Here is a 54040-nt window from a genome sequence, read left to right as displayed (position 1 = left end):
GGCTGTACTTTTTCATCACCCTGGCGGTTTATCTGGTGCAGCCGGGCATGGTCAACAGCGGGCATGGCTCGTCCAACCTGATCATGTCGTTCCTGTTGTTGCCCAACGACAAGGTGCTGCTGGTGATGGTCGCCTGGTCGCTGCTGTTCGAGTTGTGGTTCTACGTGGTGTTCTCCGGCTTCCTGCTGTTTCGCGAGCGCAGTCTGCCGTTTCTGCTCGGCGGCTGGGGCGTGATCATCGTGGTGTTCAATACGCTGGCAGACTGGCAGGACTATTCCTCGGCAGTGAAGATCATCCTGCATCCCTATGCCCTCGAGTTCATGCTGGGCGCCGCGCTGGCCCTGTTCTTTTACGGTCGCCACAGTGCCCGCGTACCGACGGCTGCGGTCTGGTTACTGCTCGGTGTCGCGCTGTTGGCGGCGGTGCCCCTGATCGGCTATTACCGGTTGTATGAAAGTCAGGGCCTGCTGCGCATGCTCATGGTCGGGGGCTCGTTCGGCGTGCTGGTCCTGACGCTGGCCTTGCTCGAACGACGCCGACACCTGCTGGTGCCCGGGTTTCTGGTTGCCGTGGGCGATATGTCCTACACGATCTATCTGTCTCATCTGCTGGTGCTGGGGGTGATCGGCAGGGTCTGGAGCCTGGTGGGGGCCTGGCCCGAAAGCTATCTGGACAACCTGTTTTTCGCGTTGCTGATGCTGGCTGCGGCGGTGTGCTATGGCTGGGTCGGTTATCGTTGTTTCGAGAAACCGGTACTGGACCGTGCCAACGCGTTCAGCAAGGCGCATTTCCGGGTGTCGACGTGATCCCGGTGCGCACCTAGAATAATTTCCGCTCACCGAGGATTCGCCGAGGATTGACTCATGCCCCCCGAATGCCAGCTGTTCAGCACCCTGGGATGTCCGCTGTGCGAGGTTGCCGAAGCGGTTTTACTGCCGTTTGCCATTGAGCACGGCCTGCTGGTTGAGCTGGTCGACATCTGCGAGGATGAGCAACTGCTTGAACGCTACGAGTTGCGCGTTCCTGTGTTGCGTCGAGTCGACACCGGTGATGAGCTGGAATGGCCATTTGACGCGCCTCAAGTGGCGTCGTTTCTGAGTCGCTGAGCTGCTTTGTCGTTGAGCTGCATTCCCTTTCATTTACCGGACACGACGCGCAGTGAATATCGATACACGCATCAAATTTCGCCATCTGGTCTGCTTTCTCGAAGTGGCCCGGCAGGGCAGTCTGGCGCGTGCCTCCGACGTTCTGGCGATCAGTCAGCCTGCGTTGTCGAAAAGTCTCAAAGAGCTGGAAACCCTGCTCGACACCACGTTGTTCGTGCGCAGCAAGAGCGGTGCGGCACTTACCGAAGCGGGTGTGGCGTTCATGCGCTTTGCCGGGCCGAGCGTTCAGGCCCTGCGCGAGGGTGTCAGCAGCCTGAGATCCGGTGAACATGATACCGTTACTGCACGGCTGGGCGTGCTGTCGACGGCCGAAAGCCTGCTGGTGCCTGAGGTCGTTCATCGCCTGCACCAGCGGCACCCGGCGCTGATCGTCAGCGTGATGACCGGGCCCAGTGCCTATCTGCTGTCGCAATTGAGGGTAGGGGAGCTGGATCTGGTGGTCGGGCGCATGACTGACAGCCCGCAGATTCAGGGCCTGACGTTCGAGCACCTGTACAACGAGTCGATGACACTGGTGGTGCGCAGCGATCACCCGCTGCTGGCTGCGCCGCTCAAGCCCGAAAGCCTGGAGCAATTCCCGCTGGTGTTGCCGCTGGCAGGCACGACCATCCGCAAGTTTGCCGACAGCCTGTTCGTGCAGTGCGGTATTCGCATGCCGCGGCAACGCCTGGAAACCCTCTCGCTTACCCTCAGTCGGCGCTATGTGCAATGCAGCGATGCGGTGTGGATCGCGCCACTGGATGCCGTGTCGCTGGAGTTGAAAGGTGGCACGCTGGTCGAACTGGACATGGGTATTCGTGAGCCGGGCGGCTCGGTCGGTTTGTGCAGCAACCCGGCCTTGCCACTCACGCGCGCAGCGCAGTGGTGTGTGGACGAGCTGCGCAGTCTTGGAGAGGCCTGTCGCAACGGCTAGCATCCATAACCAAATGGTTATGGATCATGGGGTTTATTTCAGTTCTCCATAAGCATGGATCGCGCGACACTTCGCCGCAGCCTGTAGCGCATGTGATCGACGCCTGCGCGCCCCATAAGAAAGAAAAAAAAGAGGAGAACGCCATGTCTGCCGCGGACAACAGCCGCTTCGTCATTCGTGACCGAAACTGGCATCCAAAAGCGCTCACACCTGATTACAAGACCTCGATCCTGCGCTCGCCGCGCCAGGCGCTGGTCAGTATCCCGCAGTCCATTTCCGAAACCACCGGCCCGGATTTCTCGCATTTGAAATTCGGCCAGCACGATAACGACCTGCTGCTCAATTTCAACAACGGTGGGCTGCCCATCGGTGAGCGTATTCTGCTGGCCGGGCGAGTCTGCGATCAGTATGGAAAGCCGATCCCGCATACCCTGGTGGAGATCTGGCAGGCCAACGCCGGCGGGCGTTATCGCCACAAGCGCGATGCCTATCTGGCGCCCATCGATCCCAATTTCGGCGGCGTCGGACGTGCGTTGACCGACAGCGAAGGCAATTACAGCTTCCGTACCGTCAAGCCAGGGCCTTACCCATGGCGCAACGGTCCCAACGACTGGCGCCCGGCACACATTCATGTGTCGATCAGCGGGCCGTCGATTGCCACACGGCTGATCACCCAGTTGTATTTCGAAGGCGATCCGCTGATTCCGATCTGCCCGATCGTCAAGGCCATCGCCAACCCGGACGCCGTGCAGAGCCTGATTGCCAGGCTCGACCTGGGCATGGGCAATCCAATGGATTGCCTGGCGTATCGCTTTGATATCGTGTTGCGCGGCCAGCGCAAGACTCACTTCGAAAACTGCTGAGGAGGCCCGACATGCCCGTTCAATTGCTGCAGGAAACCCCTTCGCAAACCGCCGGCCCCTACGTCCACATCGGTCTCGCACCGCAGGTGGCCGGCAACCCGACCCGCGAGCTGGAAATCTGGAACGAGATGGCCAGGCCCGAGGCGCCCGGCGAGCACATCGTGTTGCTGGGCAACGTCTTCGACGGCAACGGCCATCTGATCCGCGATGCCTACCTGGAATTCTGGCAGGCGGATCATCAGGGCGCGTATCACAGCGAATTCCACCCGGACAGACCGTTCAACGGCTTTGGTCGCACGGCAACCGCGGACGATGGCCAGTGGATCCTGAAGACCATCAAGCCAGGCTCTGCGCGCAATGCGGCGGGTGTGCCGATGGCGGCGCACATCAATGTTTCGCTGTTTGCGCGTGGCATCAATATTCATCTGCAGACGCGGTTGTATTTCGACGACGAAGCCCAGGCGAATGCGCAGGACCCGGTGCTCAATCTGATCGAGCAGCCCCCGCGTCGCGAAACCCTGGTGGCGCGCCGCTGCACGTACGAGGGGCAGACGGCCTATCGTTTTGATATCCGTGTGCAGGGTGAAGGCGAGACAGTGTTCTTCGATTTCTGAATCGCTTGTCGATTCCGAAATCAATGTGCGTGCGATTCAAGGCGCCTGCATCGGCAGGCGACCCTATAAAAATAAAAGGACACCTCCATGACGCTTTCCGCCGGCAGCCCCGCGCCGAGTACGCTCGACGTTCAGGCCTTCATCAATGCGCAACCGCTATCCGGGTACCAGTGGCGAGTGGTTGCGCTGTGTTTTCTGATCGTGTTTCTCGACGGCCTCGATACTGCTGCAATGGGCTTCATTGCCCCCGCGCTCAGCCAGGATTGGGGGATTGATCGGGCCAGTCTGGGGCCGGTGATGAGCGCTGCGCTGATCGGCATGGTGTTCGGCGCGCTGGGTTCCGGCCCGCTGGCGGACCGCTTCGGACGCAAGGTGGTGCTGGTGGTCGCGGTGCTGCTGTTCGGTCTATTCAGCCTGGCATCAGCCTATAGCAGCAACATCGATCAATTGCTGGTCCTGCGCCTGTTGACCGGGCTCGGGCTTGGCGCAGCGATGCCCAACGCCACCACGTTGCTGTCGGAATACACCCCCGAACGGCTCAAGTCGTTGCTGGTGACGAGCATGTTCTGCGGTTTCAATCTGGGCATGGCCTGCGGCGGTTTTGTGTCGGCCAAGCTGATCCCCAGCATGGGCTGGCACAGCCTGCTGATGCTGGGCGGTATCCTGCCCCTCCTGCTGGGGTTGGTGCTGATGGTCTGGCTGCCGGAGTCGGCGCGGTTTCTGGTGGTACGCAATCGCGGTGCGGAGCGGATCCGCAAGGTACTGGCACCGATCGCGCCGAAGGCACTGGCCGGCATCACTGACTTCAGCGTTCCCGAACAGAAAACGGTCAGCAGCCGCAACGTGCTGAAAGTGATTTTTTCCGGCACCTACAGCGCCGGCACGCTGTTGCTGTGGCTGACGTATTTCATGGGCCTGGTCATCGTCTACCTGCTGACCAGCTGGCTGCCGACGCTGATGCGCGACAGCGGCGCGAGCATGGAACAGTCGGCTTTCATCGGCGCGCTGTTTCAGTTCGGCGGCGTGTTGAGCGCTGTGGGCGTGGGCTGGGCGATGGATCGTTACAACCCGCACAAGGTCATTGGTTGTGCCTATGCGCTGGCGGGTGTGTTCGCCTGGCTGGTCGGGCAGAGTCTGGGTAACGTCGCGCTGTTGGCGACACTGGTGCTGCTGGCCGGTATGTGCATCAACGGCGCGCAGTCGGCGATGCCGTCACTGGCAGCGCGTTTTTACCCCACCCAGGGGCGTGCCACGGGGGTGTCGTGGATGCTCGGGATCGGCCGTTTCGGCGCCATTCTCGGCGCCTGGGCCGGTGCCACGCTGCTGGGCCTGGGCTGGACGTTCGAGCAGGTGCTGACCGCGCTGGTGATTCCGGCGGCGCTGGCCGCGATTGCGGTGCTGATCAAGGGCTGGGTCAGTCATTCGGACGCTACCTGAAACCTTTCAATCTGGAGTGGTGATGTGAACAGAGCGAGCAATCAACTTTTCGATGCCTACTTCATGCAACCCGAAATGCGCGAGATTTTTTCCGACGAAGGTCGGGTGCAGGGCATGCTCGATTTCGAGGCTGCGCTGGCTCGGGCGCTGGCACGGGTCGGCCTGATCCCGCCTGAAGTGGTCGCCGACATCGAGCTGAGCTGCGACGCAGGGCTGTTCGATTTCGACGCGCTGGCAATCGCCATCGGCAGTGCCGGCAATTCGGCGATTCCGCTGGTCAAGGCGCTGGGCAAACAGATTGCCGCACGCAGTGCTGAAGCCGAGCGCTACGTGCACATGGGCGCGACCAGTCAGGATGTGATGGACAGCGGGCTGATCCTGCAACTGCGTCGAGCCATCGTGCTGCTTGAGCATGACCTTACCCGACTGGCCGATGCGATGGCTGAGCAGGCGCAGCATCATGCTGGCACGCCGCTGGCCGGACGCACCTGGCTGCAGCAGGCCACGCCGGTCACCCTGGGGATGAAAATCGCCGGCTGGCTGGGCGCGGTCACTCGCCATCGACAGCGTTTGAACGAGATCAAACCGCGCCTGCTGTGCCAGCAGTTCGGCGGCGCTTCCGGCAGCCTCGCGGCGCTGGGCGATCAGGCCTTTTCGGTGGCCGAAGCGCTGGCCGGTGAACTGCAGCTGGCGTTGCCCGAGCAGCCCTGGCACACCCAGCGCGACCGACTGGTGGAATTTGCCAGCCTGCTAGGCCTGATCGCCGGCAGTCTCGGCAAACTCGGGCGCGACGTGAGCCTGCTGATGCAGACCGAAGTGGGCGAGGTCTTCGAGCCTTCGGCACCGGGCAAGGGCGGGTCTTCGACCATGCCGCACAAACGCAACCCGGTCGGCGCTGCGGTCATGATCAGCACCGCCACCCGCGCACCGGGGCTGGTGGCCACGATGCTGGCGGCCATGCCGCAGGAACATGAACGCAGTCTGGGCCTGTGGCATGCCGAGTGGGAGACCTTGCCGGAGCTGTGCTGTCTGGTCTCCGGTTCGCTGCAGCAGGCATTGCAGGTGATACCCGGTCTGCAGGTCGATGCCGAGCGCATGGCGGTCAATCTGCAATCCACCAAAGGCCTGGTTCTTGCCGAGGCAGTGAGCATTGCGCTGGCTCAGCGCATCGGGCGCGATGCAGCCCACCATCTGGTTGAACAGTGCTGCCGGCGTGCGGTGGAGCAGGGCGCGCATTTGCGTCAGGTGCTCGGCGAAACCCCGCAGGTCAGCGAGCAGTTTTCTTCTGACGAGCTGGATCGTCTGCTCGATCCGGCCCATTACCTTGGCCAGGCTCGCCATTGGGTCGAGCGCGCCGTGGCCGAACACACAAGGATTTCCCGATGACCGAAGACGAACGTTACGAGGCCGGCATGCAAGCGCGCCGCGCGGTGCTGGGCGACGCGCATGTCGATAACAGCCTGAGCAAACTGACGCCGTTCAATGAAGAGTTCCAGGAGATGATCACCCGTCACGCCTGGGGTGATATCTGGACGCGTCCGGGGTTGCCGCGCCATACGCGCAGCCTGATCACCATCGCGATGCTGATCGGCATGAATCGCGAAGGCGAGTTGCGCCTGCACCTCAAGGCCGCGAAAAACAACGGCGTGACCCGTGAGGAAATCAAGGAAGTGCTGATGCAGAGCGCGATCTACTGCGGCATTCCGGCGGCCAATGCGACGTTCCACCTGGCGGAAGCAGTGTGGGATGAAATGGGCGTGGAGTCATTGCAGGACAATTGAGAGCGCTGATCGAGAACGCCGCCGCAGCGCCCTCGGCCACGGCGGCGTCCTGTCTGGGTCAGAGCAGCGACAACGGGTAGCTGACGATCAGGCGGTTTTCGTCGAACTGGTTGGTGCTGTAGTCGCGACGCATGGTGGAGTTGCGCCATTTGACCGACAGGCTTTTGAACGCGCCGTTCTGGAACACATAAGCCAGCTCGGTTTCCCGTGCCCACTCTTCGCCGTCGGTGATGGCCCCGGTATGCACGTTGTCGCCGCTGATGTAGCGGTTCATCAGGGTCAGGCCGGGAACGCCCAGGGCTGCGAAGTCATAGTCGTGGCGCAGCTGCCAGGATTTTTCCCTGGCGTTGTCGAAGCTGGAGTTGTAACTGTCGTTGGCCAGGGTTCCGCCGCTGGTGCCGTTGACGCGCATCCAGGCGCTGTCGCCGCTGACTTTCTGCAGGCCCAGGTAAAAGGTGTTGCCACCGTGCCGTGCCGAAAGCAGCGCTGACCAGGTCTTGTTGTCCAGATCGCCGGCCAGCGACTGACCGTCGTCCTTGCCCTGGAAGTAGCCAAGGTTGGCCCCCAGCGTCCAGCTGCCCAGCGGCTGGCTGTGCAGCAGGTTGAAATATTGCTGGTGGTAGATGTCTTCAAGCTCGGCGTACCACACGCCGACCTGGGTGCGATTTTGGTTGAACACGTATTCGCCGCCGCCAAAGTTGAAGCGGTCGGAAGTGAACGCGGTGCGGCCATTCAGGGACATGTCTTCCATGCTGGCGTCGTTGCGCGGGCTGTTGCCACGGAACTGGCCACCGTAGAGGGTCAGGCCGTCGATCTCCTTGGAGGTGATCTGCCCGCCCTGAAAGGTTTGCGGCAGCGAGCGGCCGTCATCCGAGCGCAGGATCGGCAGCACTGGCATCCACTCGCCGACCTTCAATTCGGTCTTCGAGAAGCGCGCCTTGCCGGCCACCGCCAGTCGGCCGAAGTCGTCGGCCGGGCGTCCATCGCCATGGATGGGCAGCAATTGCGTACCGCCGGTACCCTTGCCGCCGTCGAGCTTGAGCGAGTAGAGGCCAAGCGCGTCGACACCGAAGCCGACGGTGCCCTGGGTGAAGCCGGAGCGGGCGTCGAGAATGAAGTTTTGCGTCCACTCCTCGGCGTAGTTCTGCGCGTTGGCCGGGTCGACGAAGTTGCGGTTGATGTAGAAGTTGCGTAGGTTCAGATTGACCTTGGCGTCTTCGACAAATCCGGCGCTGTGGCCGCTGATGGGCGCCAGACTTGCAGCGACGGCCGCCGACAGACCGCAAAGGAGTTTGCAGGGAGAATTCACGCGCATGGAACAGACCTTTTTTGTAGTTATTGAGTCGTTTAGCTGGCTGCGATAGTGAAATGCCGGAACGCGGCGTGCAATTGTGAAACAGTTGTTTTGGGCGATTATCGAACGTTAATGAACCGGTTCGAACATTTTCTGCGAGAAGCCGCAAACGTGTGTGCGATGCTCACGGGTAACTATGGGTAGAGAGCGTGTTCGGCCACGGTGTCGGGCTGCTGAAACTTGAACAAGGAAGCGTAATGAGCACTGCCAGCACGCCGTCGTCCGGCGTCAATCAACCTCTCAAAGGTATAGGCTTCATTCTTCTGGCGACCTTCCTGTTTGCCAGTCACGACACCCTGTCCAAGTACCTGTCCGGCTTCTATCCGATCATTCTGGTGGTTTGGGCGCGCTATCTGGTGCACACGCTGTTGATGGCCTGCATTTTCATGCCTTCAGCGGGGTTGCGAGTGTTGCGCACCAAAAGGCCCGGCCTGCAGGTCTTGCGCGCACTGGCGCTGCTGGGCACCAGTCTGCTGTTTACCAGCAGCCTGATGTTCATCCCGCAGGCAGAGGCGACCGCGGTCAACTTTCTTGCGCCGTTGCTGGTCACCGCGTTATCGGTGCCGCTGCTGCACGAGCGTGTAACGCGCGGCCAGTGGATTGCGGTGGTGGTAGGGTTTGTCGGGGTGATGATCATCATTCATCCGGGCGGCGAGCTGTTTACCCCGGCAATTCTGCTGCCGCTGTCGTCAGCCTTGTGTTTTGCGCTGTATCAACTCCTGACGCGGCTGGTCAGCCCGTTCGACAGCCCGACCACCAGCAACTTTTTCGCCGGGCTGTTCAATACCCTGTTGATGAGTGCGCTGGTGCCGTTCTTCTGGGAAGTGCCAGCGCTCAAGCACCTGCCGTTTCTGCTGGCGCTCGGCGCGTGTGGCATGTCGGCGCATTTGCTGCTGACCCAGGCCTTCCGCTTCGCCGCCCCGGCCATGCTTGCGCCGTTCAGTTATTGCCAGATCGTGTTTGCCGGACTGCTGGGCTACCTGGTCTTCGACCACACCCCGTCCCCGACCGCGCAGGCCGGCATCGCCATCATCTGCCTCAGCGGTCTGGCAGCAGCGTGGCAACAGCGACGTAAGGGTGGGTAACTACCGGGGCTGAAGATCCGATTGACGCCTATGCCGATGTTCAGTTGGCATGTTTTTCCTGACGCCCTGCGTCGCAGCAGAATGTCATGCTGTGTCTGCAGGAGGCCGCCATACGTGCTTTTCGATCACGGTGGCACTGACGACGCAGAGTGCGACGTTAGTGACGGCTGAGTCCTGGCGCTGATCCGGGGGTAGCCTGGCAGGACGCCAGGCTAGCCGTACCGGGCCATGGATGGCCCGTTGCGGCGACCCCCGGATCAGTGACAGGGCGAAGGAACCCGACGAAGTCGGGCCGGAAACAGGAGCGGGGACTTTGCTCACTTTGGTCCCTCAAAGTGAGTCGCCGAGGGGCGAAAAGGTGACCTGAGCCGAACGCCAATCCACCTGACAAAGAAAACCCGCTGTGTGACGCTGGGTTTTCGGGCTGCGTCAGACGATTACTCGCTGAGCGTCGGAACCTTGCGAGGGGCCATGAAGTACATCCAGATCAGGGCAATGAAATACATCGCCGGGATCATCGTGAACAACACGTTGTAGTTGTTATTGGTGGCGGTCAGCACCGCACCCACGATCTGCGTCATGAACATACCGCCGATGGCCGCACACATGCCGCCGAAGCCGAACACGGTACTCATCATGTGCTTGGGGGTGTAGTCCATCACCAGGCTCCAGATATTCGCCGTCCAGGCCTGATGCGCACCCACGGCAAGCGAAATGGCCAGTACCGCTACCCACAGCCCGCTGGCATTGGCGGCGAACACCACGCTGCAGATCGTGATGGCAAAGATCAGCATCGACAACAGCCGCGCAGTCGTCGCACGCATGCCACGACCAATCAGCCAGGACGACAGGATACCGCCACCGACACTGCCGAAATCGGCCGTCAGCCAGATCAGAATCAGCGGAACACCCATCTGCGTCACGCTGATCCCCAGGTTGTATTGCTGATTGAGGAACGGCGGCAGCCAGTACAGGTAAAACCAGAACACCGGAGCAGTGATCGCATACGCCAGCGCGAACGCCCATGTGCCACGCATCTTCAGAATGCCGGTGAATGGCACCTTGACCGGAGCCGGTTCGACTTCCTGATTGATGTAATCCAGCTCGGTCTTGCTGACGGTCGGATGCTCTTCGGGGTTGTAGTACTTCAGGCGCCAGGTGATAGCCCAGAGCAGCCCCAGCGAACCCATCGCCACGAAGGCGGCCTGCCAGCCCCAGACCGTGAGGATCACCGGCAGCAGGGCCGGGGTCAGCATGGCACCAACGTTGGTGCCGGCGTTGAAGATACCGGTGGCCACAGCGCGCTCACCGGCAGGGAACCACAGCCGCGTGGTCTTCACACAGGCCGGGTAATTGGCGGCTTCGGTCAGGCCCAGAATGAAGCGGCAGACCATGAAGCCCACGGCGGAAGTGGCCAGGCCGTGAGCACCGGTCGCCAGGCTCCACAGCAGCACCGCGAGGAAGAATGCACGTTTCACGCCGACCTTGTCGATGAAGCGGCCCTGCAGCACAAAGCCGACCGCGTAACCCACCTGAAACCAGAAGTTGATGTTGGCGTAGTCCATCGCCGTCCAGCTCATTTCCTTGGCTAGGATGGGCTGCATGACGCCGAGCGCGGCACGGTCGATGTAGTTCAGCGTAGTGGCGAAGAACACCAGGGCGAGCATGCCCCAGCGAGTCTTGCCGACGGCGAGTGCGCCGCGGATCTTTTCGCCCATCCCGGCACGGGCGGCCTGGGCGACAGGGTTGGTCTGGGTGTTAAGCATGATGTTCTAACCATCCGTTCCAGGACTGTGCTGCTGGCAACAGTCGGACTGAGAAGTCCACTCGATGCAGGCGTTGTGCAGGTAAAGTGAAGTCTTAGAACCGCGATTCGACTGGCCTCTAGACTCAGGCTGTCCTCGAAACGATCCGTCGGGCCGACAATTTACAGGTTGAGCCGCGTAAGTGTGTTGGAATGTTTCAGGCGACGCGGACCCAGACCGGGCTTTTGGCCGGGTGGGTTCGTCGAACATGTCGTCTGATAAGACGGACGGGCGATCGGGCGAGCAAAGCGAGAAGGGTGCACATGAGCAATGTTCCTGTTTTTTGAATTGTTATGGGTTTGCTGCTGATGAAGCGAAGATCAAAATGTTTGGCTGCGGGTCTATCCTGCAATGTGATGCTGATGTTGAGCATTGCGAGATACAGCGTCAATTGAGTAAAACGGCTTTTGTTCGATAATCGAACGTAAAACTAACCGGTTCGTACACTTTATGTTGCTGTAGTATTTTCACAGGCAAATACTTTACTCGCACCTCTGAATAAGGCCGGGAAAGGCCAGGAATGCGGTGCTGTCCAGTCGCGATCCAAGCAGGTCGCGTTCATCCAGGAGCTGAAAAGCATGCAGCGTTCAATTGCTACCGTATCCTTGAGCGGTACTCTGCCCGAAAAGCTCGAAGCCATCGCCGCAGCCGGCTTTGACGGCGTCGAGATTTTCGAAAACGACTTGTTGTATTACGACGGCAGCCCACGCAACATCAGGCAAATGTGTGCCGACCTGGGCATCGCCATCACCCTGTTCCAGCCGTTCCGCGATTTCGAAGGCTGCCGCCGTGATCGTCTGCAGCGCAATATCGACCGTGCCGAACGCAAATTCGATCTGATGCAGGAGCTGGGCACCGATCTGGTGCTGGTCTGCAGCAATGCGTCTGCCGATTCGGTGGGCGACGAAAACATTCTGCTCGATGACCTGGGCCTGCTCGCCGAGCGCGCGGGTGCCCGTCACCTGCGCGTCGGTTATGAAGCGCTGGCCTGGGGCAAGCACGTGAACACCTGGCAACAGGTCTGGAACCTGGTGCGCCAGGTCGACCACCCGGCACTAGGCGTGTTGCTCGACAGTTTTCATACCCTGTCGCTGAAGGGCGATCCGAGCGCCATCGCGCAGATCCCGGGCGACAAGATCTTCTTCGTGCAGATGGCCGACGCGCCGCTTCTGGCGATGGATGTGCTGGAGTGGAGCCGCCATTTCCGCTGCTTCCCGGGTCAGGGTGAATTCGATCTGGCCGGCTTCCTCGCGCCGATCCTGCGCAGTGGCTATACCGGGCCGTTGTCGCTGGAAGTGTTCAACGATGGCTTCCGTGCAGCGCCGACACGCGCCAATGCCGCGGACGGTCTGCGTTCGCTGCTTTATCTTGAAGAGAAAACCCGCCAGCTGATGGCGCGTGACGAGCCGGCCGCGGTTCCCGAAATCCTCTTCAATCCGCCTGCGGCCAGTACCTACAATGGCGTCGAGTTCCTCGAGTTTGCCGTTGACGAGAGCCACGGCGCTCGCCTGTCGGGCTGGCTGCAACGGCTGGGCTTTGCCAAGCTGGGTCAGCATCGCTCCAAGGCGGTCAGTCTGCTGGGGCAGGGCGATATCAGGATTGTGCTCAATGCCGAACCCTATTCCTTCGCCCACAGTTTTTTCGAGGCGCACGGCCCTTCGTTGTGCGCCACCGCCTTGCGCGTCGACGACGGTCATCAGTCGCTGGAACGCGCGCGTGCTTTCAAGGGCCAGCCCTATCGTGGCCTGGTCGGTCCCAATGAACGGGAGATTCCGTCGGTCCGCGCGCCCGACGGCAGCCTGATCTATCTGGTGGATAACGCCGCACCGGGAGAATCGATTTACGACAGCGATTTTGTCGTCGATCCGCAAGCCGTCGCCAAGGGCGGGTTGCAGCGTATCGACCACATGGCCATGGCGCTGCCGGCCGACAGTCTGGACAGCTGGGTTTTGTTCTACAAAAGCATTCTGGATTTCGAGGCTGACGACGAAGTGGTCTTGCCCGACCCCTACGGCCTGGTCAAGAGCCGGGCGCTGCGCAGCCGTTGCAGCACCGTGCGCTTGCCGTTGAATATTTCCGAAAATCGCAACACGGCCATTTCCCATGCGCTGTCGAGCTATCGCGGCTCGGGTGTGCACCACATCGCATTTTCCTGCGAAGACATCTTCGCCGAGGTAAGCCGCGCCAAGGAAGCGGGCGTACCGTTGCTGGACATCCCGCTCAACTACTACGATGACCTGGCGGCGCGCTTCGATTTCGACGAGGAGTTTCTCAGCGAACTGGCGTATTACAACGTGCTCTATGACCGCGATGCGCAGGGTGGCGAGTTGTTCCACGTCTACACCGATGCGTTCGACGGGCGCTTCTTCTTCGAAATCCTGCAGCGCAAGAACGGTTACGCAGGGTATGGCGCTGCCAACGTCCCGGTGCGTCTGGCTGCGATGGCCAAGGCGCGCAATGTGGCAGCACGTCAGGCGCGTCTGTAAGGCGAATCCGATTGCAGGGCCGCTGCGAGGGTTCGACGCCCTCGCGGCTTCCCTCGGTTGCCGGTCGGCTTCATACTCCGCGCATCACTCGTGGTCATGAGCCAACAATGAAAACAACTGACGACTCCGTTGCCGTTGCGTCGAAAGGGCGCAAGAACAATCCGGAAAAGACCCGCGAAGACATTCTGCAGGCCGCCGTTGCCGAGTTTGTCGCCCATGGCCTGTCGGGTGCGCGTGTCGATGCCATTGCCGAGCGCACCAAGACCTCGAAACGGATGATCTATTACTACTTCGGCAGCAAGGAGCAGCTGTACGTCGAAGTGCTGGAAAAACTCTACGGCGCGATTCGCAACACCGAGAGCCAGCTCAATCTGTCCGAACTCGAGCCTGTGGAAGCGATTCATCGCGTGGTCGAGTTCACCTTCGATCACCACGACAGCAATGTCGACTTCGTGCGCATCGTGTGCATCGAAAACATCCATAACGGCGAGAACGTCAAACAGTCCGAGTCGATTCAGGCCAAGAGCCAGAACATCATCAGGGCGCTCGACGGCATCCTGCGTCGTGGTGAAGCCAGCGGCCTGTTTCGTGACGGCGTTCATCCGGTTGACCTGCACCTGATGATCAGCTCGTTCTGCTTTTACCGGATCTCCAACCGCCATACCTTCAGCGAAATCTTTCAGATCGAGCTGTGGAGCGAGGAGGTCAAACAGCGTCACAAGGCAATGATCTGCGACGCTGTGTTGCGTTATCTCAAGCGCTGATGTTTACAACGTGTGGAAGTGCGCCATCATCCGCTCTGCATCGGCGGACTGGCCACTGAACAGTTCGAAGGCCTTGACCGCCTGAAACACCGCCATGGTGCTGCCATCCAGGGTGCGGCAGCCCAGTGCGCGGGCATGCCTGAGCAGTTCGGTTTCCAGTGGAAAGTAAATGATTTCCGCCACCCACAGTTCAGGCCGCAGCAACTCGACCGGCAACGGCGTACCCGGCAGTTTGGTCATGCCGACCGGCGTGGTATTGACCAGTCCGTCGGCTTCGGCCATCGCCGCAGGCAGGTCGGTACCCACCTGCGCGCGTCCGGCACCGAAGTGCTGGTTGAGGTTGTCCACCAGCCCCTGGGCGCGTTGCGGCTCGACCTCGAACACGCTGAGGCGCTCGACGCCTGCGCTCAGCAGCGCATGAGCCACGGCAGCGCCCGCGCCACCTGCACCCATCTGCACTACCTGTTGGCGTGGGGCCTTGTCCAGGCCGCGCTGAAAGCCTTCGGCAAAGCCCAGGCAGTCGGTGTTGTGACCGATGCGCTTGCCGTCCTTGAACACCACCGTATTCACCGCGCCGATACCGCGCGCTTCGTCGGACAGCTCGTCCAGTAACGGGATGACCGCCTGCTTGCAGGGGAAGGTGATATTCAGGCCGGTGAAGCCGCACTGCCTGGCACCTTCCAGCAGTTGGGGCAGGGCATGGATGTCCAGTTGCAGGGCGTCGATATCGATCAGCCGATACAGATAGCGCATGCCTTGTGCATCGCCTTCATGCTCGTGCATGGCAGGTGTCCGCGAGGCCTGGATGCCCGAGCCGATCAGGCCGGCGAGGATGGAGGGTTTTTCAGCATGAGTCATAAAATACGTCTCTTGTTTTTGTGTCACTGCCCGGTTGGCGGCAGGTGTTAAACGGAATGTACCAGATGGTTAATAGTGCCGCAGGCAGGAGTCGATTACCACGCAGCGATGTTGTGCGGTGATCGCACTAATCAGTGATAATCCACGGCCAGCCGCTCCAGGCTTACACGAGTTCGAGTCCCTGCATGTCCGAGTCCGTCTTCAGCGCCGCACAGCAGCAAGCCAGTACGTTGTACCTGCCACCCGGCTCGTGGGCCACGGTGCTCGATTGCCTGTGCGCGAAATTTCCGGCCATCAGCCGCGAACAGTGGCTGGATCGGTTTGCTCGCGACCGGGTGCTGGACGAAAACGGCAAGGCCATCGCGCCTGATCTGGCGTACCGGGAAGGGCTGCGGGTTCACTACTTTCGTGAGGTTGCCAACGAAACGCCGATCCCCGTAGTTGAAACGATCCTCTACGCCGACGAGCATCTGGTGGTGGCTGACAAGCCGCACTTCCTCCCGGTGACACCCGCAGGCGAGTACGTCGAACAAACCTTGCTGCGCCGCTTGATCCATCGCCTGGATAATCCGGATCTGGTGCCGCTGCACCGCATCGACCGGCACACCGCAGGGCTGGTGCTGTTTTCCGCCAACCGGCAGACGCGCTCGGCTTATCAGGCCTTGTTTCCCACCCGGCGCATCGACAAGTTTTACCAAGCCATTGCGCCAGCGCTGCCGGGGCTGGCGTTTCCGCGTCTGCACGAGAGCCGTCTGGTCGAGGGCGAACCGTTCTTTCGCATGCAGGAAGGTATCGGCGCGAGCAACACCCGCACGCAGATCGAGGTGCTCGAACGGCAGGATAAATTGTGGCGTTACGGGCTTTACCCGGTGACCGGCAAAAAGCATCAGCTGCGTGTACACATGGCTGCACTGGGTGCTGCCATCTGCAACGACCCGTTTTACCCGGACGTGGTGAAAGACCCGGTGGACGACTATCAAAATCCTTTGAAGCTGCTGGCCAGCAGCTTGCGCTTCGTCGATCCGCTCAGTGGCGAGCAGCGCCACTTCGAGAGCCTGTTGACGCTCGACTGGTAGTACAGGGACAGTGAAATGACAGGCAAAAAAACCCGCACTCGGCGGGTTTTTTCAAATCAGTAACGCGACGCCCGGATCACAGATCCTTGACGGTACGTACCTGATCCTTGTTGATGCGGGTCTGCTTGCCGTCAAGTTGCTTGAACTCGTAGAAGCCCGAGTCTTCATCGTACTTCGGCGTGTCGACAGCCTGGATTTCACGACCATCATTCAAGGTGATCACAGTGGGCGATGCGCAGCCGGCGAGGGAGGCAATGCTCAGTGCAAGCAGGAAGGCAGCGGGAAGGGTCCGTTGTTTCATTACTGTGTCTCCAGATGGATTCTTGATTTGCTGAACTCTCAGACGGATACACCGTCAGCAAGTTCCGTATACACCCGCAGCAACTTCAATGACCAGTCACTTGTTGCGGTTTTCACTGATCCCGGTCAACAGACAGGGAGTGTTCAGGTTGGCCAGGCGTGGATCGCCGGCTTCCAGTTGCAGGGCGACCGGTTGCAGCGGCTCCAGAGCCCGTCTCGGGCTGCGTTCGCCGGCCTGCCATGCGGCTTCCAGCGTTGCGGCGTGAGCGACAGGGATCATACCTAAAAGCGGCTGCCAGTGCTGACCTTCACGCACCATTATCGGTCGCTCCGGGTATTCAGAGGCTTTTTCACGCAATGCGTGCAGCAACGCTGCATCGACCAAAGGTACGTCGCAGGGCAGGATCAGCAACCATAGATGTCGCGCCAGAGGCAGCGCGGCACGTATTCCGGCCAGAGGCCCGTTGAAATCGGTATCGTCGTCCTGCACCAGTCGATCGGCGTAACGCGCATAGCGATCGATATTGCGATTGCAGGAAATGATCAGATCGTCGGTCAGTGGCCGGGTCAGCCGGTGCAGATGTTCGATCAGCGCGGCGCCTTGCCATTCGATCAGGCCCTTGTCACGCCCGCCCATGCGCTGCCCGCGGCCTCCGGCCAGCAGCAGAATAGAGCAGGGCGGCAGTGGGGCAGGAACATTCATCGAACACTCGTCGGGCAGTCAAAAGGAGGGCTGTGATATAACACCCGCCTGTTTTCTTAACAACTGGATGAGGCCATGAAAGCCAAGGCTGACACACCTTTCGTACCCCTTAATATCGCCGTACTGACCGTCAGCGATACCCGCACCCGAGAAACCGATACCTCGGGCCAGATGTTCGTCGACCGCCTGACCGACGCAGGCCACGGCCTGATCGAGCGCGTGCTGCTCAAGGATGACCTGTACAAGATCCGCGCTCAGGTAGCGACCTGGATTGCCGACGATCAGGTGCAGGTGGTGCTGATCACCGGTGGCACCGGCTTCACCGGCCGTGACAGCACGCCTGAAGCCGTGGCCTGCCTGCTGGACAAGCAGGTCGATGGTTTCGGTGAGCTGTTCCGGCAGATATCGGTGCCGGATATCGGCACCTCGACCATTCAGTCCCGCGCGCTGGCCGGCCTGTCCAACGGCACGCTGGTGTGCTGCCTGCCGGGCTCCACCAATGCGGTGCGCACGGCATGGGACGGCATCCTTGCCCAGCAACTGGATTCGCGCTTCCGGCCTTGCAACTTTGTGCCTCACCTCAAGCAGGCCGAGCCCTGTGCGACCCGTGGTTGAGTGCTCATGAGCCACGAGCCGAAAACCCTGCTGCCTGTTGAAGACGCCATTGCAAGGCTGCTGAAGATGGCCGAAGCCACGCCGATCACCGAGCGCCAACGCGTCTCGCTGGCCGATGCCGAAGGCCGGGTACTGGCAGTCGATCTGGTCTCCACACTGGATCTGCCGCCCTGGCCGAACAGCGCCATGGATGGTTATGCCTTGCGCGTGGCGGACTGGCGCGGCGAGCCGTTGAGCGTCAGTCAGCGCATCTTCGCCGGTCAGGCCCCCGAGCCGCTGGCCCCTGGCACCTGTGCGCGTATCTTCACCGGCGCGCCGATGCCTGAAGGCGCTGACTGCGTCGAGATGCAGGAAAACGCCGAGGTGCAGGCGGATCAGCGTGTGCGCTTCAACGAGCCGCTGGGCGCCGGGCAGAATACTCGTCCGCAAGGTCAGGAAACCCGGGTCGGCGATACCGTGCTGGCCGCCGGCACGCGGCTGGGTCCGATCGAACTGGGTCTGGCGGCCTCGCTGGGCCTCGCCGAGCTGGAGGTCATTCGTCGCGTGCGGGTCGCGGTGTTGTCCACGGGCGACGAGTTGATTGAGCCCGGTCAGCCATTGGGGCCGGGGCAGATCTACAACAGCAACCGGGTGTTGCTGTGCAGCTGGTTGAAGCGACTGGAATGCGAGGTCGTGGATGCAGGCATCCTGCCTGATGATCTGGACAAGACTCGCGCTGCACTGGCGAATCTGCAGGGCGTCGATCTGATTCTCTCCACGGGCGGAGTGTCCGTGGGCGAAGCGGATTTCCTCGGCCACGCATTGCGTGAAGAGGGCGAACTGACCCTCTGGAAGCTGGCGATCAAGCCTGGCAAGCCGCTGACCTTCGGGCATTTCCGGGGTGTGCCGGTGATCGGTCTGCCTGGCAATCCGGCCTCTACGCTGGTCACCTTCGCCTTGCTGGCCAGGGCTTACCTGCTGCGTCGCCAGGGCGTGATCGACGTCGCCCCCTTGCAGTTTCCGGTGCCTGCCGGGTTTGTCTGGACGCGTCCTGGCAATCGCCGCGAGTACCTGCGCGGCCGTCTGGAGCAGGGCCGGGCCGTGGCTTATCGCAATCAGAGTTCGGGCGTATTGCGCAGCGCTGCATGGGCCGATGGTCTGATTGAAGTCCGCGAAGGCTCGACCGTGGCCGAAGGCGACTGGGTCAACTTCATTCCGTTGAGTGAAGTGCTCGGCTGAGTGCATTCGAATGGTGGGGCGGGTACGCATGAGCTACTCTCAACAACGCTGACACAGTGGGCAACCGGACTTCGCCCTGGAGTATTGTTATGGCGCCATTGAGAGTGGCTTGTGTGATCCCGACCTACAACGGACGCAAGGATCTGGAACGTCTCCTGGATTCACTGGCTGCGCAGACTGCCAGCTTCGATACGCTGATCGTGGACTCCAGTTCCTCGGATGGCACGCTGGAGCTGGCGCAAGCGCGATGTGCCAATGTGCTGCGCATCGACAGCAAGGATTTCAACCACGGCGGCACCCGGCAGATGATGGTCGATCTGCATCCCGACTATGACGTGTATGTCTTCATGACCCAGGATGCGTACGTTGAAGACATCAATGCCATTGCCAACATTCTGTTGCCCTTCGCCGACCCGAAGGTCGGTGCTGTGTGCGGGCGACAGCTGCCGCACAAGGATGCCAACCTGCTGGCCCAGCATGCACGGTTGTTCAATTACCCGCCGACCTCGCAGATCAAAACGCTGGCCGATGCCGGGACGCTGGGCATCAAGACGCCATTCATGTCCAACTCGTTTGCGGCCTATCGGGGCGAAGCGTTGCGGGCCATTGGCGGTTTCCCGCGGCATGTGATTCTTTCAGAAGACATGTACGTCACCGCGAAAATGCTCATCGATGGCTGGAAAGCGGCTTACGAAGGCTCGGCGGTCTGCCGTCACTCCCACAATTACAGCCTGCGCGAAGAGTTTCGTCGTTACTTTGATATCGGTGTGTTCCAGGCCCGCGAAGCGTGGATCTACGAAACCTTTGGCGGCATTGGTGGCGAGGGCATGCGTTACGTCAAGTCCGAGCTGAAATTCCTCGGTCCCCGGCGAATCCTCTGGTGGCCTGTGTCGTTCGTGCGTAATGCGCTGAAGCTGCTGGCCTACAAGCTGAGCCGGCAGGAAAAACGCTTGCCCCGCGGCGTGAAGAAGAAGCTCGGCATGTACGCGCGTTACTGGGACAGCCCCTACGCCTGAGTTGCGCCGCAGACCAGCCTGCGGCGCATGAGCAGGTCAGCTTTTCGCGGCTTCTTCGTCCAGACGGTCTGCCTCGAACAGTTGCGCGAGGTCGGCCCTGGCTTCGCGGGCGGTCTGCAGGACCTTGGCGTCGTCGTCATACACCTCATGCTGAGCGGCCAGCACCTGTTCGTCGTGACGTTTGAAGCGACTGATGCGTGCGTCGGCCTGTGTTTCGCTGAGGCCCAGGCCCATGAGGGTCTGGCGACTCATTTCCAGGCTTGAATAGAACGTTTCGCGAACCGCGTGAGCGCCCAGGTCCATCAACCGATGAACATGCTGGCGGTTACGTGCGCGGGCAATGATCTTCATGTGCGGATACAGCTTGCGGATCAGCTCGGCAGTCTTGATGTTGGTGTCAGGATCATCGGTCGCGATGACGAAGTATTCGGCCTCATCGACTTTGGCGGCACGCAGTATTTCCGGGCGCAACGGGTCGCCATAGAAGACCGGTACATTGCCAAAGCTACGGGAGAACTCGATGGACTCGACGGCGGTATCCAGGGCGATGAAAGGAATCTTCTGCGCGCGCAGGATACGCGCGACAATCTGTCCCATACGGCCCATGCCGGCAATGACGACGCGTGGTTTGTCGGTCTGGATATCGCGGTATTCCTCCGGCACCTCGACAGGCTTGACCTTGGGTTTGATCCAGCGCGCCAGAGCAATGAACAGCAACGGCGTGACCGCCATCGACAAGGTGATGGTCAACACCAGCATGTCGTATAGCCCGGCCTCGAACAGCCCCTGAGCGCTGCCGATCTTGAACACCACAAAGGCAAACTCGCCGCCTGCGGCCAGTACCAGACCCAGCTGCAGCGCGCTGCGGTTGTTGAGTTCGCCAAGGGTGCGACCGATCAGGAACAGCATCGGCAGCTTGATTGCGATCAGCAACAGCGTCAGGCCCAGCACGATCAGCGGCGAGCTGAGCAACAGGCCAACGTTGGCGCCCATGCCGACACTGATGAAGAACAGCCCCAGCAATAACCCTTTGAACGGTTCGATCTGTGCTTCCAGTTCGTGACGGTATTCGGAGTCGGCCAGCAACAGGCCAGCAAGAAACGCGCCCAGCGCCATGGACACTCCCACCAGTTCCATCAGCCACGCTGTGCCTATCACCACCAGCAAGGCCGTGGCGGTCGAAACTTCCTGGATTTTGGTCTTGGCGACGATCCGGAACACCGGGCGCAGCAAATAGCGCCCGCCAATCACCACAATGGCAATGCTGCCCAGCACGCGCAGACCGTGGTTGATGCTTTCGCCGGTGTCCATCGCGTGGTCAGCCCCGGCCAGAAACGGCACCATGGCAATCAGCGGGATCGCCGCAATGTCCTGAAACAGCAGAATCGCGAACGCCATCCTGCCGTGCGGGCTGTTCAGCTGTTTGCGTTCCGCCAGGCTCTGCAGGCCGAAGGCCGTGGACGACAGGGCAAGGCCCAGGCCCAGAATGGCCGCGGTGTTCAGCGACTGGCCGAAGGCAGCGAAGGCGACCCCGCCGATGATCAGGCCGGTCAGCAGTACCTGCGCCATGCCTACGCCAAACACGGATTTGCGCATGACCCATAAACGTTTGGGCGAAAGCTCCAGGCCAATGATGAACAGCAGCAGTACCACGCCAAGTTCGGAAATATGGCTGACGCTCTCGGTATCACCGATCAGGCCCAATACCGAAGGGCCGATGACCACGCCGGCGAACAAATAGCCGATCACCGCGCCCAGCTTCAACCGCTTGGCCAGCGGCACAGTCAGCACGGCGGCGAGCAGGAATACCACTGCGACCTGCAGCAGGCTGCCTTCATGGGGCATGTAAAACTCCTTGGTAATAATTGAACACACTGTTGAAGCAGGGGCGGTATTAAAGCATGGGAGTTTTACACGGCAACGCGCATCGCAGCATGACGATAATCAACGTCGTTGATAGAACCTGCAGGAAAGGGCGCGCGTGAGGGGGGGACAAGGCGCGTGACGATGCCATCTGTCGCGCATCGGCGTAAGATATGCCCGCAAACAGGCAGCGTCAGTTGCCTGCTCATGAGCATTCAGGAAACCGTTATGACCAACAAGCAGCGTTTGATTTACTCGATTCTGATCGCCCTCGGCGTTCTGGCGATCATGCTGGGCTTGTCGCATCTGCAAAACAGCGGTGCCATCACCGAAAAGACCTTTCAGTACATTGCAATCAGCGTGGCGGTGCTGGTGGTGATCCTCAACGGCATCATGCGTCGCAAGGTCAAGCGCTAAGCGCTGGTGACCGGTGCGGCGATGAGGCGGGGTTTACCGGGCGCTGTTCTTGCCGATTTCTCCCAGCCATTCCCGGGCGCGGGGGTGCAGGCTGTAGGTCTTGTCGTCGTTGAGGTCGATCACGCCCTCGTCGCACAGACGCTTGAGCACCTCGCGCACGCTCAGAAACGATAGCGGCACATCGAGCCTGAGCAACTGGCTGTGTACGCCGCGCACTCCCAGAGGGTGGCCTTCTTCACTCGAGACCATTAGCGCGTCGAGCACCTTGAGCCTGACCAGGCTGGTGCGCAGGCCGAAGCTTTTCAGGAGCATCCGGATGTGCTCGTTTCCGGGCCGCTCGGTCTCCAGAGCGGGCGACTGTGCCTGCGCAGCCACTGCGGTTTGCCGCAGCAGGGTGCGAGTCGTGATTCCTTGGCGATTGAACATCCGCAAACTCCTTTTCAGGCTTTTTAAACACTCTCAATTAATAAGACGAACGAGCTCGGCAAAACCTCAGTTATAGGCGGAAAAAAATCTGCGGCCCAGCCTGTACAGGCTCGCTGCAGCGAGGTGCGCTTGAGGTTAGATGAAGAATCGACGGGCGCGAGAAGAGATCGTTCCGACGATGGGCGCAGCCGAAATTACCGCGCGTCAGCAAGACCGCGAGTGCGATCAGCCTTTCGGAGCGTCGGCGGTGCGGCGGTTGAGTACCGGGTTGCCGTTCTGATTCTGCGTCACATACACCGGCAACACCTTGGGCAGTGAGCCCAGCAGGCTCGACAGGTCGTGAGTGTTGTAACTGCCGCCCAGGCGCATGGCTCCGGTTGCACTGTCCGCCAGCAGAATGGGGGTTTGCAGGTAGCGATTGATCAACGGCAGTGCCTGGCTGAGCGGCAGGTCATTGAAGATCAGCTTGCCATTGCGCCACGCCAGGCTGGTATCGCGTGCTTCGGTCTGGCTGATCAGTGGAGCGTCGTCGCCTGCCTTGTAACTGGCCTGCATGCCGGGGGCCAGGGCGTGGCTCGAAGAAGGATGTGCACGATCACTGTTGATCTGAACCGAACCCTCGACCAGCGTCACGCGTACCTGATCCTGATACATCCATACGTTGAAGCGTGTGCCGGTGACCCTGATGCTGCCTGCGCCGGCATCGACCACAAAAGGGTGCGAGCTGTCGTGGCTGACCTCAAAGAACGCCTCGCCCTTTGTCAGCGTGACGCTGCGTCGATCCCGGTAATTGGCGTAGGTCAGCTCGGTACCCAGGTTCAGCTCGGCGCGGCTGCCGTCTTCCAGCATGACCAGGCGTGTAGCGGTGTCGGCGTTGTAGGTTTCGTAGGCGTCAGGCAGCCAGCCCTGATGCCAGCCGACATACCCGGCGATCGGCAGTGCCAGAGCAACGACCGCTGCGGCTGTGGCCAGTTTTGCCCAGCGGCGACCGCGACGAGGCCGAACGTGATCGGGCAGGGCAGCCTGGGTTTGGCGCGCAGGTGCCGGGTTGAGCGGTTCGATTTGCCCGGTGATGTCCCAGACTTCCAGCATGGCGTTGTATTCGATCGCATGCAGGGGGTGGGCCTTCAGCCATTGCTCGAATGCTTTTCGTTCTGCAGCGGTACAGTCTTCTGCATGCAGGCGCATGCACCAATGCGCAGCGGCATCGGTGATCGCGTCGTGTTCTGCCTTGCTGAAAAGAGGGTCGCTCATGGGCGCTCCAGCCTATACCTTCGGCGCATTCTACCCTTTGATTTCAGGGAGAGAGAACATTTGCAGGCCATTGCCCATGAAGGTGCTGCGTATTTTCTGGTGAATGCAAGCGGCTCTCATTGAAAACTCCCCGTCGCATCCTGAGTGCTATTGCCCGGGGAGTGTCCTTGCAGCGTCCGCAGCGCTACTCTCGGGGCTTGCATTCGCCTTGTCGTTCTCGCTAGCGTTCTCGATCTACCGCCATGAACAGGAGTTCCAAATGCGCGCCAATCCTGCCGATCAGTCGACCCGGGCCGTTTCCCTTGAGCAACTGACAGATTTGTTGCGCCGAATCTTCCTCGCCCATGGCACCAGTGCGGAAGTTGCCGGCGTGCTTGCCGAGAACTGCGCCAGCGCCCAGCGTGATGGCTCGCACAGCCATGGCATCTTTCGCATTCCCGGCTATCTCTCATCGCTGGCCAGCGGTTGGGTGGATGGCAAGGCTGTGCCGGTGGTCGAGGATGTCGGCGCTGCGTTTGTCCGGGTCGACGCCGGAGGCGGCTTTGCCCAGCCTGCACTGGCGGCGGCCAGAGCCTTGTTGATCGACAAGGCGCGCAGTGCCGGGATTGCGGTACTGGCCATTCGCAACTCTCATCACTTCGCTGCGTTATGGCCGGATGTCGAGCCTTTCGCCGAACAGGGGCTGGTCGCCCTGAGCATGGTCAACAGCATGACCTGCGTTGTGCCGCATGGCGCGCGTCAGCCCCTGTTCGGCACCAACCCGATTGCTTTCGCTGCACCCCGTGCAGGCGGCGAGCCTGTGGTTTTCGATCTGGCGACCAGCGCCGTTGCCCACGGTGATGTGCAGATCGCCGCACGCGAAGGTCGATTGCTGCCAGCAGGCATGGGCGTCGATCGCGACGGCCAGCCCACTGAAGAGCCCCGCGCCATTCTCGAGGGCGGCGCGTTGTTGCCCTTCGGCGGGCACAAGGGCTCAGCACTGTCGATGATGGTCGAGCTGCTGGCCGCAGGGCTGACTGGGGGCAATTTCTCATTCGAATTCGACTGGTCGAAGCATCCCGGGGCACAGACACCCTGGACCGGTCAGTTGCTGATCGTCATCGATCCTGACAAGGGCAGTGGTCAGTCGTTTGCGCAGCGCAGCGAGGAGCTGGTACGACAGCTCCATGGGGCAGGGCAGGAGCGTCTGCCGGGGGATCGGCGTTATAGCGAACGCGCGCGATCAATGGCACACGGTATCAGCATCGCCCAGACTGACCTGGAGCGCCTGCAAGCACTGGCGGGTCATTGAGGCATTTACAAATTCACTGACCATTCGTCGCGACCAGTCTTGTATCAGCGCGCTGTTCAAAATACTGTATGCATGAACAGTAAAAAACGAATGAGGTCTGTCATGTCCCTTAAGTCAGCGCAAAGTCCGATTGCTCAACAACATCGTACGCTCTCTGCAGTCAACGAAATGCAGCGCGAGGATTTTCTCCGGCTGGCGGCCGCACTGCGCCAGTTCAATGCCTACGAGCCGGAGGTGTCGATAGTCATCGCGGCCGCCCGCGCGGGCGGTGAATACCGCCAGGCCAGCGCGATGGAGTAAAGCGGCTGAATGCAGCCACGGCACGTCTCGGGTTGATTGTGAGTATACGTAACGTATATGCTTCATATATTCAACTTGAGGTGAATCATGGGTCTGGTAAAAATTTCCGAAAACATGCACGCCAATCTGCGCTCTGCCAGCGTTGCGCTCAGCCGTTCCATCAATGCGCAGGCCGAGCACTGGATGCGTGTCGGTATGCTCGCTGAACTGCACCCGGCGCTGGATTACAGCGAGATCTGCCAGATGCTGATCCGTCTCGAAAATGCCGGTGAGACCGTGTTGACCGCTTCGAACTTCAACGTCTCGGAGCTTGCAGCTTCCAGCCTGTCCAAGGCGGCCTCATGAGCAGCGCTATCGGTATCAAGACCGAACAGGACCTCGTGCAGTTGCGCATAGCCGGCAGGCTGGCTGCCGATGTGCTCGCGATGATCACGCCTTACGTGAAGGCTGGCGTCAGCACCGAAGCGCTCGACGACATCTGCAATGAATACATCGTCAAAGAGCTGAAAGTGATTCCCGCGAATGTGGGTTATCACGGTTTTACCAAGACCACCTGCATCTCTCCGAATGCCGTGGTGTGCCATGGCATACCTTCTGCCACCGATATCCTCAAGGAAGGCGATATCGTCAATATCGACGTTGCAGTGATCAAGGACGGCTGGTACGGCGATACCAGCCGTATGTACCTGGTGGGTGAGGTCAGCCCGCTGGCCAGGCGTCTGGTCGAGACGACCTATGAGGCAACTCGCGCCGGTATTCATGCCGTGCGTCCTGGGGCAACCCTGGGTGATATCGGCTACGCCATCCAGAGCGTCGCTCATCGCGAAGGCTTCAGCGTGGTGCGTGAGTATTGCGGGCACGGTATCGGGCGCAAGTACCATGAAGAACCGCAGGTTCTGCACTATGGTGCGCAGGGTAAAGGCCTCAGGCTCAAACCGGGCATGGTGTTCACCATCGAGCCGATGATCAATGCGGGCAGGGCGGGCACCCGGACGTTGCCGGATGGCTGGACGGTTCTGACCAGCGACCTCTCACTGTCTGCGCAGTGGGAGCATATGGTTGCCGTCACCTCTACCGGTTTCGAGCTGCTGACGCCGTGGCCTGACGGTACGGGTGATTACCCGGCCATCTGATCCAATAGGGTCTGGCAATGCATATGAACAATGGCCTTTTCGAAGGCCATTGCTTTGTTGGAAAGGGCGATGCCTCAGGCTTGTAGCGAAGACCTTCTCCAATGCACCTGCGTCACGCCAAAACGCTTGGCCTGCAAGGTTGCGACGCCTATCGGGCCTGCGGATATATTGCCGCTCACTGTCCCGACACCTGCATGCAGGGTCGCACAATGCAATGCATCGCTCTGGCACAGTTGCTTTGCATGATGCAGAAAGCAGTAAGGTTGGCCATTGAACTGATAGTGAATTTCAAATTCCGTTTGATGATTCATCTTCCCTGCCTGCGAACGTGATGATTAGCCTGGCTGTTTTGACGTATGCACGAGAAGGATCGTCCCCGACTACGCTCTTGTTTTCAAAGAGTAGAACGAAAATCATTCTGCTTATGGGCTAGTTAACAGTTGTCCGATGAGTGGTTTTGGAATCACTCAGATGCATTCATCAATGGCCGAGCAATCATCCGTATGAGGGCTCGGCCTTTGATCAACTTCGTTATTTACACGACTTCAGGTCTACCGGGCCTACAAAATCATTGCCACGCCCCATGACACAGGCGACCTGCTGGTTACGCTGGCGCTCCCATGCCTGGGGCGGATAGGTTTTGTCCCAGGCTTGATAAAGCTGTTGGTCCTGGCGCGAGAGACGCAAGTTGTATTGTTTGCTCATGTAGAAGTAGGTGCGCGCAATCATGCCGCGTATCGAGGGGCGAGGCATGACCTTCTTGGCCTTGAAATCCACCTGGGTCAGGCATGAGCCGTACTGGCCCTTTTGCTCGGGTATCCAGCCAAAACTGAAATTACTGCGGTCACCGTTGACCTCGCCGATGCTGGGCACCAGATTGTGCAGGTCCGCCTCGGCACGTTTGTAAACCGCGTCAGTTCTTGTGCAGTTCTTGCGCCCGCCGTTCTGCCAGCATTGGCGCAGGTGGCCGATCTGCCAGGCAGGCACAATGTGCTCCCATTCAATACGACTGGCGCGTTTGGCGCTCTTGCGCGGGACGTAGCCGCAGCCAGCGAGATCGACTCGATTGCCGGTGTATTTGCAGCCGCAGTAAAACTCGGTCGACTGCGGCGCATACAAGCCCCAGGCAACTTTCTTGGCTTCGCTGAAGGTGCGCGGGGCTTGTGCCTGGGCGGCGAACGATGCGGTGATGAGCAGGGCGGTGCAAAGCAGTTTAGAGAATCGAAACGTCATGCCGTCAATCTTCCTTCGGCAACGTCCAGAAGATTTGCACGCCACCGTCGTCGCGCCAGGCGAGGGTGACATTATCGTTCTCGGCTATTTCTTCAAGCAGTTGCGCCCAGTCGTCTTCTGCCTCGTCCGGCTGACGAAAGAGCAAGGCAGCCCTGGATTTCTGCGCGGTGGGCGAGTTGATGATCTTCTGTACCCGCATGCCCATGCGCTCGTAAGGGCCGGGAGTGGAGGGGGTCGCTGCGCTTTGTTTTGCCACGGAAAAAGGTCCCTGAATATTGCTGTACGGGCATACAGTATTTGAGTGTCGGATCTTTCGCAACATCTATGTAAGATAAAGCCTTCCAAATGGCACACTGTTGCCTTGAAAAAAACCTGACGTTTCCGGAGTCACGCATGAATATCAAGTCACTGGCATTTCCGTTACTGGCCTCGGCAGTTGTGCTGCTGGCAGGCTGTTCCACGCCCTCGGTCGTCACGCTGCAAAACGGTACTCAGTACGTGACCAAAGATATGCCCAAGACCAAGACGCGCGACGGTTTCTACGAGTTCGAGGATATCTCCGGCAAGACCATCCGGATCAAGGCCGATGATGTGGCGACGGTCAAACCCGAGGAGTGAAACCCTGCTCATCGTGACGCCCGCTCCCTGCGTTAGCGGGGACGGGTAGCTCGGGCATATTTAATTTCCGGTGGATTGACAAAGGCTGCAGCTTTTTCCATAGTTCGCTCCTCGCAAACGTTTGCGCGACGATGCCCGGCATCGATTCTGCGCCGTTCGCCCGAACAATAATCACAAGATCGGAGATGAACTCATGAAGCTGCCATTCGCTGGACGCCTTCTCGCTGTCGCCATGTTTGCTGCCGTTACGGCAGTCATGCCCCTCTCTGCGGCTTACGCCCAGACGCCTGAAAAACCCAAGGTCGCACTGGTCATGAAGTCGTTGGCCAACGAGTTCTTCCTGACCATGGAAGACGGTGCCAAGGCCTACCAGAAAGAACATGCCACCGAATTCGACCTGATCTCCAACGGGATCAAGGATGAGTCCGACACGTCGGCGCAGATCCGCATCGTCGAACAGATGATCGCCTCCAACGTGAATGCGCTGGTGATCGCGCCAGCCGACTCCAAGGCGCTGGTGCCGGTGCTCAAGAAAGCCACCGATGCCGGAATCAAGGTCGTCAACATCGACAACCAGCTCGATGTCGACGTGCTCAAAAGCAAGAACCTGCAAATCCCCTTCGTAGGGCCTGACAACCGCAAGGGTGCCAAGCTGGTGGGCGACTATCTGGCCGGGAAACTGACCGCTGGCGACGAGGTGGGCATCATCGAAGGGGTGTCGACCACCAACAATGCTCAGCAACGCACCGCCGGGTTCAAGGACGCCATGGACGAAGCGAAAATGAAAGTGGTGTCCACGCAGTCCGGTAACTGGGAAATCGACAAGGGCAACGCTGTGGCCTCGGCGATGCTCAACGAATACCCGAACCTGAAAGCCTTGCTGGCCGGTAATGACAGCATGGCGCTGGGCGCCGTCTCTGCAGTGCGTGCGGCAGGCAAGGCTGGCAAGGTCATGGTTGTGGGCTACGACAACATCAATGCGATCAAGCCGATGCTCAAGGATGGCCGGGTTCTGGCCACGGCCGATCAGTACGCAGCCAAGCAGGCGGTCTTCGGCATCGAAGCTGCGCTCAAGCTGGTCAAAGGCGAGAAGGTCGATACCAACGACAAGGGCGTGATCGAAACGCCGGTACAGCTCGTTACTCAACCTTGATCCACACCGTGTAAAGGTGCCCGTCCGCAGAGGACGGGCGCTGGGAGAAATGTATGTCAGCGTCTGCTCAGACAGCTGTTCTTTCGGTCAGTGGCATCGGCAAAACCTACGCACAGCCCGTGCTCGGGGACGTCGACCTGACGTTGATGCGCGGCGAAGTGCTGGCTCTGACCGGGGAAAACGGTGCCGGTAAAAGCACCTTGTCGAAAATCATCGGCGGGCTGGTAACGCCTACCACCGGAAACATGGAATTCCAGGGCCAGCCTTATCAGCCTGCAAGTCGTACCCAGGCCGAAAAGCTCGGCATTCGCATGGTCATGCAGGAACTCAACCTGCTGCCGACCCTGACCGTGGCTGAAAACCTGTTTCTTCACGACCTGCCCCGCAGGGCCGGCTGGATCGACCGCAAGCGCTTGCGCGAAAACGCGACCGAGGCCATGGCTCAAGTGGGGCTCGACGCCATTGATCCCGACACGCTGGTCGGCGAATTGGGGATCGGTCATCAACAGATGGTCGAGATCGCCCGCAACCTGATCGGCGACTGTCACGTACTGATTCTCGACGAACCCACTGCCATGCTCACCTCGCGCGAAGTGGAAATGCTCTTCGAGCAGATCACACGGCTGCAGGCGCGGGGCGTGTCGATCATCTACATATCCCATCGGCTTGAAGAGCTTGCCAGGGTGTCCCAGCGCATCGCCGTGCTGCGCGACGGCAAGCTGGTGTGTGTCGAGCCGATTGCCCGCTACAACAGTGAGCAACTGGTGACCCTGATGGTCGGCCGTGAGCTCGGCGAGCATATCGACATGGGCGCCCGGCAGATTGGCGAGGTGGCGCTGTCAGTCAAGGGGCTCAGTCGCGCCGGCAAGGTTGAGGATGTGTCCTTCGACGTGCGTCGAGGTGAAATCTTCGGTATTTCCGGACTGATCGGTGCCGGGCGTACCGAGTTGTTGCGTTTGATTTACGGTGCAGACGTTGCCGACAGCGGTGACATCGAAGTCGGAAGTCCGCTGCAAAAAGTCAGCATTCGCTCGCCAGCCGACGCGGTGGCGCAGGGTATCGCGCTGATCACGGAAGACCGAAAGAGCGAAGGCCTGCTGATGTCGCAATCGATCAGCGCCAACATTGCGCTGGGCAACATGCATTCGATTTCCAGCGCGGGCGTGGTCAACAGCGAAGATGAGCTGAAACTGGCGCAGCGCCAGGTGGCGGCCATGCGCATTCGCAGCTCCAGTCCGGGCCAGCTGGTCTCCGAGTTGTCGGGTGGCAATCAGCAGAAGGTGGTGATCGGTCGCTGGCTGGAACGTGACTGCACGGTGATGCTGTTCGACGAGCCGACACGGGGCATCGACATCGGTGCCAAGTTCGATATCTACGCGCTGCTGGCCGAATTGACCCGTCAGGGCAGGGCGCTGGTGGTGGTGTCCAGCGATCTGCGCGAACTGATGCTTATCTGTGATCGTATCGGCGTGCTGTCTGCCGGTCGCCTGATCGACACGTTCGAGCGCGATAGCTGGACCCAGGACCAATTGCTGGCCGCTGCCTTCGCCGGTTATCAGAAACGTGACGCGCTGCTCAATGATGCGGCGCCCAGGAACAACTCATGAAAAATACTCCTTCTCCGACGCTGACTGTGCCAGTCCGTCGCGGCGGCAACTACTTTGGCCTGGGTACCTACATCGGGCTGGCCGGTGCGTTGCTGGTGATGATCGTGCTGTTCTCGCTGCTCAGCGATCACTTCCTGTCCTACCAGACCTTCAGCATGCTCGCCAACCAGATCCCGGACCTGATGGTGCTGTCGGTCGGCATGACGCTGATCCTCATCATCGGCGGCATCGACCTGTCGGTCGGCTCGGTGCTGGCGCTGGCTGCTTCGGCGGTCAGTGTGGCAATCCTCGGCTGGGGCTGGAGCGTGTTTCCGGCGGCGTTGCTGGGCATTGCCTGTGCGACGCTGGCGGGTACGATCACCGGCTCGATTACGGTTGCCTGGCGCATCCCTTCGTTCATCGTGTCTCTGGGCGTGCTGGAAATGGCTCGTGGTGCGGCCTATCAGATGACCAATTCGCGTACCGCCTACATCGGTGATTCGTTCGCCTGGCTGTCCGATCCGATTGCCTTTGGCATTGCGCCGTCTTTCATCATCGCGTTGCTGATCATCTTCGTCGCTCAGGCGGTACTGACCCGGACCGTTTTCGGTCGCTACCTGATCGGCATCGGCACCAATGAAGAGGCCGTGCGTCTGGCGGGTATCAATCCCAAGCCTTACAAGATTCTGGTGTTCTCGCTGATGGGGCTGCTGGCCGGTGTCGCGGCACTGTTTCAGATATCCAGGCTGGAAGCGGCCGATCCGAATGCCGGTGCCGGGCTTGAGCTGCAGGTCATTGCGGCAGTGGTGATTGGCGGTACCAGCCTGATGGGCGGACGCGGTTCGATCATCAGCACCTTTTTCGGTGTGCTGATCATTTCCGTGCTGGCCGCGGGCCTGGCGCAGATCGGTGCGACCGAGCCGACCAAGCGGATCATCACCGGTGCGGTGATCGTGATTGCTGTGGTGCTGGACACCTACCGCAGCCACCGGGCTCGGCGCCAGGGCTGATATGGCAACCATCAAGGATGTCGCGGCCCTGGCGGGGATCTCGTACACCACGGTTTCCCACGTGTTGAACAATACCCGGCCGGTGAGCGAGCCGGTCAGGCTCAAGGTCGAAGCCGCCATTGCACAGCTCGATTATGTGCCCAGTGCAGTGGCGCGTTCGCTGAAGGCCAAGACCACCTCGACCATCGGCCTGTTGATTCCCAACGGCATGAACCCGTATTTCGCCGAGTTGGCGCGGGGCATCGAGGATTACTGCGAGCGCAACGGTTTTTGCGTGATCCTCTGCAACTCCGATGATAATCCGGAGAAACAGCGTGGTTATCTGCGCGTGCTGCTGGAAAAGCGCGTGGACGGGCTGATTGTTTCTTCGGTGGGTGGCGACGCGGGTATTGCAGGTGGCCTTGCCGAGGTACGTACGCCGCTGGTGATCGTTGACCGGGAGCTGGACGGTATCGATGCCGACATGGTCCGTATCGACCATGAACAGGGTGCTTATCTGGCAACCCGGCACTTGCTGGACCTGGGACATCGCGCCATTGCCTGTATTGGTGGGCCATTTCACAGCACAGTGGCCGAGATGCGTCTGGCGGGTTATCGGCGCGCCTTGCAACAGGCGTCCGTTCCGGTCCGTGCCGAATGGGCGCTGCACAGTGAGTTCACCAGCTCTGCCGGTCATGAGGCAGCGTGTCAGCTTCTGGCAGCGCATCCGCCGACCGCGATTTTTGCCGGCAACGACGTCATCGCCATCGGTGTGCTGCGCGCCGCCGCCGAGCGCTTGATTCGTGTGCCTCAGGACCTGTCGGTGATCGGTTTCGATGATATCCAGATGAGTCGCTACGTTTATCCGGCGCTGACCACCGTGGGGCAGTCAATCATGCAACTGGGCGAAACCGCTGCAGAAATGCTGCTGAGCAGAATCGCCACACCCCATGCGCTTCCTGCCGAAAAAAGGCTCGTGACGCCCAGCGTCGTGGTGCGCGAGTCTACGGCAGCGCCAAACACTTTATCCAACGAATGACGCGCAAGCACAGCAACGGATTAATCAGCCATGCAAGCAAAAATAGTGATAGTAGGCAGTCTGAACATGGATCTGGTCATCCGCGCCCAGCGTCTGCCACGTCCTGGCGAGACCTTGAGCGGGGAGACATTCGACACCGTGCCTGGCGGCAAAGGCGCCAATCAGGCGGTCGCTGCGGCACGTCTTGGCGCCAGTGTGGCAATGATCGGTTGTGTCGGGGCGGATGCCTACGGCGAACAACTGCGTGCAGCGCTGCTGGCCGAGCAGATCGATTGTCAGGCGGTGACCGTCGTTGAGGGGGTGTCCACCGGGATCGCCTCGATCGTGGTCGACGCCAACAGCCAGAACGCCATTGTCATCGTGGCCGGTGGCAATGGTCGGCTCACTCCGGCATTGCTCGAGCGCTTCGACGCGCTGCTGGCAGATTCGCAAATCGTCATCTGCCAGCTCGAAGTGCCGACCGAAACCGTTTTCCACACCCTGGCCCGCGCCCGTGCGCTGGGCAAGACCGTCATTCTCAATCCTGCCCCGGCCAGCGAGCCCTTGCCGGCAAGCTGGTATGCCCTGATCGACTACCTGATCCCCAATGAAAGCGAAGCGCAGACCCTGACCGGTGTGAACGTCGACTCGCCGGCTGCCGCTGAAAATGCGGCATCGGTCATGCTGGCGGCCGGCGCGCGCAACGTGATCATTACCCTCGGCGAGCACGGAACCCTGTTCGCCAATGCTTCTGGCATGGATCATATTCCCGCGCGACGCGTGCAGGCCGTGGACACCACCGCTGCAGGTGATACCTTTGTCGGCGGTTTTGCGGCGGCGCTGTCCGCAGGCCATGGCGAATTGCAGGCAATTCGTTTCGGTCAGGCTGCGGCGGCCATCTCCGTCACCCGAGCGGGTGCCCAGCCGTCCATCCCGACGTTCGAGGAAGTACAGGAATTCAATTCGCTATGAAAAAGACCCCGCTACTCAATATTGCCCTGTCCCGCGTGATCGCATCGCTGGGCCACGGCGACATCCTGATGATCGTCGACGCCGGCATGCCAGTACCGGCAGGCGTCGAACTGATCGACCTCGCGCTGACCCGCGGTGTGCCGGATTTCATCAGTGTGCTGGATGTCGTGCTGAGTGAAATGCAGGTTGAAAGCCACGTACTGGCCAATGAGATGGCCGAGGTCAAACCGCCTGCGTTGCAGGTGATCGAAAGCCTGAATCTCGAAGACCAGTTGGGGCAACAACGCTGGATTAGCCACGAAGACCTCAAGGTCCTGAGTCGCAAGGCCAAGGCAATCATCCGTACCGGAGAATGTCAGCCGTACAGTAATGTGGCGCTGGTATCCGGAGTCGTCTTCTAATAATTCAATAAAGGGAGTTTCATATGACATTGATACAGTTTTCCAGACAGTTCATTCGTGGAGCGTTGCTCTTGTCCATTCTCGGTACTGCTGCTGTCCAGGCGGCTGAAAAGCGTGATCTGATCATCGATACGGATCCAGGTGCGGACGATGTCGTTGCACTGTTACTGGCGCTGGCGTCACCTGAAGAGCTCAACGTGATGGCTATCACCACGGTGGCCGGCAATGTGCGGCTCGACAAGACCTCGCGTAATGCCAGGCTGGCGCGTGAGTGGGCCGGGCGCGAAGAGGTGCCTGTGTATGCCGGTGCGCCCAAGCCGTTGGTGCGTACCCCGATCTATGCCGAGAACGTTCACGGTCAGGAAGGTCTGCCGGGTGTGCCCGTGCACGAGCCCGCCAAGGGCCTTGCCGAAGGCAATGCCGTCGATTACCTGATCCGCACCCTGAGCAAGGCCAAGCCACATAGCATCACCATCGCCATGCTCGGCCCGCAGACCAACCTGGCGCTGGCCTTGGTACAGGCTCCGGAAATCACTCAGGGCATCAAGGAAGTGGTGGTCATGGGTGGCGCGCATTTCAACGGCGGCAATATCACCCCGGTTGCCGAATTCAATCTGTTCGCCGACCCGCATGCCGCGCAGATCGTTCTGGCCAGCGGTGTGAAGCTGACGTATGTGCCGCTGGATGTGACCCACAAGATTCTCACCAGTGAACAACGCCTCAAGCAGATCGCCGCACTGGGCAACAATGCTGGCAAGCTGGTCGACGGCATTCTCAATGAATACGTCAAGCTGGACATGGAGCATTACGGTTTGCCCGGCGGGCCGGTACACGACGCCAGCGTGATTGCCTGGCTGCTCAAGCCCGAGCTGTTTTCCGGGCGGCAGATCAACGTGACCGTGGACACGCGTGAGGGCATCGGTTTTGGTCAGACAGTGGCCGACTGGTACGGCACGCTCAAGCAGCCGCAGAATGTATTCTGGGTCGAGAACGGCGACGCTCAGGGGTTCTTCGATCTGCTGACCGAGCGTCTGGCGCGTCTCAAGTAAGTACGCAACCTGAGGCCGCGTATCAGGCGGGCAGTCCGGCCGCGGCATAGCGGCTCAGCACCTGGCTGATGAAGGCACGGGCACCCTCGGTGCCCAGTTCCTTGATCAGCAGGTCGACTGCGATGATCATCAGTTCTTCCGGATTCCCGGGGCTGTGCGAGCAGTGCCCCTGAGGCCATCTGGCCTTGATGTCCGCGTCTAGGGTTATGGCTGTCATGTCTGTCTGATCTCCACTGAAGGGTCACGCACACGCTGCTCGCTTCCCGGCGTTTGTGTCCCTGGCAGTAAACCATCCCGCGCGCATTTTGACACTTCTACTTAGATATGATCCTGATAGCCCGATTCAATGAGCTGCGGCGATAAACGTTTTGTGACGATTTCCTCGCACGCCCTGTTTCATGCCAAGGCAGACTCCCGTTCCAGGCAGATCAACAGGTTACACAAGGCATGTCGGTCGGACCGTGCAACCAACGCGCCTGAGCGCGGTCGGACAGGTCTGGAAATGTTCATTGGCAGAGGAGGGTGTATGCCCCGGAAATTCGCAACATTGGGTTTTATGGTCGTGGCTTCATTGATGGCAGGCTGCAGCAGTACGGCGTCTGATAGCAGTGCCAGTGCTGAAGCGCCCGTCAAGGCCGACGCGCCAGCCAGCAACGCGATACCTGGGCGCTGTGATGCAGGGCTTGCCCAGTTCGCCATTGGCAAGCAGGCGTCCATCGACCTCCTTTCTCAAGTCCGCGCCCGTTCCGGTTCGCAGGATGCGCGCATTCTCGGCCCTGACGACATGGTTACGCTGGAATACCGATCCGAGCGGGTAAACGTCAACACCGACGCGTCGGGGAAGGTGACCCGTATCAATTGCGGCTGAGCCGGTACTTTCTTTTGCGCATAAAAAAACCCCGTCAGTGACGGGGTTTTTTTTGTGTCAGGTGAATCAGGCCACCTGAACTTCTTCTGCCTGCATGCCTTTCTGGCCTTTAGCAGCAACAAAAGTAACGGTCTGGCCTTCTTTCAGGCTTTTGAAACCGTCGCTCTGGATTGCTTTGAAGTGTACGAACAGGTCGTCACCGCCACCTTGTGGAGTGATAAAGCCGAAGCCTTTTTCATCGTTGAACCATTTTACGGTGCCGGTTTGGCGATTAGACATGGTGTATCTCCAGAAACATAATTTTCAGTAACGTGCTGCTCAGGCCAACTGGGCACACCGGGCTATCATAGTCGAAATGGGCAAAAAAACAGCTATTAAGGTGGGCCCTTTGCGTAAAGGTACCGTATATGCAGTTCACCATACTCTGCAAACCGCCCTCAGAGGTGCCAGGCTCAGCGCAGAACGGGCCGTACCAATAGCGCTTAAAGCCATGATTTTCATGGCTTTCAGAAGTGCCGGGGCCAACTGCTATCAGTGCTTGGCACGTGCATTTTACCCCGGCTGAAAAAAATGATTATTTTGTCGCTGTGCAGTTCTCTGCGACCAGTTTTTGCAGTTTTGCCGTCAATGCAGCGGGTGGCGCTGCCTTGGTATCCTTGAGCGAGGCTATTTCCTTGTTGGTGAAGTGACTGTCCACCTGTTGTGCTCCGCATTCGCAGTGAGTCGTTGCGGTCTTGTCATTCAGCCCCTGTTTCTTGGCCGCAGCCACGCATTCCTGACTGAAGGTGGTGCGTGTCGCTCCATCCATCGCAGCGTGAGCACCCAGCGGGATGAGGGCGGCGCTGCAGACGAGGAGGCTGGTCAGGCGTGAAAACTTCATGGTGTTCTCCTTATTGCTGGAAAAAACGTACGGGGTCTTGCTGGTTTCTGACGCCCATGAAGCCAGCCAGTTCAGGCGGCGTGCCAATTCCATTTCATTTGCGTGGATGTGCATCCCGGCCGGCCTGGCTGTGTTAGGATGCGCGTCCTGTTATTTTCCAGCGCCCCATGGCCAATGGCTTTCGGTGCCGCGCAGGCAGGTTTTTTCGTACATTCCAGTCATCTGGTCCGGTTCAAGGTTGGCCCCAAGGCTCCTGCCACTGTGAGGCAGGCATACCACCGGATCACGTACTGGCTCATCCCAACCCACGTGACCTTTGGTAGGGGTCACCACTAGGAGAGGAGGCGCCATGCCAACTATTACTCTTCCCGACGGCAGTCAACGTTCATTCGATCAGGCGGTTTCCGTAGCCGATGTCGCGCTTTCAATCGGTGCCGGTCTGGCCAAGGCCACCGTCGCCGGCAAGGTCGACGGCAAGCTCGTCGACGCCTGCGACCTGATCGAAAACGATGCCAGCCTGCAGATCATCACCCCCAAGGATCAGGAAGGACTGGAAATCATCCGTCACTCCTGCGCGCACCTGGTAGGGCACGCGGTCAAGCAGTTGTATCCGACTGCAAAAATGGTCATCGGCCCGGTGATCGACGACGGCTTCTATTACGATATCGCCTACGAGCGCCCGTTCACGCCTGACGATATGGCGGCGATCGAACAGCGCATGCAGCAGTTGATCGAAAAAGATTACGACGTCATCAAGAAAGTCACGCCGCGCGCTGAAGTGATCGAGGTGTTCACCGCCCGTCACGAAGATTACAAGCTGCGTCTGGTCGAAGACATGCCGAACGAGCAGGCAATGGGCCTGTATTACCACGAAGAATACGTCGACATGTGCCGCGGTCCGCACGTGCCGAACACGCGCTTCCTGAAGTCATTCAAGCTGACCAAACTGTCTGGCGCTTACTGGCGCGGCGACGCCAAGAACGAGCAATTGCAGCGCGTCTACGGCACTGCCTGGGCCGACAAGAAACAACTGGCAGCCTACATCCAGCGCATCGAAGAAGCCGAAAAACGCGACCATCGCAAGATCGGCAAGCGTCTTGGCCTGTTCCATACCCAGGAAGAAGCGCCGGGCATGGTTTTCTGGCACCCGCAGGGCTGGACCCTGTATCAGGTGCTTGAGCAGTACATGCGTAAAGTGCAGCGTGAGAATGGCTACCTCGAGATCAAGACCCCGCAAGTGGTCGATCGCTCGCTCTGGGAAAAATCCGGGCACTGGGCCAACTACGCCGACAACATGTTCACCACCGAGTCCGAAAGCCGCGACTACGCGATCAAGCCGATGAACTGCCCTTGCCACGTGCAGGTGTTCAATCAGGGCCTGAAGAGCTACCGCGAGCTGCCGATGCGTCTGGCCGAGTTCGGTGCCTGTCACCGTAACGAGCCGTCGGGTGCCTTGCACGGCATCATGCGCGTGCGTGGCTTCACCCAGGACGATGCGCACATCTTCTGTACCGAAGACCAGATGCAGGCCGAGTCTGCCGCGTTCATCAAGCTCACGCTGGATGTCTACGCCGATTTCGGTTTCAAGGATATCGAACTCAAATTGTCCACTCGCCCTGAAAAGCGTGTAGGCTCCGACGAGCTTTGGGACCGTGCCGAATCGGCGCTGGCTTCCGCACTCGACAGCGCAGGTCTGCCTTACGACCTGCAGCCGGGCGAGGGCGCGTTCTACGGTCCGAAAATCGAGTTCTCCCTCAAGGATTGTCTCGGTCGGGTATGGCAGTGCGGCACCTTGCAGCTGGACTTCAATCTGCCGATCCGCTTGAGTGCCGAGTACGTTTCGGAAGACAACAGTCGCAAGAATCCGGTCATGTTGCACCGCGCAATTCTTGGGTCCTTCGAGCGGTTCATCGGAATTCTGATCGAGCATTACGAAGGCGCGTTTCCGGCCTGGCTGGCGCCTACCCAGGCAGTGATCATGAATATCACTGACAAACAGGCCGATTTTGCCCTCGAAGTGGAAAAAACTCTGGCTCAAAGCGGGTTTCGTGCCAAGTCCGACTTGAGAAATGAAAAGATCGGCTTTAAAATCCGTGAGCATACTTTGCTCAAGGTTCCTTATCTCCTCGTGATTGGAGATCGGGAGGTTGAAATGCAAACTGTCGCTGTGCGTACACGTGAAGGCGCTGACCTTGGCTCGATGCCGGTCGCCCAATTCGCTGAATTCCTCGCACAAGCGGTTTCCCGGCGTGGTCGCCAAGATACGGAGTAATTATTATTAAGCGTGAAATGAGACAAGATAAACGAGCTGCACCCAAGGCCCCGATCAATGAAAATATCTCGGCCCGCGAGGTTCGTTTAATTGGCGCTGACGGCGAGCAGATTGGCATCGTCTCGATTGATGAAGCGCTTCGTATTGCCGAAGAGGCGAAGCTGGATCTGGTAGAGATTTCTGCCGACGCAGTCCCTCCGGTCTGCCGTGTGATGGATTACGGCAAATCGATCTTCGAGAAGAAGAAGCAGGTTGCTGCAGCGAAGAAGAACCAGAAGCAGATCCAGGTTAAAGAAATCAAGTTTCGTCCAGGGACGGAGGAAGGGGATTACCAGGTAAAACTACGCAACCTGGTACGTTTCCTGAGTGACGGGGACAGGGCCAAGGTATCGTTGAGATTCCGCGGTCGTGAGATGGCCCACCAGGAGCTGGGTATGGAGCTGTTGAAGCGGGTTGAAGGTGACCTGCTCGAATACGGTTCCGTCGAACAGCATCCTAAGATGGAAGGACGCCAGCTGATCATGGTCATCGCCCCGAAAAAGAAGAAATAACCACCAGGGCACGGCAGGCCTTGCGGTTATATTTATCAACTGAATGCGGAGTATCCGAACATGCCAAAGATGAAGACTAAAAGTGGTGCAGCTAAGCGGTTTTTGAAAACCGCCAACGGCATCAAGCACAAGCACGCTTTCAAGAGCCACATCCTGACCAAAATGTCGACAAAGCGTAAGCGTCAATTGCGCGGTAGCAGCTTGCTGCATCCGTCTGACGTGGCAAAAGTCGAGCGCATGCTGCGCCTTCGTTAATTTTGATCAAGATATAGAGGAAGTAACTCATGGCTCGTGTAAAGCGTGGCGTCATTGCCCGTAAGCGTCACAAAAAAATTCTGAAACTTGCAAAAGGCTACTACGGCGCGCGTTCACGCGTATTCCGTGTTGCCAAGCAAGCGGTAATCAAGGCAGGCCAATACGCCTACCGTGACCGTCGTCAGAAAAAACGTCAGTTCCGCGCTCTGTGGATCGCTCGTATCAACGCTGGTGCTCGTGTTAACGGTCTGTCCTACAGCCGTTTCATTGCCGGCCTGAAAAAAGCGTCCATCGAGATCGACCGTAAGGTTCTGGCTGATCTGGCAGTGAACGAAAAAGCGGCGTTTGCTGCGATTGTCGAGAAAGCTAAAGCCACCTTGGCCTAAGTCCCCGACAATCACTTGCCCCGGTTCTCCGGGGTCGGTGTTAAACGTCATAAATAGGGGAAGAGCCTTCAGCTCTTCCCCTATTTTGTATCTGGAGTCTGTACATGGAAAACCTGGACGCGCTGGTCTCTCAAGCTCTTGAGGCTGTGCAAAGCGCCGAAGATATCAATGCCCTGGAGCAAATCCGGGTTCATTACCTCGGCAAGAAAGGCGAGTTGACTCAGGTGATGAAGACCCTGGGGAACCTGCCAGCTGAAGAGCGTCCGCAAGTCGGTGCGCTGATCAACGTTGCCAAGGAACGTGTCACAGAGGTTCTCAATGCACGCAAGGTATCGTTTGAGCAGGCAGAACTGACTGCCAGGCTCGCAGCCGAATGCATCGATGTGACCCTGCCGGGCCGCGGTCAGACCTCAGGTGGTCTGCACCCGATTACCCGTACTCTGGAACGTATCGAACAATTCTTCACGCACATCGGCTACGGCATCGCCGAAGGCCCTGAAGTGGAAGACGATTACCACAACTTCGAGGCGCTCAACATCCCAGGCCACCACCCGGCCCGGTCGATGCACGACACCTTCTATTTCAACGCGAACATGCTGCTGCGCACCCACACCTCGCCGGTACAGGTACGCACCATGGAATCGCAGCAGCCGCCGATCCGCATCGTCTGCCCAGGCCGTGTGTACCGTAGCGACTCGGATATCACCCACTCGCCGATGTTCCACCAGATCGAAGGTCTGCTGGTCGATCGCGACATCAATTTTGCCGATCTGAAAGGCACCATCGAAGAATTCCTGCGTGTGTTCTTCGAGAAAGAGCTGGCCGTGCGCTTCCGTCCTTCGTATTTCCCGTTCACCGAGCCCTCGGCGGAAGTGGATATGGAATGCGTGATGTGCAGTGGCAAGGGCTGCCGCGTCTGCAAACAGACCGGCTGGCTTGAAGTCATGGGGTGCGGCATGGTCCACCCGAACGTGCTGCGCATGTCCGGCATCGATCCTGAAGAGTTTCAGGGCTTTGCGTTCGGCATGGGCGTAGAGCGTCTGGCCATGCTGCGTTACGGCGTCAATGATTTGCGCCTGTTCTTCGACAACGATTTGCGGTTCCTCGCGCAATTTCGCTAAGTCGTACGAACCCATCAGGAGAGCAGGATGAAATTCAGTGAACAATGGCTGCGCGGCTGGGTAAGCCCGCAGGTTTCCCGCGACGAGCTGGTTGCTCGTCTGTCGATGGCCGGTCTTGAGGTTGACAGCGTGACGCTGGCCGCCGGCGTTTTCAGCGGCGTGGTAGTGGGCGAGGTGCTGAGCACCGAGCAACACCCCGATGCCGACAAGTTGCGTGTGTGTCAGGTCAGCAATGGCAGCGAAACCTTTCAGGTCGTCTGTGGCGCGCCAAACGTGCGTCCGGGCTTGAAAATTCCATTCGCCATGATCGGCGCCGAGCTTCCGGGCGACTTTAAGATCAAGAAAGCCAAGCTGCGCGGCGTCGAGTCCAACGGCATGTTGTGTTCGGCTGCCGAGTTGCAGGCCGGCGAGGGCAATGATGGCTTGATGGAGCTGGCAGCCGATGCGCCAGTCGGTCAGGACATTCGTGTCTATCTGAGCCTGGACGATGCCAGCATCGAGGTCGACCTGACCCCGAACCGTGGCGACTGCCTGTCGGTGGCCGGTCTGGCGCGTGAAGTCGGTGCGCTTTACGCCGCTGAGGTCACCCGTCCGCAGGTCGCTGCTGTCAGCGCTGTACACGATGAAGTGCGCCCGGTCGAAGTGCTGGCGCCGGCTGCATGCCCGCGCTACCTGGGCCGTGTGATCCGCAACGTCGACCTGTCGCGTCCGACCCCGCTGTGGATGGTCGAGCGTCTGCGTCGTTCCGACGTGCGCAGCATCGATGCCGCTGTCGACATCACCAACTACGTGATGCTGGAACTGGGTCAGCCTCTGCATGCGTTCGATCTGGCCGAAATCAACGGCGGGATTCGTGTGCGTATGGCCGAGGAGGGCGAGAAGCTCGTTCTGCTCGACGGCCAGGAAGTCAGCCTGCGTGCCGACACGCTGGTCATTGCCGATCACCAGCGCGCGCTGGCAATCGCCGGTGTCATGGGTGGCGAGCACAGCGGTGTGACTGCCGGTACTCGCGATATTTTCCTGGAAAGCGCGTTCTTCGACACCATTTCGGTGGCCGGCAAGGCGCGTTCCTATGGCTTGCATACCGACGCTTCGCACCGCTACGAGCGTGGTGTGGACTGGCAACTTGCCCGTGAAGCCATGGAGCGGGCCACTGGCCTGCTGCTGGATATCACCGGTGGCGAAGCCGGCCCCGTGATCGAAGTGGTCAGCGAGCAGCATTTGCCGTCGATCGCCCCGGTTACGCTGCGCGCCAGCCGCGTCGAGCAGATGCTCGGTCTGGTGATCGAAAACGCTGAAATCGAACGCCTGCTGAAAGGTCTCGGTCTGGCTGTGACTGCCGAAGCCGATGGGCAATGGCGTGTCGAAGTGCCAAGTCATCGTTTCGACATCAGCCTTGAAGTCGACCTGATCGAAGAGCTGGCACGTCTTTACGGCTACAACCGTCTGCCGGTCCGCTATCCACAGGCCCGTCTGGCTCCTCAGGCCAAGGCCGAAGCCAGGGGCGATCTGCCTGAGCTGCGCCGCCTGCTGGTTGCCCGCGGTTATCAGGAAGCGATCACCTACAGCTTCATCGACCCGAAATGGTTCGAGCTGTTCTCGCCGGGCGCCAAGCCCTTGCTGCTGGCCAACCCGATCTCCAATGACATGGCGGCCATGCGTGCCTCGTTGTGGCCGGGTCTGGTCAAGGCGCTGCAGCACAACCTCAACCGCCAGCAGGACCGCGTGCGGATGTTCGAAAGCGGCCTGCGCTTCGTCGGTCAGCTCGATGGCTTGAAGCAAGAGCCCATGCTGGCGGGCGTTGTCTGCGGCAGCCGCCTGCCGGAAGGCTGGGCGCAAGGTCGTGATGCAGTCGATTTCTTCGACGTCAAGGCTGACGTTGAAGCGGTTCTGGGCTTTGCCGGTGCACTGGGCGAGTTCACCTTCACGCCGGGTCAGCATCCTGCCTTGCACCCAGGCCAGACGGCGCGCATCGAGCGTGATGGCCGTGAGGTCGGTTTCCTGGGCGCCATTCACCCGGAACTGTCGAAAACCCTGGGGCTGGATCGTCCGGTGTTTGTTTTCGAGCTGGTTCTGGCGGAAGTGTCGACCGGCCGTCTGCCGAAATTCCACGAGCTGTCGCGCTTCCCTGAAGTGCGCCGCGACCTGGCGCTGCTGGCCGATCGGGATGTTTCGGCCAGTGCGGTTCTGGACGTTATTCGTGAAAATGCAGGCGAGTGGCTCACAGACCTCAGGTTATTTGATGTTTACCAGGGTAAAGGCATTGATCCGCATAGAAAAAGCCTTGCAGTCGGCTTGACCTGGCAGCATCCATCACGCACTCTTAATGACGATGAGGTAAACGCAACGACACTTGCTATCCTCACCTCGCTTGAGGAGAGGTTAAACGCCACGTTAAGGAAGTAGCGTATGGGGGCTCTGACGAAAGCTGAGATGGCCGAACGTCTGTACGAAGAGCTGGGCCTGAATAAACGGGAAGCCAAGGAACTGGTCGAACTGTTTTTTGAAGAAATCAGGCACGCTCTGGAAGATAACGAGCAGGTGAAGTTGTCAGGTTTCGGCAACTTCGACCTTCGAGACAAGCGCCAGCGGCCTGGGAGAAATCCCAAGACCGGTGAAGAGATTCCGATTACGGCGCGCCGTGTGGTCACCTTTCGTCCAGGGCAGAAGCTGAAGGCCCGAGTTGAGGCATATGCTGGAACCAAGTCATAACGACGAGCTGCCGCCGATCCCCGGCAAACGCTACTTCACCATCGGTGAGGTCAGCGAGCTCTGCGCGGTAAAACCGCACGTTCTGCGTTATTGGGAGCAGGAGTTTCCTCAACTCAACCCCGTCAAGCGACGCGGAAACCGTCGGTATTATCAGCGCCAGGACGTGCTGATGATCCGCCAGATCCGCGGCCTGCTATACGATCAGGGCTTCACCATCGGTGGCGCCCGACTTCGTCTTACCGCCGGTGAACCAAAGGATGACACCCAGCAGTACAAGCAGATGATTCGCGAGATGATTGCGGAGCTGGAAGACGTACTCGTCATGCTCAAGGCGTAATTGAGCAGTCAGGATACTTCCAAAATTCAAATGCTTAGGGTATATTCCTCAACGTTTTCGCAGGTTGCAAAACAGATACACGCCTAGTCGGGGCGTAGCGCAGTCCGGTAGCGCACTAGCATGGGGTGCTAGGGGTCGAGTGTTCGAATCACTCCGTCCCGACCATATAATTCAAAGGGTTGCGAGATTTTATCTCGCGACCCTTTTTTGTTTTTAAGCGTTTTTACCCCTACAAAAATTCTGGCTCTTGGTTGAATCTTCAGCAGCTACAAAGTTCATGGCGCGAGAAGAGTGCTTCGCTGTGTGCTGGAAGGGGACGGCCGTTAAAGAGCATTTTCCGGTGCCGGTTGGTCGTTGGGTTGGGCGATGATTGTTTTGAGCTCTGCGCTCATGGGGAATTTGAGATTCAAGCCTTTGGGAGGGATGGGCTGAGTAAACCATTTATCGTAGATGGCGTTGATTTCACCTGAGACAAAAAGTGACTTAATCGAGTCATCCACGACTTTTTTGAGATCCGGATCACCCCGACGCATTGTGCAACCATAGATTTCGTTGGATTGCGGGGTGCCAGTCACTACCCAATCTTCCGGTTTCTTTGCCTTTGCCATTTCGCCCGCTAGCAATGCGTCGTCCTGCATAAACGCAATGGCGCGGCCGGACTCGAGCATTTGGTAAGACTCGCCAATGTCTTTGGCAGAGATTACGTTCATGTTCATCTTTTTCTCGGCATTCATGACCTTGAGCATCCGCTCGGCAGTGCTGCCAGCAGTAGTCACTACGTTCTTGCCGTTGAGATCTTGAAAGTCCTTGTAAACCGAATCCTTCCTGACCAACAGACGGGTGCTGGCTTCAAAAATGCCGACCGAGAAGTCGACCTGCCGAGCTCTCTCGGCGGTATTGGTTGTGGAGCCGCACTCCAGGTCCACAGTGCCGTTTTGCACCAGTGGGATACGCGTCTGTGATGTCACCAGGTTGTACCGTACGTTCAGCTTGGGCATACCGAGTTCTTGCTTGATAGCCTCGACAATCTTTAATTGAATGTCATGGGAGTAGCCCATCGGCTGACCGGATCCGTCGGCCATATAAGAGAAGGGAATGGAAGAGTCTCGGTGACCCAGGGTGATGGTCCCCGAGGTCTTGATTTTCTTAAGCGTGCCGGTGGGTTCGGCAGCCATGAGGGCAGTACTACTTAAGGCCACAGTCAGGGTAACGCCCAGGATTGCAGAGAAGGTACGCATCAAAAGCTCCTCATTAGGGTGAGGCGAGAGGTCTCGCGGGGCTTGGCGACTCGCTTGTTGTTAGTGACGGTCCAGCCAGACGGTCTGTGCATTACAGAATTCGTGCACACCGAAATGCGACAGTTCACGGCCAAAACCGCTTTTCTTTACGCCGCCGAAAGTGACGCGTGGATCGGTTGCGCAATAGCCATTGATGAATACGCCGCCGGTTTCCAGTTCGCCGGCCAGCTTCTGGGCCAGTTCCAGAGCATGTGCGGCGTCCCGCGCAGTTGTGATCGATGCCACGGGTCTAAGGCTGGAAACGTTAGTCATGACACCGTCCTGCAGGATGGGAATGGATGCATAGCTTCTAAGCAACAGCGCCGGTTTTGAATCAGATCGCGCGAGCCAAAATGGATTGCGCGCGACCAATGACCGGCGCATCGACCATTTGCCCATCCAGCACGAAAACGCCTTCACCTGAACGAGCGGCTTCGATAATGCGTTGCGCCCACTGCAATTCTTCCTGGCTTGGTTTTAGCGCCTGATGAATGATTGCGACTTGGGTTGGATGGATACACAGCGCGCCACCAAAGCCCATGTCGCGTGCAAAATGAACCGCGCGTAGTAGCCCAGCGGTGTCCTGGAACGACGGAAATACCCCATCCAACGCTGGAGCGAGCGCTGCAACCCGGGTGGCGAGCAAAACGGCGTAGCGCGCATGGCTAAGGATTTCTTCGGCGGCAGGGCTGCCAGTAGTCAGGTTCAGGTCCAGACCCAGATCCAGACTACCGAACGACAACCGCTCAACGCCTTGAGTGCCGGCAATTTCGTTGAGTGCTGACAAGCCCTTCGCGCTCTCGATGATTGGCCAAATCGGTTTTTCGGTACCGGCAGCTGTGGTGACCTGTTTCGCGCTTTCTGCTTTGGGCAGCAGAATTCCGATAACGCCAGCGTGGCGTCGGCAAAGATCCAGGTCCGCAACATGCGCCCAGTGATCCGGGGCATTCACTCGGACCAGAATTCGTGCATCCGGGGCTTCGCTCAGAAATGCGTCGAGGTTATCCCTCGCCTGCTCCTTGAGGTTTTCTTGCACGGCATCTTCCAAGTCAACGATAACCCGATCCGCCCCGGTGGCAATAGCTTTTGAGATGCGCTCTGGTCGAGTGGCCGGCACAAACAGGGCGGAGCGAACAAGTGATTTGCTCATGGCGTTGCTCCATTGCTGAACTCGATCTCTCCGATCTGTGCAGTGCCGTCCTGATTGCCAGCCCAGACCTGTGCCTTGCCGTTTTCGATTAGACGTCCGCCCACCTCGAAAGGCTTAGGCGAAATCAGAGGTCGTACTCCGCGGAATGCGAAACGCTCCAGACGCGCAGCTGGATGCGCTTTGGTAAAGGCACGCAAATTCAACGTGGCGATCAATGGACCATGTACCACCAGCCCCGGATAACCTTCGGTCTCTGTCACATACGGCCAGTCATAGTGAATACGATGACCATTGAAGGTCACTGCGGAATAGCGAAACAGCAGGGTTGGAGTGGGTTCTATCCGTTCCTGCCATTGGCCTTCAGGTAACGTTTCGGTACCGTTCAGTTTGGGCGGGGAAGCTTCACGGTAAACAATGTCCTGATCGTCTTGAAGGGCGCGTTTGCCGTCCTGGAAAAACTCATGGCGTACTGTGACGAACAATAAGGAACCCGTGCGACCGTGCTTCTCCTCGACGTTGAGGATGGTCGATACACAGGTCACTTCAGCATCCACTCTTAATGGCTGGAAAAACTCAATTCGGCTTCCCGCCCACATGCGATTGTGGTTATGGGCCGGCGGCAAAAATCCCCCCAGCGCTGGATGGCCGTCCGGCCCCAGTTCGCTGGCACCCACCGGCTCCTGAAAAAATGCCCAGTGCCACAGGGGCGGCAGCGGCTCACCGGGTTTTGGTGCCGACTCGCCCAATGTCGCGGCAATGCGTCTGACCAGAGTGAAACTGATCCGGTCCTGGCTTTCCTGACGTCGTCCAATCCAGGCGGAAAAATCGGAACTGTTGCTCATATTCTTTGCTCCAGTCGGTCAGTGATCAAGCCAGGGTGGCCATTTCTGGAATCGCTTCAAAAAGATCCGCCACCAGGCCGTAATCGGCCACCTGGAAGATCGGTGCTTCTTCGTCCTTGTTGATCGCAACGATCACTTTGGAGTCTTTCATGCCGGCCAGGTGCTGAATCGCGCCGGAGATACCGACGGCGATGTACAGCTGTGGCGCAACGATCTTGCCGGTCTGGCCGACCTGCATGTCGTTCGGTACGAAACCTGCGTCGACCGCTGCACGGGAAGCACCGACGGCAGCGCCCAGCTTGTCGGCCAGGGCGTACAGGTGTTTGAAGTTGTCGCCGTTCTGCATGCCGCGGCCGCCGGAAACGACGATCTTGGCAGCGGTCAGCTCAGGACGATCGGACTTGGCCAGCTCTTCGCTGACGAAGCTGGAAGTGCCGGCGTTGTGAGCAGCAGCAACCGCTTCAACAGCAGCCGAACCACCTTCAGCGGCAACCGGGTCGAAACCGGTTGCACGCACGGTGATCACTTTGATCGCAGCGGTCGATTGCACAGTAGCGATGGCGTTACCGGCGTAGATCGGACGCTTGAAGGTGTCAGCGCTTTCTACCGAGATGATCTCGGAAATCTGGTCAACGTCCAGCTGGGCGGCAACGCGCGGCAGGATGTTTTTGCCGTTGGAAGTGGCGGCAGCCAGGATGTGGCTGTAACCAGCGCCCAGTTCGGCTACCAGCGGAGCAACGTTTTCCGGCAGCTGATGCGCGTAGGCAGCATTGTCAGCGTTCAGGACTTTGCTCACGCCTGCGATTTTCGCGGCGGCTTCAGCCACGGCGCCAGCACCCTGGCCGGCAACCAGAACGTGGATGTCGCCGCCGATTTTGGCAGCGGCAGCCACGGTGTTCAGGGTGGCCGGAGCCAGCACTTTGTTGTCGTGTTCAGCAATAACCAAGATAGTCATTTAGATTACCTTCGCTTCGTTTTTCAGTTTCTCGACCAGTTCAGCCACCGACTTGACCTTGATGCCCGCGCTGCGTGCAGCCGGCGCTTCGACTTTCAGGGTCTTGTTGGTGGAGGCGGTGGAAACGCCCAAAGCGTCCGGAGTCAGCGTCTCGAGAGGCTTCTTCTTGGCTTTCATGATGTTTGGCAGGGACGCATAGCGCGGCTCGTTCAAACGCAGGTCGGTGGTGACGATCGCTGGCAACTTCAGGGAGACAGTCTGCGCGCCGCCGTCGATTTCGCGGGTCACGGCAACGCTGTCGCCGGAAACTTCGACTTTCGAGGCGAAAGTGCCCTGACCGTAGCCGCTCAGTGCAGCGAGCATCTGGCCGGTCTGGTTGTTGTCGCTGTCGATGGCCTGTTTGCCCAGGATCACCAGCTGAGGCTGTTCCTTGTCGACCACGGCCTTGAGCAGCTTGGCCACGGCCAGGGAAGTCAGGTCTTCAGCGGATTCGACGAGGATGGCGCGGTCGGCACCCAGAGCCAGTGCGGTACGCAGCTGTTCCTGAGCGGTGGACGGGCCGATGGAGACGACGACGATTTCAGTCGCAACGCCTTTTTCTTTCAGGCGTACGGCTTCTTCCACTGCGATTTCGCAGAACGGGTTCATCGACATCTTGACGTTGGCGAGGTCTACGCCGGAATTGTCCGCCTTGACGCGAACCTTGACGTTGTAGTCGACCACTCGTTTCACAGCTACCAGCATTTTCATTGGGCAGTGTTCTCTCGAAAAACTTTGATCGTTGCAGGCAGGCTTTTTATTTTCAGCTGAAGGCTAAATCGCCCCGGCTACGCGCATTTGTTCAATACGGTCTGTACCCAGCCCCAGTTCCCTGAGCACCTGTTCGGTGTGCTGACCTAGACCCGGTACGGCATCCATACGTGGCTCGAACGCGCTGTTGCTGCCGGGAGGTATCAAGCTCGGAACGGTACCGGCGGAGGTTTCGACTTCCCGCCAGCGATCACGCGCCTGAAGTTGCGGATGGTCCCAAACACCTTGCATGTCATTGACCCGAGCATTAGCAATTTGCGCATGCTCCAACCGATCAAACACGGCATCGAAATTGAGTGTGGAGAACGATTCAACGATGAGTGCCCGCAGCGCCTGGCGGTTTTCGACGCGCTTGAAGTTGGCAGAGAAACGTTCGTCTTTCGCCAGTTCAGGAGTAAGCAGTACCTTGTCGCAAAACAGCTGCCACTCACGCTCGTTCTGCAACCCCAGCATGACTGTGGTGCCGTCACCGATGGGGAAGGGACCATAGGGGTAAATTGTGGCGTGCGCGGCGCCGGCGCGAGGGGGAGGGGGAGAGCCGTCGTACGCGTAGTACATCGGGTAGTTCATCCACTCGACCAGGCTTTCCAGCATGGACACATCGAGGTGGCTGCCTTCGCCAGTGCGTCCACGCAACAGCAAGGCAGACAGAATTCCGGTGTAGGCGTACATGCCGGCCGCGATGTCAGCAATCGAGCAACCGGCCTTGGCCATTTCGTCTTCACCCGGTCCGCCGGTGACCGACAGGAAACCGCCTTCGCTCTGGATCAACAGGTCATAGGCTTTTTTCTTTTCATACGGGCCGCCTGCGCCGTAGCCTGAAATGTCACAAACGATCAGGCGCGGAAACCGCTGATGCAAAGCCTCAAATGAAAGTCCCATTCGTGCTGCGGCACCCGGCGCCAGGTTCTGCACCAGGACATCGGCAGTGGCCAGCAAGCTGTCCAGCACCTCGGTGGCCGAATCTTGTTTCAGATCGAGGGTCAGGCTTTCTTTCGAGCGATTGGTCCAGACGAAGTGCGAGGCGAGACCGTTGACGCGTTGGTCGTACCCTCTGGCGAAATCACCGGTGCCTGGGCGTTCGACCTTGATCACACGCGCGCCAAGATCGGCCAATTGTCGGGTGCAGAAGGGCGCTGCAATCGCATGCTCAAGGCTGACGACGGTAACGCCATCGAGCGGACGGATGCCTTTGGGTTGGCTCATGATTATTATCTCTCTTGTCATGGCTCCCCAGTCGCGTCTGCTTGGGCCGACGCACTGGGCTATACGCTTATTCCTTAAAAGGAGCGCGGCAGTTCGAGCAGGTGTTCGGCAACGTACGACAGGATCAGATTGGTGGAGATGGGAGCAACCTGATACAGACGGGTTTCACGGAATTTGCGCTCGACGTCGTACTCGCAGGCAAAACCAAAACCGCCGTGGGTCTGCAAGCACGCATTGGCGGCTTCCCACGAGGCTTTCGCCGCCAGGTACTTGGCCATATTGGCACTGGCCCCGGCGTTGATACCGCTGTCGTATTCCTCGCAAGCACGCCAGCGCATCAGGTCAGCCGCTTCGATTTCAATGTGTGCTTCAGCGATGGGGAACTGAACGCCCTGGTTCTGCCCGATAGGGCGTCCGAACACGACGCGATCACGCGCATAGGCGCTGGCTTTTTCGATAAACCAGCGACCGTCACCAATGCATTCGGCTGCGATCAGTGTGCGCTCGGCGTTCAGTCCGTCCAGAATGTAGCGGAAACCTTTGCCTTCCTCGCCGATGAGGCTATCGGCAGGAATTTCCAGGTTGTCGAAGAACAGCTCGTTGGTTTCGTGATTGACCATGTTGGCGATCGGCTGCACGGTCATGCCGTTGCCAATGGCCTCGCGTAGATCGACGAGAAAGATCGACATACCTTCGGATTTTTTCTTCACGTCGGTCAAAGGCGTGGTACGCGCCAGCAAGATCATCAGATCGGAGTGCTGGACGCGCGAGATCCAGACCTTCTGCCCGTTGATCACATACTTGTCACCTTTGCGCACGGCGGTGGTCTTTATCTTTGTAGTGTCGGTACCGGTAGTGGGTTCGGTGACGCCCATCGATTGCAGGCGCAATTCGCCGCTGGCCAGTTTCGGCAGGTAGTAGCTTTTCTGCGCCTCGCTGCCGTGTCGTAGCAGGGTGAACATGTTGTACATCTGGCCGTGCACGGTGCCGGAATTACCGCCGCAGCGGTTCACTTCTTCCAGGATTACCGAGGCCTCAGCCAACCCGAGGCCGGAGCCACCATATTCGACAGGGATCATCGCTGCCAGCCAACCTGCGTCGGTCAGTGCCTTGACGAAGGTTTCCGGAAAGCCTTTTTCTTCGTCGACTTTGCGCCAGTAAGCCGCATCGAATTCAGCGCACAGAGCGCGTACGCCCTCGCGGATGGCATTGAGTTCTTCAGAGTTACGGTCAGTCATTTTTATTCTCCTCAACGCGTCACGCACGGTAACTGCCCTGCGTGACCGGGGCCGAGCAAAGAGCAATCAGATCGGGTTGAAACCCAAGGCGGCACGAAAGCGATTCTTGACGTAATGACCATCGCGCGGCGGCAGCACCCGGGGCGGGTTCTCCGCTTTGATCTTTATCGTCGCGAGCTTGACGCCGTCGCGGCTCGCAAAGCGCTCGCGCAAGTTATGTACGCCTTCCATGTCGCGGATCTCATCGGTCCAACTGAAGCCGCAAGTTTTCGCCACCTGGTCCAGGGAAATACCAAAGCCGGCGTGGCTGACTTGCATGCCGGTTTCACCAAAGTGACCGTTATCCAGCACAGCGATGGTCAGGTTGGCAGGCTTCTGCAGTGCCACCGTGGCCAGTGCGCCGAATCCCATGAGCAACTCGCCGTCACCGGTGACCACCACCACCGACTTGTCTGGCTGCGCATTCGCCAGGCCCAGGCCCACAGTGATTGCGCTGCCCATGGCGGCCCAGAGGTAATAATTCAGATCGTTGTCACCGGCGGCCATCACGTCATAGGACGCGGAGCCCAGCCCCGTCACGACCAGCACGTCTTTGCGGTCGGCCAGTAAGGCCTTGACCACTTCGCGGCGGCACAGAGTGTGGTTTGCGCTTACTTGACCCATTTCTTTTCTCCAATCAGGCGCTGGCCGAGCAGCAGGGCAGTGGACGAATCACCGTTGAAGGCCATGGTCGCGGCACCGTGCAGCAACGGGGCGACGTCTTCCGGGACGTCCGCGCGCCAGGTCATCACTTTCATCAGATTCAGGGAGGCTTCTGTGGCCTGGCCCATCGGGTTCTGCCACGCGTTGAATTCGGCCCAGTCGCCGCGCATTGTGACCACCATCAACAGCGGAAAGCCTGCGCAGACTTGCAGAGCGAGAGTGTTGATGCAGTTACCGACTCCGCTGGATTGCATCAGGAGGGCACCACGCTCTCCACCAAGCCATGCGCCGGCGAGATAGCCGATGCCTTCTTCCTCGGTGGTGAGGACAACGGCCTTGATGTCCGGGTCCGCATACGACATGCGGATCGCCGCCGAGTGGCCTGCATCCGGTACGAAGACCACGTGTTTGACGTCGTGGGCCTTGAGCACGCGGAACACGTCCTCTTGCCAATTCTGTCCCACGGTGTGTTCAGCTTCTGTTGACATGCCAATCTCCCAAGCAGTGCTGCTTTTGTGTTTTCACCCATTCTGGGAGGGATGGAGGAGAAGGACGACTACCGTTTTTGTCTTTGAGATATGCCCATTTTGTATAGCTAGGGGGGAATGCGTGGCCTGTTGGTCAACGGCGATTGACCTTGCCCCTGAAAAACGTATCCCTTGCCAGGTGCCTCAATAGCCGCAAGGATACGACATGACTAAGCCCAAGACAGATCGCGTTA

60 protein-coding genes, 1 tRNA gene and 1 pseudogene (1 of these 62 cut by a window edge) are annotated in these 54040 nt (G+C 59.3%); 38 read left to right on the top strand and 24 right to left on the bottom strand.

Annotated elements, in window-relative coordinates:
* The 8 genes from KBY08_RS20695 to pcaC all read left to right on the top strand — a co-directional run.
* Positions 1-806, top strand: partial view of an acyltransferase family protein gene (locus tag KBY08_RS20695; protein WP_024642883.1) — the 3' portion only. Its footprint begins 265 nt before the window's first position; only the last 806 of its 1071 coding nucleotides appear in the window; its start codon lies off the left edge, out of view; its stop codon occupies positions 804-806.
* Positions 807-863: 57 nt separating this feature from the next.
* Entirely contained in the window at positions 864-1106 is a 243-nt protein-coding gene (locus KBY08_RS20690) for a glutaredoxin family protein (protein WP_004408502.1), read from the top strand.
* Positions 1107-1158: 52 nt separating this feature from the next.
* Positions 1159-2079, top strand: coding sequence for a pca operon transcription factor PcaQ (gene pcaQ, locus KBY08_RS20685; RefSeq protein ID WP_032653928.1), 921 nt, complete (start codon positions 1159-1161; stop codon positions 2077-2079).
* Positions 2080-2222: 143 nt separating this feature from the next.
* Positions 2223-2942, top strand: coding sequence for a protocatechuate 3,4-dioxygenase subunit beta (gene pcaH, locus KBY08_RS20680; protein ID WP_003366939.1), 720 nt, complete (start codon positions 2223-2225; stop codon positions 2940-2942).
* A gap of 11 nt (positions 2943-2953) precedes the next feature.
* On the top strand, positions 2954-3556 hold the full coding sequence (gene pcaG / locus KBY08_RS20675) for a protocatechuate 3,4-dioxygenase subunit alpha (RefSeq protein WP_011267445.1): 603 nt from the start codon (positions 2954-2956) through the stop codon (positions 3554-3556).
* An 87-nt stretch (positions 3557-3643) separates the two neighbouring features.
* Complete coding sequence (locus KBY08_RS20670) at positions 3644-4993, top strand: MFS transporter (protein WP_011267446.1); 1350 nt, start codon at positions 3644-3646, stop codon at positions 4991-4993.
* 24 nt (positions 4994-5017) lie between these two features.
* Complete coding sequence (locus KBY08_RS20665; RefSeq protein WP_024659390.1) at positions 5018-6379, top strand: 3-carboxy-cis,cis-muconate cycloisomerase; 1362 nt, start codon at positions 5018-5020, stop codon at positions 6377-6379.
* Positions 6376-6774 carry a 4-carboxymuconolactone decarboxylase gene (pcaC, locus tag KBY08_RS20660; protein WP_004408495.1) on the top strand — a complete coding sequence of 133 codons (399 nt, stop codon included), beginning with the start codon at positions 6376-6378 and terminating at the stop codon, positions 6772-6774. Before KBY08_RS20665 ends, pcaC begins: the two co-directional genes overlap by 4 nt.
* A 58-nt stretch (positions 6775-6832) precedes the next feature.
* On the opposite strand, the gene KBY08_RS20655 is transcribed toward pcaC, so the two are convergent.
* Positions 6833-8089 carry an OprD family porin gene (locus KBY08_RS20655; RefSeq protein WP_011267448.1) on the bottom strand — a complete coding sequence of 419 codons (1257 nt, stop codon included), beginning with the start codon at positions 8087-8089 and terminating at the stop codon, positions 6833-6835.
* A 236-nt stretch (positions 8090-8325) separates the two neighbouring features.
* On the opposite strand from KBY08_RS20655, the gene KBY08_RS20650 reads away from it, so the two are divergent.
* Positions 8326-9213, top strand: a complete 888-nt coding sequence (locus KBY08_RS20650) for a DMT family transporter (RefSeq protein ID WP_011267449.1) — start codon at positions 8326-8328, stop codon at positions 9211-9213.
* Positions 9214-9650: 437 nt separating this feature from the next.
* On the opposite strand, the gene KBY08_RS20645 is transcribed toward KBY08_RS20650, so the two are convergent.
* Positions 9651-10979: an MFS transporter gene (locus KBY08_RS20645; RefSeq protein WP_011267450.1), complete on the bottom strand. Its 1329-nt coding sequence runs from the start codon at positions 10977-10979 to the stop codon at positions 9651-9653.
* A 617-nt stretch (positions 10980-11596) separates the two neighbouring features.
* Here KBY08_RS20645 and quiC point away from each other — a divergent pair.
* Together quiC and KBY08_RS20635 are read left to right on the top strand one after the other, a co-directional pair.
* A complete protein-coding gene (gene quiC / locus KBY08_RS20640) occupies positions 11597-13504 on the top strand; it encodes a 3-dehydroshikimate dehydratase QuiC (protein ID WP_011267451.1) in 1908 nt (635 codons plus the stop codon).
* Positions 13505-13611: 107 nt separating this feature from the next.
* Complete coding sequence (locus KBY08_RS20635; RefSeq protein ID WP_003416207.1) at positions 13612-14268, top strand: TetR/AcrR family transcriptional regulator; 657 nt, start codon at positions 13612-13614, stop codon at positions 14266-14268.
* Between the two features lie 3 nt (positions 14269-14271).
* Here the strand turns inward: KBY08_RS20635 and KBY08_RS20630 are convergent, their stop codons facing one another.
* Entirely contained in the window at positions 14272-15126 is an 855-nt protein-coding gene (locus KBY08_RS20630; RefSeq protein ID WP_011267452.1) for a shikimate dehydrogenase, read from the bottom strand.
* Between the two features lie 185 nt (positions 15127-15311).
* Between KBY08_RS20630 and KBY08_RS20625 the strand changes: the two genes are divergently transcribed.
* A complete protein-coding gene (locus tag KBY08_RS20625; RefSeq protein WP_024642430.1) occupies positions 15312-16202 on the top strand; it encodes a pseudouridine synthase in 891 nt (296 codons plus the stop codon).
* Between the two features lie 76 nt (positions 16203-16278).
* Here KBY08_RS20625 and KBY08_RS20620 read toward each other — a convergent pair whose 3' ends face one another.
* Entirely contained in the window at positions 16279-16503 is a 225-nt protein-coding gene (locus KBY08_RS20620) for a YgdI/YgdR family lipoprotein (protein WP_003315600.1), read from the bottom strand.
* Positions 16504-16599: 96 nt separating this feature from the next.
* Positions 16600-17205, bottom strand: a complete 606-nt coding sequence (mobA, locus tag KBY08_RS20615) for a molybdenum cofactor guanylyltransferase MobA (protein ID WP_111522730.1) — start codon at positions 17203-17205, stop codon at positions 16600-16602.
* Between the two features lie 75 nt (positions 17206-17280).
* On the opposite strand from mobA, the gene moaB reads away from it, so the two are divergent.
* From moaB to KBY08_RS20600, 3 genes are all read left to right on the top strand, one after another.
* Positions 17281-17820: a molybdenum cofactor biosynthesis protein B gene (gene moaB, locus KBY08_RS20610; RefSeq protein WP_002553131.1), complete on the top strand. Its 540-nt coding sequence runs from the start codon at positions 17281-17283 to the stop codon at positions 17818-17820.
* Between the two features lie 6 nt (positions 17821-17826).
* The gene (gene glp, locus KBY08_RS20605; RefSeq protein WP_111522729.1) at positions 17827-19038 is read left to right on the top strand and encodes a gephyrin-like molybdotransferase Glp; all 1212 of its coding nucleotides are present in this window, start codon (positions 17827-17829) and stop codon (positions 19036-19038) included.
* 89 nt (positions 19039-19127) lie between these two features.
* Entirely contained in the window at positions 19128-20054 is a 927-nt protein-coding gene (locus KBY08_RS20600) for a glycosyltransferase (RefSeq protein ID WP_011267456.1), read from the top strand.
* Positions 20055-20090: 36 nt separating this feature from the next.
* On the opposite strand, the gene KBY08_RS20595 is transcribed toward KBY08_RS20600, so the two are convergent.
* Positions 20091-21899 (bottom strand): monovalent cation:proton antiporter-2 (CPA2) family protein, encoded by a 1809-nt coding sequence (locus KBY08_RS20595; RefSeq protein WP_004408474.1) that lies wholly within the window; start codon positions 21897-21899, stop codon positions 20091-20093.
* Positions 21900-22145: 246 nt separating this feature from the next.
* Here KBY08_RS20595 and KBY08_RS20590 point away from each other — a divergent pair, with 246 nt between their 5' ends.
* Positions 22146-22334: a hypothetical protein gene (locus KBY08_RS20590; RefSeq protein ID WP_003393013.1), complete on the top strand. Its 189-nt coding sequence runs from the start codon at positions 22146-22148 to the stop codon at positions 22332-22334.
* A gap of 33 nt (positions 22335-22367) precedes the next feature.
* Here KBY08_RS20590 and KBY08_RS20585 read toward each other — a convergent pair whose 3' ends face one another.
* Together KBY08_RS20585 and KBY08_RS20580 are read right to left on the bottom strand one after the other, a co-directional pair.
* The gene (locus KBY08_RS20585) at positions 22368-22760 is read right to left on the bottom strand and encodes a Fe2+/Zn2+ uptake regulation protein (protein ID WP_032653918.1); all 393 of its coding nucleotides are present in this window, start codon (positions 22758-22760) and stop codon (positions 22368-22370) included.
* Between the two features lie 225 nt (positions 22761-22985).
* The gene (locus tag KBY08_RS20580) at positions 22986-24014 is read right to left on the bottom strand and encodes a FecR family protein (protein ID WP_004408467.1); all 1029 of its coding nucleotides are present in this window, start codon (positions 24012-24014) and stop codon (positions 22986-22988) included.
* A gap of 259 nt (positions 24015-24273) precedes the next feature.
* Here KBY08_RS20580 and KBY08_RS20575 point away from each other — a divergent pair, with 259 nt between their 5' ends.
* The 4 genes from KBY08_RS20575 to map all read left to right on the top strand — a co-directional run bounded on the left by KBY08_RS20575 (position 24274) and on the right by map (position 26738).
* Complete coding sequence (locus KBY08_RS20575; protein ID WP_058399456.1) at positions 24274-25305, top strand: Ldh family oxidoreductase; 1032 nt, start codon at positions 24274-24276, stop codon at positions 25303-25305.
* A 102-nt stretch (positions 25306-25407) separates the two neighbouring features.
* Positions 25408-25605 (top strand): hypothetical protein, encoded by a 198-nt coding sequence (locus KBY08_RS20570; RefSeq protein ID WP_011267459.1) that lies wholly within the window; start codon positions 25408-25410, stop codon positions 25603-25605.
* Between the two features lie 87 nt (positions 25606-25692).
* Positions 25693-25950 carry a ParD-like family protein gene (locus KBY08_RS20565; RefSeq protein ID WP_004408456.1) on the top strand — a complete coding sequence of 86 codons (258 nt, stop codon included), beginning with the start codon at positions 25693-25695 and terminating at the stop codon, positions 25948-25950.
* The gene (gene map, locus KBY08_RS20560) at positions 25947-26738 is read left to right on the top strand and encodes a type I methionyl aminopeptidase (RefSeq protein WP_003346035.1); all 792 of its coding nucleotides are present in this window, start codon (positions 25947-25949) and stop codon (positions 26736-26738) included. The genes KBY08_RS20565 and map overlap by 4 nt, the downstream gene beginning before the upstream one ends.
* Positions 26739-26812: 74 nt before the next feature.
* Here map and KBY08_RS20555 read toward each other — a convergent pair whose 3' ends face one another.
* From KBY08_RS20555 to KBY08_RS20545, 3 genes are all read right to left on the bottom strand, one after another.
* On the bottom strand, positions 26813-27049 hold the full coding sequence (locus tag KBY08_RS20555; RefSeq protein ID WP_011267460.1) for a DUF6555 family protein: 237 nt from the start codon (positions 27047-27049) through the stop codon (positions 26813-26815).
* Between the two features lie 220 nt (positions 27050-27269).
* Positions 27270-27971, bottom strand: a complete 702-nt coding sequence (locus KBY08_RS20550) for an endonuclease (protein WP_004408453.1) — start codon at positions 27969-27971, stop codon at positions 27270-27272.
* Positions 27972-27975: 4 nt separating this feature from the next.
* Entirely contained in the window at positions 27976-28227 is a 252-nt protein-coding gene (locus KBY08_RS20545) for a DUF1654 domain-containing protein (protein ID WP_003416220.1), read from the bottom strand.
* Between the two features lie 137 nt (positions 28228-28364).
* Between KBY08_RS20545 and KBY08_RS20540 the strand changes: the two genes are divergently transcribed.
* From KBY08_RS20540 to KBY08_RS20505, 8 genes are all read left to right on the top strand, one after another.
* Positions 28365-28589 carry a YgdI/YgdR family lipoprotein gene (locus KBY08_RS20540; RefSeq protein WP_003315580.1) on the top strand — a complete coding sequence of 75 codons (225 nt, stop codon included), beginning with the start codon at positions 28365-28367 and terminating at the stop codon, positions 28587-28589.
* 193 nt (positions 28590-28782) lie between these two features.
* Entirely contained in the window at positions 28783-29742 is a 960-nt protein-coding gene (locus tag KBY08_RS20535) for a sugar ABC transporter substrate-binding protein (RefSeq protein ID WP_004408447.1), read from the top strand.
* A gap of 53 nt (positions 29743-29795) precedes the next feature.
* On the top strand, positions 29796-31349 hold the full coding sequence (locus KBY08_RS20530) for a sugar ABC transporter ATP-binding protein (protein ID WP_024652227.1): 1554 nt from the start codon (positions 29796-29798) through the stop codon (positions 31347-31349).
* Positions 31346-32338, top strand: coding sequence for an ABC transporter permease (locus tag KBY08_RS20525; RefSeq protein ID WP_004408445.1), 993 nt, complete (start codon positions 31346-31348; stop codon positions 32336-32338). Before KBY08_RS20530 ends, KBY08_RS20525 begins: the two co-directional genes overlap by 4 nt.
* A gap of 1 nt (position 32339) precedes the next feature.
* Positions 32340-33356, top strand: a complete 1017-nt coding sequence (locus KBY08_RS20520; protein WP_011267463.1) for a LacI family DNA-binding transcriptional regulator — start codon at positions 32340-32342, stop codon at positions 33354-33356.
* A 30-nt stretch (positions 33357-33386) separates the two neighbouring features.
* Complete coding sequence (rbsK, locus tag KBY08_RS20515) at positions 33387-34307, top strand: ribokinase (protein ID WP_011267464.1); 921 nt, start codon at positions 33387-33389, stop codon at positions 34305-34307.
* Positions 34304-34708, top strand: coding sequence for a D-ribose pyranase (rbsD, locus tag KBY08_RS20510; RefSeq protein WP_011267465.1), 405 nt, complete (start codon positions 34304-34306; stop codon positions 34706-34708). Before rbsK ends, rbsD begins: the two co-directional genes overlap by 4 nt.
* Positions 34709-34731: 23 nt before the next feature.
* Positions 34732-35757 carry a nucleoside hydrolase gene (locus tag KBY08_RS20505; RefSeq protein WP_011267466.1) on the top strand — a complete coding sequence of 342 codons (1026 nt, stop codon included), beginning with the start codon at positions 34732-34734 and terminating at the stop codon, positions 35755-35757.
* A gap of 22 nt (positions 35758-35779) precedes the next feature.
* Here the strand turns inward: KBY08_RS20505 and KBY08_RS20500 are convergent, their stop codons facing one another.
* Positions 35780-35974, bottom strand: coding sequence for a hypothetical protein (locus tag KBY08_RS20500; protein ID WP_011267467.1), 195 nt, complete (start codon positions 35972-35974; stop codon positions 35780-35782).
* 309 nt (positions 35975-36283) lie between these two features.
* Here KBY08_RS20500 and KBY08_RS20495 point away from each other — a divergent pair, with 309 nt between their 5' ends.
* On the top strand, positions 36284-36625 hold the full coding sequence (locus tag KBY08_RS20495; RefSeq protein WP_011267468.1) for a lipoprotein: 342 nt from the start codon (positions 36284-36286) through the stop codon (positions 36623-36625).
* A 66-nt stretch (positions 36626-36691) separates the two neighbouring features.
* On the opposite strand, the gene KBY08_RS20490 is transcribed toward KBY08_RS20495, so the two are convergent.
* Both KBY08_RS20490 and KBY08_RS20485 read right to left on the bottom strand, forming a co-directional pair.
* On the bottom strand, positions 36692-36904 hold the full coding sequence (locus KBY08_RS20490) for a cold-shock protein (RefSeq protein ID WP_003315566.1): 213 nt from the start codon (positions 36902-36904) through the stop codon (positions 36692-36694).
* Positions 36905-37199: 295 nt separating this feature from the next.
* Positions 37200-37505: a hypothetical protein gene (locus tag KBY08_RS20485; RefSeq protein ID WP_058399490.1), complete on the bottom strand. Its 306-nt coding sequence runs from the start codon at positions 37503-37505 to the stop codon at positions 37200-37202.
* 349 nt (positions 37506-37854) lie between these two features.
* Between KBY08_RS20485 and thrS the strand changes: the two genes are divergently transcribed.
* The 9 genes from thrS (at position 37855) to KBY08_RS20440 (ending at position 45304) form a co-directional block, all read left to right on the top strand.
* Positions 37855-39777, top strand: coding sequence for a threonine--tRNA ligase (thrS, locus tag KBY08_RS20480; RefSeq protein ID WP_103714476.1), 1923 nt, complete (start codon positions 37855-37857; stop codon positions 39775-39777).
* Positions 39777-40328, top strand: a complete 552-nt coding sequence (gene infC / locus KBY08_RS20475) for a translation initiation factor IF-3 (protein ID WP_170846037.1) — start codon at positions 39777-39779, stop codon at positions 40326-40328. The genes thrS and infC overlap by 1 nt, the downstream gene beginning before the upstream one ends.
* 60 nt (positions 40329-40388) lie before the next feature.
* Positions 40389-40583: a 50S ribosomal protein L35 gene (rpmI, locus tag KBY08_RS20470; RefSeq protein ID WP_002553160.1), complete on the top strand. Its 195-nt coding sequence runs from the start codon at positions 40389-40391 to the stop codon at positions 40581-40583.
* A gap of 29 nt (positions 40584-40612) precedes the next feature.
* Positions 40613-40969, top strand: coding sequence for a 50S ribosomal protein L20 (gene rplT, locus KBY08_RS20465; RefSeq protein WP_002553161.1), 357 nt, complete (start codon positions 40613-40615; stop codon positions 40967-40969).
* A gap of 104 nt (positions 40970-41073) precedes the next feature.
* Positions 41074-42090 (top strand): phenylalanine--tRNA ligase subunit alpha, encoded by a 1017-nt coding sequence (pheS, locus tag KBY08_RS20460; protein WP_024661311.1) that lies wholly within the window; start codon positions 41074-41076, stop codon positions 42088-42090.
* Positions 42091-42117: 27 nt separating this feature from the next.
* Positions 42118-44496, top strand: coding sequence for a phenylalanine--tRNA ligase subunit beta (gene pheT / locus KBY08_RS20455; protein ID WP_060405988.1), 2379 nt, complete (start codon positions 42118-42120; stop codon positions 44494-44496).
* Between the two features lie 3 nt (positions 44497-44499).
* Entirely contained in the window at positions 44500-44802 is a 303-nt protein-coding gene (ihfA, locus tag KBY08_RS20450) for an integration host factor subunit alpha (protein ID WP_002553164.1), read from the top strand.
* Positions 44783-45139 carry a MerR family transcriptional regulator gene (locus tag KBY08_RS20445; protein WP_004408375.1) on the top strand — a complete coding sequence of 119 codons (357 nt, stop codon included), beginning with the start codon at positions 44783-44785 and terminating at the stop codon, positions 45137-45139. Before ihfA ends, KBY08_RS20445 begins: the two co-directional genes overlap by 20 nt.
* Positions 45140-45227: 88 nt before the next feature.
* A tRNA-Pro gene (locus tag KBY08_RS20440) sits at positions 45228-45304 on the top strand.
* A 158-nt stretch (positions 45305-45462) separates the two neighbouring features.
* On the opposite strand, the gene KBY08_RS20435 is transcribed toward KBY08_RS20440, so the two are convergent.
* From KBY08_RS20435 to KBY08_RS20390, 10 genes and pseudogenes are all read right to left on the bottom strand, one after another.
* Entirely contained in the window at positions 45463-46377 is a 915-nt protein-coding gene (locus tag KBY08_RS20435) for a transporter substrate-binding domain-containing protein (protein ID WP_225651252.1), read from the bottom strand.
* Between the two features lie 60 nt (positions 46378-46437).
* A pseudogene (locus tag KBY08_RS20430) lies at positions 46438-46665 on the bottom strand (aldehyde dehydrogenase family protein); the annotation flags it as partial.
* Between the two features lie 85 nt (positions 46666-46750).
* A complete protein-coding gene (locus KBY08_RS20425; protein ID WP_011267473.1) occupies positions 46751-47566 on the bottom strand; it encodes an HpcH/HpaI aldolase/citrate lyase family protein in 816 nt (271 codons plus the stop codon).
* Positions 47563-48408: a MaoC family dehydratase N-terminal domain-containing protein gene (locus tag KBY08_RS20420; protein ID WP_011267474.1), complete on the bottom strand. Its 846-nt coding sequence runs from the start codon at positions 48406-48408 to the stop codon at positions 47563-47565. The genes KBY08_RS20425 and KBY08_RS20420 overlap by 4 nt, the downstream gene beginning before the upstream one ends.
* A 25-nt stretch (positions 48409-48433) precedes the next feature.
* Positions 48434-49363 (bottom strand): electron transfer flavoprotein subunit alpha/FixB family protein, encoded by a 930-nt coding sequence (locus KBY08_RS20415; RefSeq protein WP_011267475.1) that lies wholly within the window; start codon positions 49361-49363, stop codon positions 48434-48436.
* A complete protein-coding gene (locus tag KBY08_RS20410; RefSeq protein ID WP_011267476.1) occupies positions 49364-50113 on the bottom strand; it encodes an electron transfer flavoprotein subunit beta/FixA family protein in 750 nt (249 codons plus the stop codon).
* Positions 50114-50176: 63 nt separating this feature from the next.
* A complete protein-coding gene (locus tag KBY08_RS20405; protein ID WP_024652272.1) occupies positions 50177-51379 on the bottom strand; it encodes a CaiB/BaiF CoA transferase family protein in 1203 nt (400 codons plus the stop codon).
* Positions 51380-51453: 74 nt separating this feature from the next.
* Positions 51454-52617, bottom strand: a complete 1164-nt coding sequence (locus tag KBY08_RS20400) for an acyl-CoA dehydrogenase family protein (RefSeq protein ID WP_003442215.1) — start codon at positions 52615-52617, stop codon at positions 51454-51456.
* 66 nt (positions 52618-52683) lie between these two features.
* Positions 52684-53280, bottom strand: a complete 597-nt coding sequence (locus KBY08_RS20395; RefSeq protein WP_011267478.1) for a thiamine pyrophosphate-dependent enzyme — start codon at positions 53278-53280, stop codon at positions 52684-52686.
* Entirely contained in the window at positions 53268-53807 is a 540-nt protein-coding gene (locus KBY08_RS20390; RefSeq protein WP_011267479.1) for a thiamine pyrophosphate-binding protein, read from the bottom strand. Before KBY08_RS20390 ends, KBY08_RS20395 begins: the two co-directional genes overlap by 13 nt.
* Between the last annotated feature and the right edge of the window lie 233 nt (positions 53808-54040).

It is taken from the genome of Pseudomonas sp. P135 (assembly GCF_020312125.1).
GTDB classification, from domain to species: Bacteria; Pseudomonadota; Gammaproteobacteria; order Pseudomonadales; family Pseudomonadaceae; genus Aquipseudomonas; species Aquipseudomonas fragariae.
This window is presented reverse-complemented; position numbering and strand designations above follow the sequence as displayed.

Excerpts from the sequence above, each read along its gene's own strand:
- KBY08_RS20690 (WP_004408502.1), top strand. The coding sequence starts at position 864 with ATGCCCCCCGAATGCCAGCTGTTCAGCACCCTGGGATGTCCGCTGTGC.
- pcaH (WP_003366939.1), top strand. The coding sequence starts at position 2,223 with ATGTCTGCCGCGGACAACAGCCGCTTCGTCATTCGTGACCGAAACTGG.
- pcaG (WP_011267445.1), top strand. The coding sequence starts at position 2,954 with ATGCCCGTTCAATTGCTGCAGGAAACCCCTTCGCAAACCGCCGGCCCC.
- KBY08_RS20670 (WP_011267446.1), top strand. The coding sequence starts at position 3,644 with ATGACGCTTTCCGCCGGCAGCCCCGCGCCGAGTACGCTCGACGTTCAG.
- pcaC (WP_004408495.1), top strand. The coding sequence starts at position 6,376 with ATGACCGAAGACGAACGTTACGAGGCCGGCATGCAAGCGCGCCGCGCG.
- KBY08_RS20655 (WP_011267448.1), bottom strand. The coding sequence starts at position 8,089 with ATGCGCGTGAATTCTCCCTGCAAACTCCTTTGCGGTCTGTCGGCGGCC.
- KBY08_RS20650 (WP_011267449.1), top strand. The coding sequence starts at position 8,326 with ATGAGCACTGCCAGCACGCCGTCGTCCGGCGTCAATCAACCTCTCAAA.
- KBY08_RS20645 (WP_011267450.1), bottom strand. The coding sequence starts at position 10,979 with ATGCTTAACACCCAGACCAACCCTGTCGCCCAGGCCGCCCGTGCCGGG.
- quiC (WP_011267451.1), top strand. The coding sequence starts at position 11,597 with ATGCAGCGTTCAATTGCTACCGTATCCTTGAGCGGTACTCTGCCCGAA.
- KBY08_RS20635 (WP_003416207.1), top strand. The coding sequence starts at position 13,612 with ATGAAAACAACTGACGACTCCGTTGCCGTTGCGTCGAAAGGGCGCAAG.
- KBY08_RS20630 (WP_011267452.1), bottom strand. The coding sequence starts at position 15,126 with ATGACTCATGCTGAAAAACCCTCCATCCTCGCCGGCCTGATCGGCTCG.
- KBY08_RS20625 (WP_024642430.1), top strand. The coding sequence starts at position 15,312 with ATGTCCGAGTCCGTCTTCAGCGCCGCACAGCAGCAAGCCAGTACGTTG.
- KBY08_RS20620 (WP_003315600.1), bottom strand. The coding sequence starts at position 16,503 with ATGAAACAACGGACCCTTCCCGCTGCCTTCCTGCTTGCACTGAGCATT.
- mobA (WP_111522730.1), bottom strand. The coding sequence starts at position 17,205 with ATGAATGTTCCTGCCCCACTGCCGCCCTGCTCTATTCTGCTGCTGGCC.
- moaB (WP_002553131.1), top strand. The coding sequence starts at position 17,281 with ATGAAAGCCAAGGCTGACACACCTTTCGTACCCCTTAATATCGCCGTA.
- glp (WP_111522729.1), top strand. The coding sequence starts at position 17,827 with ATGAGCCACGAGCCGAAAACCCTGCTGCCTGTTGAAGACGCCATTGCA.
- KBY08_RS20600 (WP_011267456.1), top strand. The coding sequence starts at position 19,128 with ATGGCGCCATTGAGAGTGGCTTGTGTGATCCCGACCTACAACGGACGC.
- KBY08_RS20595 (WP_004408474.1), bottom strand. The coding sequence starts at position 21,899 with ATGCCCCATGAAGGCAGCCTGCTGCAGGTCGCAGTGGTATTCCTGCTC.
- KBY08_RS20590 (WP_003393013.1), top strand. The coding sequence starts at position 22,146 with ATGACCAACAAGCAGCGTTTGATTTACTCGATTCTGATCGCCCTCGGC.
- KBY08_RS20585 (WP_032653918.1), bottom strand. The coding sequence starts at position 22,760 with ATGTTCAATCGCCAAGGAATCACGACTCGCACCCTGCTGCGGCAAACC.
- KBY08_RS20580 (WP_004408467.1), bottom strand. The coding sequence starts at position 24,014 with ATGAGCGACCCTCTTTTCAGCAAGGCAGAACACGACGCGATCACCGAT.
- KBY08_RS20575 (WP_058399456.1), top strand. The coding sequence starts at position 24,274 with ATGCGCGCCAATCCTGCCGATCAGTCGACCCGGGCCGTTTCCCTTGAG.
- KBY08_RS20570 (WP_011267459.1), top strand. The coding sequence starts at position 25,408 with ATGTCCCTTAAGTCAGCGCAAAGTCCGATTGCTCAACAACATCGTACG.
- KBY08_RS20565 (WP_004408456.1), top strand. The coding sequence starts at position 25,693 with ATGGGTCTGGTAAAAATTTCCGAAAACATGCACGCCAATCTGCGCTCT.
- map (WP_003346035.1), top strand. The coding sequence starts at position 25,947 with ATGAGCAGCGCTATCGGTATCAAGACCGAACAGGACCTCGTGCAGTTG.
- KBY08_RS20555 (WP_011267460.1), bottom strand. The coding sequence starts at position 27,049 with ATGAATCATCAAACGGAATTTGAAATTCACTATCAGTTCAATGGCCAA.
- KBY08_RS20550 (WP_004408453.1), bottom strand. The coding sequence starts at position 27,971 with ATGACGTTTCGATTCTCTAAACTGCTTTGCACCGCCCTGCTCATCACC.
- KBY08_RS20540 (WP_003315580.1), top strand. The coding sequence starts at position 28,365 with ATGAATATCAAGTCACTGGCATTTCCGTTACTGGCCTCGGCAGTTGTG.
- KBY08_RS20535 (WP_004408447.1), top strand. The coding sequence starts at position 28,783 with ATGAAGCTGCCATTCGCTGGACGCCTTCTCGCTGTCGCCATGTTTGCT.
- KBY08_RS20530 (WP_024652227.1), top strand. The coding sequence starts at position 29,796 with ATGTCAGCGTCTGCTCAGACAGCTGTTCTTTCGGTCAGTGGCATCGGC.
- KBY08_RS20525 (WP_004408445.1), top strand. The coding sequence starts at position 31,346 with ATGAAAAATACTCCTTCTCCGACGCTGACTGTGCCAGTCCGTCGCGGC.
- KBY08_RS20520 (WP_011267463.1), top strand. The coding sequence starts at position 32,340 with ATGGCAACCATCAAGGATGTCGCGGCCCTGGCGGGGATCTCGTACACC.
- rbsK (WP_011267464.1), top strand. The coding sequence starts at position 33,387 with ATGCAAGCAAAAATAGTGATAGTAGGCAGTCTGAACATGGATCTGGTC.
- rbsD (WP_011267465.1), top strand. The coding sequence starts at position 34,304 with ATGAAAAAGACCCCGCTACTCAATATTGCCCTGTCCCGCGTGATCGCA.
- KBY08_RS20505 (WP_011267466.1), top strand. The coding sequence starts at position 34,732 with ATGACATTGATACAGTTTTCCAGACAGTTCATTCGTGGAGCGTTGCTC.
- KBY08_RS20500 (WP_011267467.1), bottom strand. The coding sequence starts at position 35,974 with ATGACAGCCATAACCCTAGACGCGGACATCAAGGCCAGATGGCCTCAG.
- KBY08_RS20495 (WP_011267468.1), top strand. The coding sequence starts at position 36,284 with ATGCCCCGGAAATTCGCAACATTGGGTTTTATGGTCGTGGCTTCATTG.
- KBY08_RS20490 (WP_003315566.1), bottom strand. The coding sequence starts at position 36,904 with ATGTCTAATCGCCAAACCGGCACCGTAAAATGGTTCAACGATGAAAAA.
- KBY08_RS20485 (WP_058399490.1), bottom strand. The coding sequence starts at position 37,505 with ATGAAGTTTTCACGCCTGACCAGCCTCCTCGTCTGCAGCGCCGCCCTC.
- thrS (WP_103714476.1), top strand. The coding sequence starts at position 37,855 with ATGCCAACTATTACTCTTCCCGACGGCAGTCAACGTTCATTCGATCAG.
- rpmI (WP_002553160.1), top strand. The coding sequence starts at position 40,389 with ATGCCAAAGATGAAGACTAAAAGTGGTGCAGCTAAGCGGTTTTTGAAA.
- rplT (WP_002553161.1), top strand. The coding sequence starts at position 40,613 with ATGGCTCGTGTAAAGCGTGGCGTCATTGCCCGTAAGCGTCACAAAAAA.
- pheS (WP_024661311.1), top strand. The coding sequence starts at position 41,074 with ATGGAAAACCTGGACGCGCTGGTCTCTCAAGCTCTTGAGGCTGTGCAA.
- pheT (WP_060405988.1), top strand. The coding sequence starts at position 42,118 with ATGAAATTCAGTGAACAATGGCTGCGCGGCTGGGTAAGCCCGCAGGTT.
- ihfA (WP_002553164.1), top strand. The coding sequence starts at position 44,500 with ATGGGGGCTCTGACGAAAGCTGAGATGGCCGAACGTCTGTACGAAGAG.
- KBY08_RS20445 (WP_004408375.1), top strand. The coding sequence starts at position 44,783 with ATGCTGGAACCAAGTCATAACGACGAGCTGCCGCCGATCCCCGGCAAA.
- KBY08_RS20435 (WP_225651252.1), bottom strand. The coding sequence starts at position 46,377 with ATGCGTACCTTCTCTGCAATCCTGGGCGTTACCCTGACTGTGGCCTTA.
- KBY08_RS20425 (WP_011267473.1), bottom strand. The coding sequence starts at position 47,566 with ATGAGCAAATCACTTGTTCGCTCCGCCCTGTTTGTGCCGGCCACTCGA.
- KBY08_RS20420 (WP_011267474.1), bottom strand. The coding sequence starts at position 48,408 with ATGAGCAACAGTTCCGATTTTTCCGCCTGGATTGGACGACGTCAGGAA.
- KBY08_RS20415 (WP_011267475.1), bottom strand. The coding sequence starts at position 49,363 with ATGACTATCTTGGTTATTGCTGAACACGACAACAAAGTGCTGGCTCCG.
- KBY08_RS20410 (WP_011267476.1), bottom strand. The coding sequence starts at position 50,113 with ATGAAAATGCTGGTAGCTGTGAAACGAGTGGTCGACTACAACGTCAAG.
- KBY08_RS20405 (WP_024652272.1), bottom strand. The coding sequence starts at position 51,379 with ATGAGCCAACCCAAAGGCATCCGTCCGCTCGATGGCGTTACCGTCGTC.
- KBY08_RS20400 (WP_003442215.1), bottom strand. The coding sequence starts at position 52,617 with ATGACTGACCGTAACTCTGAAGAACTCAATGCCATCCGCGAGGGCGTA.
- KBY08_RS20395 (WP_011267478.1), bottom strand. The coding sequence starts at position 53,280 with ATGGGTCAAGTAAGCGCAAACCACACTCTGTGCCGCCGCGAAGTGGTC.
- KBY08_RS20390 (WP_011267479.1), bottom strand. The coding sequence starts at position 53,807 with ATGTCAACAGAAGCTGAACACACCGTGGGACAGAATTGGCAAGAGGAC.